Below are 55,812 nucleotides of genomic sequence, written 5' to 3'. Positions count from 1 at the left end.
CTGTCCGACTACATCGCCGCCGCCCGAAAGACCAGCGGCACCCGTGGCCGTGCCGCCGGTAGCCGCACCGCGAAGCGCAGCAACCCCGACGAACTGACCAAGATCCGCGAATGGGCCGCCCAGAACGGCCACGACGTCGCTCCCCGCGGCCGCATCAGCCAGGCCGTCCGCGACGCCTACGACGCCGCGAACTGACGCACCGCTGATGCGCCGATAAGGGGTTCTTATGTCAGTTGTTCAAACGGCGAAAGCTTGCCCGCAGAGTAGGCAATGAACTGGCATGACAGCATCATTGGGCACCTTGACCGGCTCCCAAGGGTGACACGGCGGAGCTAGCATGGCCATGTCGTCAGGCTCTACCAACGGGTCTGGCTCGGCTGGACCATCCGCCTTGCCACGTTTGAACGTCATACCGCTGTTCCTGCTGGACTTGAATTCCTGCTCGATCGCGTCCGCGATGATTCCCGGGGCTGCTGCTGCGACGACGGCCTCTTGGTAGGAGATTTGCTCCTGCGTGAACCACTGGTCAGGATCCGCAGCCCTGCCGCATCGTGGACAGAAGTACGTGTCTCCGTAGACAAAGTCCGCCGGCGCTTCGTCCGTGGGGCCGTGATACCATTTGAACTCTTGTTCACAATGAGGACACTCGCGACGCAGGAAACCGTCCGCGTCGAGCGGAAACTCAATTAGTATTTCCATAATCAACCCACCGTATCGAAGTAGACGCTTTGACTGAACGAGGTTCCGTCATCAAGATGTGCAGTTAGAGTAAGTTCGAACTGTGCGGGGCCCGACGGACCCATGGTCTTCTGCGTTGTCCAGCCCCTAGCGGTAAACGTCTTCCCGGCGGGAAGCTTCGCCACTGGTCCGCTGTCGTGCAGCGTGACGTGTTGGGACAGCTCAGCTGGAACGTTGATTTCGACATCGAACAGATTAACCGCACCGTTATTGGTGATCTGCACGAGGTCAAGCTTGTTGCTACCCGATGATCGCCAACGCCCATCAACGTGCGGGCCGCGGCGGTCCTGGCTTGGAACTCTCTTCCCAACAGGGAGCCCGTTTCCCAGGGTGCGTGGCGGTGTGAATTCACCCTCACGGAGCCAATCACCCCCCGTGAGGTCAACCTCACACCCTGCCGTAGCCAGCCGATCACCCAGAGACTTCCGCAAACCTGCCTCGTTGGAAATTCGGATTGCATGGCGGCCACCAACATCGCTGAATGGCCGCAAATCACCGAGTTCCACCAAAATCGTATGTTTTGGATCCCGCCCCATAGCCATACCCGCCTCAAAGAGGACGTTAGGGCGCGCCTGACCGGTCGGGACTAGTTCGGGATCGCTGTCGCCACTGGCGTAATCAGTGCGAATGTATGCGACGTCGTCTGGCGTGGCAGGACCACAACCGCTTGCCCTTCTTTGGAGGCAACATCAAGGACTTACCCAATATAAGGGGAGCCGTGACCAGTTAGAGCTACCGCCTGATCCCACTCGATTGGCTTCAGGCCGAGCGATCGCAGGAAAGAGAACATGGCATCTCGGGCCGCAGCGTTGCGATCGTGAACCACGAAGACCTTGGTTGTCATGGGCAGAAAGTATCCCTCACGTCTGACAGTCAACAGGGTTCAGGTGTGCCGGAGGATGCTCGCAAGCTGTGTTGCGCTGGATGTACCTCAGCACCGCAGTGCCACGCCGCCGGCCAGGCGTGGCGTTAGGGTCCGTTACGCCTGTTCTGCGACGGATGTGTGCGGGGTCTAGGGGTCGTGCGCCGCCTGGGTGTTGGTGTTTCGTTAGTGTTCTCGCTGCTAGAAGTGCCGGGAGGTGTCCTCTATGAGAGCCTGGAGGACTGGGCGGAGGCGGAACCACCGAATCATCGCCCACGTCGCCAGCGCGACCCAGAACGCTGCCAGTAGGACATCTCCTTGGCCTTCGCGCGTGTCGAGGTCACCGAGTGAGGTGACAGCGTTCGCGACCTGCAACGCGGCGATTAGAGTCCAGGGCCATGCCACCCAAAGGCTCTCACGAGACCGCTCTAAGGCGGGCCGCCATTGCCGTTCCGGTACGTCGTCGGGAACGGAGCGGTCGCGGATCCACTGGTCGACTTGCCGCTCGCGCGCCCGGCGGCCAGTACTGCTGATCGCGAGATACGCCAGCGGCACCCCCAGCACGATTATGGAGACACCGATGGTCGGAACGAGCAAACCCGTCTCGTGCCGGCAGCAAACAGGAACTCCTCAAACGCACCGACCTGACGATGACCTAGATTGCCGAGACGACCGGCCTCGGATCCAACGCAAACCTACGACGGCACCCTGGCAGTACCACCGGCACCTCCCCCAAGGCCTACAAAACCGCGTTTCAAAACTGGCCCACTTCGTGAACTCGATCTTGCTTGCGTTCGCGGGCCCCGCAGGAAGAGCCGGCGGCTTGCGTGGGATGACGGTGGTCAGCGGCCGGCGGCGTAGTGGTTGGTGACTTGGGTTTGGGTCAGCACCGTGCCATATATTGCCGCGTATCGCATCGACCCTGTGAAGTAGTAGTTGCTGGCAGTGCCGGGCCATCCGCTGATGGTGTCGTAGCCGATCCGCCAGTACCCGGAGGCGTTTTCAGGTGCGGTGTAGCTGCTGTTGGATGCGACGAGGGTGCCGTCAGCATAGAGTCGCATGCCGGTGTCGGAGGACATGGTTGCGACGACGTGATGCCAGGTGTTGTCGTTATAGGTCTTTGGTGTGGTTACGACGTGGACGGCTGAACTGTAGGTACCGAAGACGAGTTGGCCGGTGGTGTTGAGGTAGATCTGTCGGTCGTGTTGGCCGGAGCTGCTGACCTGGTTGCTCCCGAAGCCGATGAGGAGGCCGCCGGCGACGGCGGTTTTGAACCACACTTCTTCGCTGAACGTGGTCGGGTTTTTGTAGGAGGTGGGCGTTGAGACGAAGCTTGATGAACCGTCCAGGACGTAGGACGTTCCCGTGTCTCGGGGGCATGCGTTGGGGCTGGGTGTGGTTGCGGTCATCGCACCCTGGTAGGTGCCGTTGACTCCCGCGCCAGACCAGTCGGCCGCGGACGTCGACCCGGAGGGTTCGCCGAGCTTGTAAGCGAATGTTGCGTTGGTTTTGTCGACGCCGACCGCGCCGGTGCAGGTGAAGTTGGTTGCGGTGCCGGCACTGTCGGTGCTGTTGGTGATCTGTGCGGTGAAGGCGGAACGGGTGGGGGCGAGCTGCGTCAGCACGAGCAGTGTCGCCAGCGCGACGACGAGGACCAGGGCGACGAGCTTCCCGTCCCGCAGATGGCCGATGTTCATGCTGGTCGTACCACAGTCCGTCGGCCGATCGCTAGGCACCATATGAGCGGGATAAGGCAGATTGTGATCAGCGCAACCCATCCGGCCACGTCAAGGTCGATCGTTGACGTGATCTGGTATTGGCCGTTTCGGGTGAGTTCGTGGATGGCGAGATGTCCGACCTGTCCGTCAACGAGGTGGATGCTGTTCCCGCCGCGGGCGCTGACGTGGACGGGAAAAATGCCGCTGGAGATGACGGTCGCGTCGACGTTTCGGACGGTCGCTGTGTTCGCGATCGTGGTGACGTGCACGAACGGTTTCAGAAGGAACGCGGCGTACGCGGCTGTAGTTGCGGCACCTGCGACCCGGAGCGAGCTGCGGGTGACCCGGTCGGAGAACGGACTCGTGAGCACCCAGATCAGCATGTTCCCGATCAACAGGATCGGGATGGCGCGAAAAAGCCATCCGAGGTGGGGGATCAGAGCCGCTGGTGCGCCGACAAGGTTGTCCTGGGTGAGGGTCCACGGGTCGGTAGCGCCATTGACGTCACCCCGTGTGTGGATGCCACCAGCGGCGTCGATCGCGATGATGCGGTGGGTGTACACCACGCTCGGGTTGGCGGGCACTTGGAACGACACGATGTCGCCCACGCGGAGAGAGGTATGGTTCACCGGCATGTCGATGATGAGCGTTCCGACCGGCGCCGCCTCACCCATCGAGGGTGTTTCGACCACGAATATTCTGCCACCGGCGTGCAGCAGCAGCAGCGTTGCTGCGAGGCAGACGGCCGCGGCAACCGCGACCGACCATGACAGTGCCGCTTGGAACGGTCGGGGTGTTGTGCCGACGAGCGCCGGGCGGTCGAGGGTGCCCGTCAGCGGAATGGCCGTGATCTGGCTCATGAGCTGATCTCCTACTGCGGAACGTGAGCGATGCCTGTCGACGGTCGTATGTCGCGGAACACGTGATCCCCGGACGCTATGCGGCCGGGGATCACGCGTGTTGCGATCAGCTCGTGAAGGTCCAGGTCATCGGGACTGCCGCGGCGAGGCCCTGGTAGGTGTTACCGGCACTGGAATTCAGGGTGACGGCGAAGTTGAAGGGCACGGATCCGCCGGCGGCGGGGGCGGCGGGCATCGTGAACGCCGATGCCGCGGCGCCGGCGAAGCTCGCCAGCGTTCCGGAGAACACAGTGGTGGAGCCGGAAGTGATGACGAGGTTCATTTTCGCGCAGACATCCGTTGCCGTGCCGTTCGCGGATCCGTTGTTCGATTGGGTGCAGGAAGATCCGGGCGTCAGCGTGAAGGTGCTCGCGGCTGCCGTTCCGGTGTTCTTGATCGTGATTGCCGTGTTGACGGTATTGCCTGGCGTCATCGTAGTCGAGCCGCCGAACTTGTTGATCGTTGAGCAGGTCGCGGAGTTTGTGGACACCGAACCGCCGTCTGTGCTGAGGCAGGTCACGGACGCGCCGGCGTTCTGCTCCTGCATGATGACGGTGCCGCTACCAGCCGAGTTGCTGCTGTTAGTGATGCTCGCAGCGAACCCGGAGAGGGTGCCAGTCAGCGACAGTGAAAGAAGCACTGCCGCGAAGATGCCCGCGGTGAGCGCGACAGGGGCAACGCGAATCCGCTTGAGCGGTGAGACACGGAGCGGATTCATGGCAGTTCCCTCGATGAGTGATTAGCAGGATGAGTGACAATCACGGGAACGTGACTGCTCGATGATCAAGCTATCCTGTCGTTGAGGTACTTCCCACCCCTCATGCGGCCCCAGACCGGGGGCCACGCGCTGCCTGGCCCTCCCCACACTGGGGTAGTTCGACGATCGAGAAACTCAGCTACCGTCGAAACACCCCATGAGCGCCACGGACGGCGCGACCCGAGACAGGAGCGTCCCCATGGAGACCCTGACCACCCGCAATGTCGCCGCACCCGCGGCCGAGCAGGATCCGATGACGCAAGCGCTCGGAGCGTTTGTGCTGATGCATCGGGCGAACGCTTTAGTGACGGCGTCCTTGGCGCAGCAGTACGGCTGTGGTGTTTCTGACATGCGAGCACTGGTGTTCATCGCTGGCGGCGGTGACACCACCCCCAGCGCTATCGGGCGCGAGCTCGGCCTCAGCAGCGGTGCTATCACCACTCTCGTCGACCGCCTCGAGAACGCGGACTGGGCGCAACGAGTCCCGAACCCGCACGATCGCCGCAGCTCGTATCTGGAGTTGCGCTCCGGGGGCCGGACGGTACTGGAACAGATCACCGCTGTCTACGCCGCAGCGTTCACCGCAGCGACAAATGACGCGGCAGCACCGGCGAGCTTCGACTGTTTGATGCGAGCGTTCACGAACGTCGGCACTGCACTCCGTGCCACGATCGACCGCGAATAGCGCTGACGGGCTTCCGGTCAAGTACTGGAACGGCTCATCTGATTCATCCGTGCGGCGGTGTGGGTGAAGGCGGTGCGTTTAACCGCGGTGCGTGGCCCCCAAGCCGACTGACAGCTCGACCGCGTCGTCCCTACTCACCATCTCAGCGACGTCGTAGGACACCGCCGCGCACGCTCGGAGGCCGACGGCGCACCCGCGGTTCGCGGATAGCAGTCATGTGTCGCATGACGACCGACCGACACCGTGACAGTATCGCTCCGTGCAGGTGACCTTTCCCCGCGCAGGTGTTGGGCTGCACACCCGTCGGTCTGACACCGCTGGCGGTGATCCTCCCAGAGGGCTCCTGGTTGAGGGTCACCGCCAGGTTTTCATCCTGAAGCCCGGGCCTGTGACCAGCACGACATCCATCAGGGTGCTTCTCACGCTCGTTGACGCGGCAACACGCAGTCGGCCGCCTTGTCCAGGAGCACACTGCCGTCGGCAGCAACATTGAACGTGCCGACCACTGGCTGAGCTCGATCACGGCGTGTATGGGGTCAGTCGGTGAGGTCGATCTCCCACACGGGTCGGATGTAGGCCTGCTTCCATCCTTCCCGGAGCCGCGTGATCGCACGGTCGTAGGCGTCGAGCAGGTCCATGTCCGGGCGGACCATGGACTGCAGCTGCAACCCCTCGTAGAGGGCGATGAGTTGCTCGGCCCCTCGCGGGGGGTCCATCGTGGCGGGTTCGCGGCCTGTCTGGATGTCGCGCTCGAGGCTGTGCTGCACCATGAGGTGGAAGCGACGCCACCGCTCGTACAGGTGCGGTGCCATTGGATGGTCCGGGGTCGCGGCGATGTTGACGGTCGCGGTCAGCATCCGCATGAGCGCCGGGTCGGCAATGTTCGCGGTGACGATACCGCGAAGGAACCGAACCGTGCCGTGGGTGGCTGCGACCGGCAGGATCGGCGCCATGCGCTCTTCGTTCCAACGGTCGATGGTCGCCAGCACCAGACCATCCCACGTCGGGAACTGCCGCTGGACGTCGGTTAGTGGGAGGCGGGCCTCCGCGGCGAGCATTTCGTAGGACGCCTCGTGGAACGCGTGCTTCCGGAACATGTCGATGGCAGCTCTGATGATCGCAGTACGCCGGGAGATGGTGTCCTCGTGCGAGGACGCAGGGTTGATCGTCGTCACGCCACCAATCCCACTGCATCGCGGCCTCAACGTCGAGGTCCAGAACTGGGGCCAACGCACCGCAGAAATCCCGGATGTGGGACCTGTCGGACGTAACGGCGGTTCGGCTTCGGGCACCGTCCCCCGTTCTGGGGAGCGTTCGGGACCCACCTCGCACCCCCGTCGCACCGAATGCGCTCTGCTGATCATCGTGGAGGAGAACGCGGAGTCATGGCATGTGTCATCGAAGTGATCGTTATGTTCGTCGTGGGTATCACGGCCTTTGCGTCGTTCGTGCGCGAGATGTCGCCGTCGCGTCAGCACGCGCGGACCTGTCCGCCGTGTCCGCGCGGCACGCGCTGACACGGCAACGTCGGCGCACTTCCCGGAAGGATTATTGACGAACATCCGGGACAGAATTGTAGGGCAATGCAGCGTCAGTGCCGCCCCGGACTGGGGTGACCGAGCAGCAGTCATGTCCCCCAAAAAACGGACAAAACACAACGACGAAGTCTTGAGTAGCAGTTCGAGCTACTCGGCGGACGCATTCACATCGACGCAATCTCGATCCAGTAGCGGGAATGGGGTGTCTTGTTCATGAACACGGAACAGCGAACCGCAGGGCCGACGTCGCGGACCGTCGGCGCCCTGCACGTCTGGGAGGAGCGCTTCGACGACGAGGCTGCTGTGCGCCTGAGGGCGCTTGCTCGCCTCGAACGAGCTCAGCTCGGGACGGAACGGGTTCCGATCGATCCGCACAACGTCCCGGACGATCTGGTGGTACATCTGATGGTCGGCGACCAGTTCGGCACCGCCATCGGGTGTGGCGCACTCGTCGTCGCCGACGAGGGGGTGTTCGAGATCTATCGCTTCTACGTCCGGTTCGATGCTCGTGGAAGCGGCGCCGGTGGGGTCCTCCTTGGCGCGCTCGAGCGGGCCGCCGTCGAGCGCAGCGGGAGCGCCACCGTCGTTGAGACCTCCTCGTCGCTGTCAGACACGGTCCGGTTCTTCCAGAGGCACGGTTACCAACAGATCGCGCCGTGGGGGCGATACGCGACACGTCCGACCTCGGTCTGCTTCTCGAAAGTGTTCTGACCCGAGCGCAGCCGTCTATCAGCGGCTTAGCTCGCGAGTAGCGCAAGGGGATGGCCTTGCATCCACGGCACGGCACGGCATGGCACGGCTTATGTACGCCGGTGTTGGAAGCCTAGCGCCTGCAGTGGTCTACGGCCGGTTGCCTTGATCGGTTCGATCTGAAATATTAAAATAGATATATAAACGGGCGGGAGGAAACCGGTCAAAGAACCCCCCGCCCTTACGGGTGCCCTTCCCAAGGCAGAATTCCCGCTCCGGCTAGCAAACCACATCCGCGTCGAGGCGGTGCGGAGCTAGCTCATCATCCAAACGTTGCGTGTCCCGAGCGGGTATGCACGGACCATCCCCGAGGCGTGAGCGCCCTGGTTCAACCGAGGGTACCTTGCCGAGTGACCGCAGCCCGGAGGCGGCGGACGTTCAGATGGTGAGAGGAGGTCGTAGACGCGGCCTGGCCGCTGCCGTCGCGCACCGGATCCTGAAGCAGGAACGAAATATTCACTCGGTGACGGTCGTGCTCTCCGGTTGGTCACGCAGCCACCGCAGGTAGACCACTCTTGTTGTGGGGCAGGGTGGTTCCCGCCCAAGTGGTGGCATCAGATCCTGATCCGGATCGTCATCGCGAAGCGTCCACCCTTCGGGGTGGGCGCTGTCCCCGAGGCCGCCGAAGAGCCGACTTCCCGCACCCAGCATCGAATGCGACCTTGGCGCGGACGGCTGCCTGGTGGCCTAAACCCCGGTCAGCTCACCACGACTGCTGGTCGTTCTACCTCGCGAACCTGCTCTCAGTCGCGTTTCGATAGCTGATCTTCAGCGGGACGGCTCGAGCGCCGTATTGGGCTGCTTGATGATCGAGCAATGCGAAGGCGCCCTCGACCGGTGGCGATGCGAAGTCGATCACGTCGGCGACCATGAGCAGATCACGGACTATAAGCGCACCAGATGCAACGGGAATGCGTCGGGGAAGCAGTTGCGCGATCTGCGGTCGTAGCGGTGCGCCCGGTAGACCATCGCCTATCGGGCAGTCAGGACTCGTTCGTAGAGAACGAGGGAGCCGCTTCGTCCCACTTCTTGGAGGCCGCTCTTGAAGAGGACGCGACGGGACGCGGCGTTGTCCGCTTCCGTGTCCGCTGCTGCGATCGTCGCCCCGCGCAGACCAGCATGTCCGAGCGCCAGCAGGACAGCCGACGTCGCCAGGCCCGCGCCGCGAGCCGATGGAACCAGCCCGTACCCGAACTCGACTCGACCGTCGGCGTCCGGAGGACCGAAGAACCCGAAGCCTCCGACCGCCATCCCGTCCGACGCCCGTCGGACGACGTACATCGTGAAGTCCGGGTCAGGGGCCGCCAATGCAGCCAACGACTTGAGGGGATCGATCTCGTCGAGGAACGGGTACTCGGCATGCCACCGGTCACCGGGTCGCTCCTCACGAGCAGCGATGCGCCGGGCAAGGGCCGGCGTGATGGGCTCCAGAACGACTGTGCTGCTCGTCAAGATCATGCGCCGATCCTCGCACGACGAGGGGCGAGCTTCTGACCCGACCGCTGACCGATCGTCTATCGGGACAGCCATCGGTCGAGCACGATTGACTTGGTCAGCTTACGGAGCCGGCGCCTGACCGTCGGGCATCTCGTCCGAGAACGAACCAGGCAATCACTCCGACAAGGGGCAAGGCAATCGCCACGGCGATCCACAAAGCCTTAGCGAGTCCCGTCAGAGGCGAGCGAATGACCGTCACGATCATCCAGATCACACCGGCAACAACAGCGACGACGACTGCGGCCCATGCATAGTTGTAGGAAGCGGGGAAGAACACAGCCTGACCCTCCGGCGCGGCAACTAGCGGACGAGTCAGAAGAAAGCTCATGTCCACCACGGTAGGCAGCCAACGAACACCTCACAACTGCGCTGCAAGCGAGAAGCCCAGTGAGCGATCGACTATTGGGACACGCTGGGAATACTTGACCGGTATCACTTAGGGAGCTCTTGGATGGTCTCGGGTTCTCGGGGTGCCCGTGCGTTGAGGTGACCGCGATCCCCGACCGAGTCGGCGTACACAGGGCGACGGACCCGTTGGATCGATCCGAGGGGCTGATGCTCGACCAGGCAGTGCCAGGGATTGAACGAGAGCTCGTCGTCGGCGAAGACCCGTCGCTTGGGTGAGTACGTGTCCTGGGCCTCGACGGTGATCGTGGCCACCGTCCGATACGGCGTCGCGTTCTCGGGCCACTCGACGGACGCGTCCTCGACCGGCGTCTGGTCAAGGTTCGTGCCGAGTTGAGTCCGGAGCTCCCAGACCGCGCCCTGTTCGCCGAAGAACTCGCTGGTGAGGTCGCGATACGCGGATGGCTCCCTAATCGATACGTGCTGGCCGGTGACAGCGCGCAGGCGCGAGGACACCGGGACGGCAGCCACCTTCGCGATGTGGTCGCCGTAGCGGAGGACGCCCTGGGAGTAGTACGTCTCACCGAGGAGATGGACATGGGGCTTCGCCTGTCCGGCGGGGCCGCCTGTCTTGTCGATGCCGACCTTGCGGAGGGCGTCCGCGGCACCGCGCAGGACGGTGGTCGCTGCCAGCTGCACCCCTTCGGGTGCTTTCGACGTCGCGAGCAGGACCGCCTGGTCGCGGCGGTACGTGTGGACGTCGCCTGACGAGATCGTGGGGTGGTTGACCAGCAGGAAGTCCTGGGTGCGCGGTTGAGGGTCGCCGGGGAGGACCTTCTCCCCGTCGACGTCGAGGACCTTGATCGCCATGCCGAACGCGGCACCGATGCCGTCGGAGACGATGTCACCGGGCGCGGTGGAGAACCGGATGACGACCGGGTGCTCGCCACCCGTCGAGAAGAGCCCCTGGGCCAGCTCCTCGGGCAGGTCGTCGGCTACGACGAGCGTGCCGCGGAGCACTCCGTGGCTCTTCGCGTGCGCGTCCCGGAGGCCGTGGCGGTGCTTCTCGAACGCCAGGGAGCGGACCTCCCCGAAGATCTCACGGACAGCGGCGATGTCCTCATCCTCTCCGGGCTGGATCTGTTCGACGTCGGGGGTGTACTTCAGGTACTGCAAGGGGATCTCCTTCGATCTCGTTGGGCAGTCGTTCTCTGCGGGGACCAGGCGGGTGCGGTCGTCAGTTGGGGACGTCGGCGAGGGTCAGCGGTTCTACCTCGGTCCGAGCGTTCTTCTCGTGGCGCCAGGCGCCGAGGCGCTCGTAGCCCGCGCGGCGGACCCGGTTGATCGAGCCCAGAGGACGGAACGCGGTCAGTCCGAACCAGGGGCGCCACGACATGACGTCTTCGGCGAACACCCGGCGCTCGGGGCTGAAGGACGCCTGCGGCGGCAGGGTGACCGTCGCGACCGTGCGGTAGGGGCTGAGCTGCTCGTCCCACTCGACGGACGCGTCCTCGACGGGCATCGAACCGAGGTCGACGTTGAGCTGCACCCGCAACTCGTACCGCGCCTCCTGACGGCTGAAGTACTCCTGCACCCACTCCGACAACACGCTCGGTGGGTCGTTCCTGCTCACCTCGTGGTCCCCCAGGGCCAGCTGTGCGGCTGCGACCGGGATCATGGCGAACTTGGCGACGTGGTCACCGAACCGGAAGGCACCTTGCGAGTAGTAGCTGTGCGCCATGACGTCGATCGCGGGAGTCCGGTCGAAGGTGAGCCCCTTCGGCGCCGGGTGTTTCAGGCTCGTCGCGGCCACGGTCGCGGCGTGGTTGCCGTGATGCTCGTAGCGCGCCGTGATCGCGTCCAGGTACACCTTCGCGTCGCCCTGCGGGATGATCGGCCACGTGTTGAACAGGAAGTCCTGACTGGTCCATCCCGGACGCAGCTTGTCACCTTGGACGTCCAGCACCTTCAGTGCCAGGCCCCGAGCCCGCTTCGCCTGGTCCGGATCGATGCCCCCGGGTTCGCTGGCGTAACGGACGACGACCTCGTAGTTGCTGGGCCCGGCGAACATCCCCTGCGCAAGCTCGGGGGGCAGATCGGAGGCGACCTCGAGCCGACCGGTCACGACGCCGTGGCTCTTCGAGTGCGTGCCGCTGTGGCCGTGCCGGGTGACCTCGAACGTCTTCTCCATGGTGCGCTGCATGGTGACGATGGTCTGCTCGATGATCGCCTCCTCGTCGGGCAGCAACGTCTCGACGCCGTCGTCGTAGCTGATCGGCCGGTGGGCTCGTGGATCGCTCATGGCGGCGATGGTAGGCAGCGCCTCCGCAAAGGTTCCTCAGAGCTGTCCCCCGCCGAGGCACCGGTCATCCGCTTCGCGCACTGAAGCGGGTCAGGCCTGTGCGCGGGGTCTACCGTCCGGGGCACAGCTCGCCCCGACACCTTGGAGGCCCCCTGCCCACGAACATCGGCTACGCCACACCCAACGCCACCACCCCCCTCGCGCCCCTCGAGTTCGACCGGCCGCCGGTCGGTGCCGAGGACGTCCTGATCGACATCACGCACTGCGGCGTGTGCCACTCCGACGTCCACCAGGCCCGCGACGAGTTCGACGGCCCGCTCGCGACGAACTTCCCCTGCATGCCCGGTCACGAGATCGTCGGCATCGTCGCCGAGATCGGCGACTCCGTGACGGGGTTCGCCGTCGGTGACCGCGTCGGAGTCGGCTGCCTCGTGTACTGGGGCAGCGACGATCAGCGCGGCGTCGACGAGGAGCAGTACCAGCAGCCCCCGGCGGTCTTCACCTACAACGCGAAGGACCCCGACACCGGCGAGGTCACCTTCGGCGGGTACTCCGACCAGATCATCGTGAACGAGCACTTCGTGCTGCGCATCCCCGAGTCGATCAGCAGCGAGCAGGCCGCCCCGATCCTCTGCTCGGGAGTGACGACCTGGGCACCGCTGAAGCACTTCGACGTCGGCGCCGGCCAGAAGGTCGGCGTCGCCGGCATCGGCGGGCTCGGCCACATCGGACTGCAGATCGCCGTCGCCCGCGGCGCCGAGGTGGTCGCGCTCACCACCACGCCCGAAAAGGCCGAACTGGCGAAGCAGCTCGGCGCCACCGACGCGATCGTCATGACCGACGACGACGCCGTCGCAGCGGCCGAGGGAACTCTCGACTTCGTCCTGTCGACCATCCCGACGGCGTTCGACATGAACCCCTACCTGTCCTTGCTCCGGCACGACGGCCGACTGCACTCCGTCGGCATGCTCGAGCCGATCCACGAGGGCGGCATCGACTTCGGTGCGGTGTCGCTCAAGCGTCTGTCGCTGAGCGGTTCACTCATCGGCACCCTGGCCGAGACACAGGAGGTGCTGGACTTCTGTGCCGAGCACGGCATAGCCCCCGATGTGCAGGTCATCCCCGCCTCCGGCGTCAACGACGCGTTCGACGCGATGGTCGAGGGCGACGTGCGATTCCGCTACGTCATCGACACCTCCACCCTGCGCGACGACGCGTAGCCACGACCACCGACACGAAGCCTCCTGCATCGGCGCAGGAAACAACGAAAAAAGGAGAACCACGATGAGAGCACTGATCTACCACGGCCCGAAGAACGTCAGCGTCGACGAGGTCGAGGACGCGAAGATCGAAGCCCCCACGGACATCTTGATCAAGGTCACGGCCACGAACATCTGCGGCTCGGACCTGCACATGTACGAGGGCCGGACCGACTTCGAGACGGGACGTGCATTCGGACACGAGAACCTCGGAGAAGTCATCGAGGTGGGTGCCGGCGTCGACAAGGTCAAGGTCGGCGAGCGAGTGGTTCTGCCTTTCAACATCGCGTGTGGGCACTGCAAGAACTGCGAGAAGGGCATGACCAGCTACTGCCTGACAATGCAGCCGGAGCCCTCCTATGCCGGCGCCGCCTTCGGCTTCGCCGACATGGGCCCTTACCAGGGCGGCCAAGCTGAACTCCTGCGTGTGCCCTTCGGCGACTTCAACGCCCTTCGTCTTGGTGAGGACTCCGTCGAGAAGGAGAACGACTACGTCATGCTCTCCGACATCCTGCCCACGGGCTGGCACGCCGCGGAGCTCGCCCAGGTCAAGCCCGGCGACAGCGTCGTCATCTACGGCGCCGGCCCCGTGGGCCTGATGGCCGCCCTCAGCTGCCAGGTCAAGGGCGCAGCCAAGGTCATGATCGTGGACCACCAGGCCGACCGGCTCAAGCTCGCCGAGTCCGTCGGGGCCATCGCAGTCGACGACTCCAAGGTCGACCCGGTGCAGTTCGTCCTGGACCAGACCCTCGGCCTCGGAGTCGACGCCGGTCTCGAGTGCGTCGGGTACCAGGGCCACGGAGAAGGCGGCAAGGAGGTGCCCAACCTCATCATGAACCGCCTCATCGCCTCCGTTCGCTTCACCGGGCACATCGGTGTCGTCGGCGTCTACGTTCCCGAGGACCCAAACTCCTCCGACGAACTCGCCCAGAAGGGCCAGTTCGCCCTGGACTGGGGCCTGCTGTGGTTCAAGGGCATCTCGGTCGGAACGGGACAGGCCCCGGTGAAGAAGTACAACCGGCAACTCCGCGACCTGATCGCTGCGGACAAGATCAGCCCGTCGTTCATCGTCAGCCATGACCTGCCCCTCGAGCAGGCACCTGACGCGTACAAGCACTTCGACGCCCGCGACGACGGCTGGACCAAGGTAGTGCTCCACCCCGCCGTCGCCAACTGAGGCAAAGGCCAGAAGGCGAGGTGCCCAGCACCTCGCCTTCTGCGTGTGGCCAGTAACTCGCTTTCACGTCGCGACGGAAGGCGTGACCGTTGATCAGCGGTGCGAGTTAGCTCCCGTGCGCGAGAAGCGCGTTGATCGCCCAGTAGTCCTCAGTGGTGTCGTATCCATGGCCGCAACGCAGGCATGACCAGTGGATCGCTGGCTTTCCCGCACCAGGGGGCAAGGCTGGCGTGCATGGAAGAGTGCGAATGACACTTGGGGCAGTCATGGGAGGGGATGGTCACGGGGCTCCAATCGGTTGGCCAACCCCCTTTTTAGGCGCGTCTGCTTATCCCTTATTGAGATTTGACGCGGCCCTTCTGACGGTGCGCAATTTGGCTAAGCCTCGCGACACGAAAAAAGGACACTTCCAATGCGATGTCCCCGTGAGTGCCGTCTGTGCAAGGTCGGTCTCTAGTTGCCGTAGAAAGTACGCATGGTTCCTCACGATGAGATCAATGCCCTGATCGCTGCGCACCCTGACTGGCGCGGGGCTGTTCTTGCTGACGCGCGCCGGATCATCCTGGGCGTCGACGCGGGGATCATTGAAGAGTGGAAATGGATGGGGGCACCCGTCTGGGAGCTCGACGGCATCCTCGTCGTCGGGAACATCTTCAAGAAGAAAGTCAAGCTCGGGTTCATGTACGGCGCCTCCCTCGACGACCCGGCCGGCATCTTCAACGGCGAGCTCGGAGGCAACCAACGCCGCTCAGTGGAGTTCTCTGAAGGCGACGTGATCCCTGAAGACGCTCTTGCAGCCCTGGTGCGTGCCGCGATCGTGTTCAATGCAAGCAAGAGAGCCGTGCGCGGCAAGAAGTGACCGGGGCGTCCTGACAGCGACACGACTCGACCGGCCGCGACAGGCGGCCAGCGTCAGGGGAAGAGAGGCGACACAATGCCCACCACGATCTTTGTCAACCTCGCCGTCAGCGACCCGGCTCGGTCACGATCGTTCTTTGAGTCGCTCGGCTACTCGATCAACGAGGGCTTCAGCGACGAGAACGCCGTGAGCGTTGTCATCAGCGACACGATCACCGCGATGTTGCTCACGCACGAGTTCTTCGCCGAGTTCACGAGCAAGTCGATCATCGATGCCACTACCTCGACCGAGGTGCAGCTCGCCCTCAGCGCCGAGAGCAAGGAAGAGGTTGACTCGATCCACGAGAAGGCCCTCGCTGCCGGCGCGACGAGCGCCGGCGAGCAGGACCACGGCTTCATGTACTCCAAGAGCTTCGACGACCTCGACGGCCACCACTGGGACTTCGTCTGGATGGACCCGGAGGCGGCAGCCGGCGGCGCCCCGGGGCTGACCGTCGACGAGATGCGCGCGAACACGACCCACAGCTAGGCAGCGCCCGCTGGGGCGCGCGCCACGAGACTGTCCCGCGGCCAGGACCTTCAATGATGACCGAGTAGCTCCGGTGTCAGTTCAGTCGTTCAGTGAGGTGGACGGCGACGTCGTAGCCGTCGGTCTTGCCGATGCTCCTGCGGACAGCGGCGGCGACCGGCAGTTTATGGGTGCCGTCGCCCAGGGCCATGAACGCGCTCCGGAACGGTTCACCGTCGATCGTGCCCGCGACCTTGACAAGGACCCTCGTGCCAAAGATCACGGCCGAGTCGAGGAGTTGGACGGATGTCCAGGCGTCCCCCTCACGCATTTTCCCCAGCGTCGCCGTGAAGCAGATGTCGATCGGGCCGCGGCCGTTCATCGTCACATTTCATTAGACACATCTCTGCCCGGCAAGCGGCAGAACGACGAGCATCGATCTCAAAGCGCATAACCTAAGCCCGCCCGTCCCGCCTGAGGATCGGCTGGTGAGACGCATGAGGGTTCATGGTGTGACCGTGGCCAAACACCCTTTCTGGCGCCCGTTCGTCGCCGACCGAACGCCGCCCGTCAGTCGCAGCGCGTCGCATTTCGACAGACCGACCCCGGCTCCCCACGGGCCTACGACCCGCGGTGGGCCGAGTCGTTCGCGTGCGTGCGCGACCTCGTCGTGGGTGCGCTCGGCGCTGGTCACGCCGTCTGGCACGTCGGCTCCACAGCCGTGCCCGGCATGATCGCCAAGCCGGTCATTGACGCCGACCTGCTCGTGCCTGACGTCCTCGATGAACGAGCCTGGCTGCCGAAGCTCGAGGCCGTCGGGTTCCGTCTGGTCTTCCGCGACGTGATCGCAGGTGCTGCACACCGGCAGCTCACCCTCGGCAATCCCGACACCAACCTGCACGTGTGGCAGCCAGAGGCAGTGGAGCCGCAACGGCACCGCCTGTTCGCGGAGTGGTTGCGATCCCGCCCCGAGGACCGACAGGCCTTCGCAGACGCGAAGGCGGAGGCCGTGAGCGCCGACAAGGGCGTGCGCTACAACGACGCCAAGGCCGCGGTCGTCTGCGACATCTATGAACAAGCCTTCGCATCCGAACCGAACCACTCCCACGACGCCCATCCGCGACCGTGAGCGCGCTGGACCAACCGGCGCCGGCGTCCGGATGGCGATCTTCTACTAAACTGCTTGAACGGGGTAGGAGCATCCGGAAGCCGTCCGGCCGGTCGAACATACAGGCTACGGCAACCCACTTCTAGGGTTTTCTGTCAAGAGTGGTGGCGGAGCCATTCAGCGCTTGTCATCATGCGTGGCGTTCTGAGCCACTCGCTTCGGTCTTGCTCAACGATGAAGCCAGCCGGTCCGTAGAACAACGGATCACTCCGCTGGATGCCGAGGTGCTCGCAGTACGCGTTGATGTCCTCGAGGGTCAGACGATCCGGGATCCGCTTCGCCGTCGCCACGTTGACGCGTTCGAACGGCAGCGGCTGTCCAAGGGCGTCCCACTCCCACCTGGATTGAAACGACGCCTCCAACGTGCGGGACTGACCGTGTCCGTCGGCGAGTGCGAAGACGCGGTGGCCATACCTGACGGGGTGACCATCTCGTGCGATGTGCGGAGAGAAGAAGGTCCGCAAGCTCCGGCGCTGCATCCGATTTCCGAGCGTCTCTGCGAACATGATGTCGCCGGAGCGGCTGAAGGCCGCGGTCCAATCCGAGTTGGTGGCCAGGAAGAGCGCGCCTGCGACACCGTACGTCACTGGTTCGAATTGACTCAACGCCACCTCGAGCAACCCACTCACCGGTCGGAACGTTCTCCTCCCCGCGCCGTGGTCTTCGATGTACCGAGCCCATGAGCGGTCGGCGGCTTCCACCGCGGCAAGTGGGGCGTCGATGAACGCGATGGCCTGCGTGAAGGCGTCAAACCGGCCGTTAAAAAGCAAGCCAGGGTTGATGGGCAGCGCCTCGGACGTGGTCTCCCCGGCGAGTCGCATCAGCATCTCGTCGAGGACATCGCGCGCCTCACCCTCATGGAGCTCATCAGCGACGCGTGAAAGCATCGGCAACCACGTTTCGGGGGCGCCGATCCGATCCAGGACTCCCAATGCGTCCGCCCGTACATCCTCGTTGGTGGAGGTCAGGCCCGCGGCCACCCACCCCAAGGAGGCGGACCCCCGCTCCACGAGGCCCCACAACGCGGTCGCCCTGGCTTCGAAATCGTCCGACGTCACCGCGGCGGCGTGCATCGCGGCGTAGGTTGCTGCGTCAGCGGTTAGCGTCTCGGGCCTCGCCCGTCCCCGCTGGTCGTCGAACCGGACATCCTGTGGAAGTCGTACGGGATTCTGGTCCTCGACACCCCGGCTCCGCCATGGAAAAAAACGCACAAGCGAAGTCTGCCGCATGCAAGATCCATCATGGCCCGTGCGTCCCGATAGCCGATCGGCTACCGGGACGCCATCAGTTGCTGCGCCGAACAAACAAGATGACCGCCGCGACGATCACGACGACGACGATCGGAATTCAAATCCAGACGGGGAGGGAACCGCCGCCTCCTTGGGGGCAGTGCAACCGAGAAGGGGACCATGGTCACTCGCTAGCCACGACACGCGCTCTCCGACCGATTCCCTGATGGGTGTCGGGTCGGCCCTTCGCTAAACAGCCGTGGTTACATGCGGTGTGCCTCGTTAGCCGCAATCGGCCTCGCCTTGGTCCTCCTGTCCGTGCTTTGCGTGTTCTTCGTTGCTCGACCCACGCAGCCCGGTGAGCGACCACAGAGGACGCTCCGCGAGCTCGTCACTGTTGTAGCGGTGGCGGGAATCGTCCTCCTGCTTCTGGGCTTCCTCATCGATACCCAATCATCCGGTGGGTCTACGGCCGTCAGCTCATCGGCTACTGAGCCGGCCCGCCGGCCGTGCGACTACTCAAAACGGCTTCGACGATCCAGCACACCAGGCCAACCGCGATCAGTGCGCCACCGATCCAGATTGGCATGGGGCGGCCGGACTCCACGTTCCCCGCTATCACCGCGCCGCCGAAGATGACGAGGAACAAGCCGAACCCACCGACGATCGCCGTGAGCAGCTTGGGGCGAGGTGATCCCTTGGCCCGGGTGATGCCGAGGAAGTCGAGAACGCGTCGCATGCGGCGAGCGTACGGCGTAAAGCAGCCCGGTGCTCGATCCCCCACTGGGTCAGGCCTGTCGTCACCTAGGCACGGCATAGGCCTTCAGGAGACGGACTTGAAGGCTGCGAAGCGTGCGGAGAGTTTCGTCATCGCCTAAGCCGGTGACCGTCTCCCATTCGTAGCCGGCACCCACGACGTCGGACATGAATACGATCTCTGTGGCGAGGAGAACCCGTTTCCAGTCGATCCGACGCAACGGAGCCTCCTGCTCCAAACGAGCCTGTAGCTCCTTGGCTACAGCGAAGAAGTCAGCCTTGCTCGCGAAACCCATCGCGATGGCCAGCGGGTCTTTCAGGCTCGCAGGACCACCCCACTGGAAGAGCCCTTGCAGCAGCACCCGCCGCTCGGAGTTCGTCAGCTCGACATGAACCAAATCGGAATCAGCCCAACCTTCATACTCATTCATGATTGTTCCCCTCGTTGGATCGCACGATAGACCGTCGACCGGGCGACTCCGGAGAGCTCGGCGATCTTGCTCGTGGTGTGCTCGCCCGTGCGGTGGAGCTGCACGAGGTGCTCCTCCTGCGGGGGGGGGTGAGCTTGGGCTTGCGGCCGCGAAGCTTGCCGGCGGCCTTCGCGATCGCCATGCCCTCCCGCGTCCGGGCACGGATCGGCTACCGGACGTCGACTAGCCCCGGGGTCACTGCCGAGCCTCGATGGCACAGCTCACGGCAGCATTGAACCCCAGCGGACGTCACCGTGGCAGAAGACGGCGGTCGTACCGTCACCTGCCCATACATCAATCCACGTGGGAGAGGTCGGGCGGGGACTTATCTGCGGAAGCGAGGACCTCGAAAGCGCCTTGATTTTGGGCCTTTCGGGCCAGTAGGGCTTGCACTGTCCGCCACCCCCGCAGCCGCAAGCCTCGAATGCTACCTCGGCTCCGTCGCGCACTAACATCCCCGCGGCCTCCTCGCTGATATCCGTCTCGAGGCGAGACAGCCGGTTTCCCGCTGGCGTGAACAACTCGCCGGCAAGGTTGAAGGTGCCGGGACGAACGGCGAACCGGCCGGACAAGTTACGGGATCCAGCAACTTTTTGTCCACCGAAGTCCTCAAGCCCTCGTGCACGCTTCGTCATGACGTCAGTTTCTCATCACCACCCAACCTTGGCCCGTCGTCCCGACTGGCAATCGATAGGAAAGACTCGGATGGCGCCTCGGGCGAGCGGAGGGGAACGCGCGGATGACGATCGGCTACCGGGACACGACCACGGCCCACGTCGCCAGCACCTACCACGCCTGTGGACACACTCTCCCCCGCACGGCGTCGACCGTTCGTCATGTTCTCCGTACCCTGGCAATGTGAGCGATGACCCGATGCGCGACCTCCTCGAGGAGGCGACCACGACCGTCGCGGCCGGCGGCGACGTGAGGCGAGCAGTCGGCCTCATCAGCCTCCTGTCCTTCGTCACCACGAGCGCCGCCGTGGTGACGGCTGCCACCATCGCCCTCATCGTGTTCCTCTTCGTCCTGTCGCCGTTCGCCTTCCTGCTCGGCTTCGGACTACTGCTCGGGTAAACGGAGTTCGGAACTGGTCTGAGTCCGCCAGCGGATCGGCTACCGGCCACCGTCCGAATTGCGGAGCCCGAAGCGCCACAACCACGCCCCGGCGCCGAGCCACAGGATGCCCAGAGCCGTGTTGAGCAGCACAAGCAGCAGATCTACGTCGGCTCGTGTGAGACGTACGACCGACGTCGAGACGAACACGACGCCGAAGACGAGCGCGATGGAACCCAGCACCTTCGCGCTGACAGCGTCCATGTCGCGAACCTACCGCTTGAGTTCGCCTCAGTGGTTCACCGGCAGCCCAGACGGATTGGGGGTCTGTCAGGGAGTGACTGTCCGCCGACGGTGACGTCGCGCTCGAAGGACCACGATGAGCAGGAGGAATCCGAGGACACTGCCGGCGAAGAAGGCCGTGCCGACCCAGACCGTGACGAACGTTCGGTTGCCGAACAGTGCGTCGAGTAGCAGGCCGGCGCCGATCGCGAACACGGACAGCAGTACCGCACAGACCGGTTCGAGCCATCGCGGCGAAAGCAGTGATGCCCGGTCGACTGGGAGCCCCTGGTCGAGCCGGGTGCGTGCGGTCTTCTCGCGATCGCGTACGGCGATACCGATGGTCGGGCCACAGAAGGCAAGCATTGCTTGGCTACCGTCGGGGTTCAGCAGGATCAGAACACCAACGGTCACGACTGCGCCAGCGACGTATCACCATGGGAAGACGTGACGGATTGGTACCGCCCAGCGTCCGTCCGGACCAGTGCCGTCGTTCTTCCGCTCACTCTTGGGCTCTGTGACGCCGATGAAGTCGAAGACGCGCCGGACGGTCATGCGCTGAGCATACGTTGACGTCCCGCAACCGGTGACTAGTCGCCGCGGCGCCTGCTTGCTACTTCGGATCGGCGCGGTGGACGGCCCGGTAGACGGTCGCTCGCGCGACTCCAAACAGCTCGGCGAGGTCGCTGGTGGTGTGGGTGCCGGCGCGGTGCAGCTCGACCAGGTGCTTCTCTTGCGTCGTGTTGAGCTTGGGCTTACCGCCGCGGAGCTTCCCGGCGGCCTTCGCGATCGCCATGCCCTCACGGGTGCGGGCCCGGATGAGGTCGGCTTCGAACTCCGCGACCATTCCGAGGACGTTGAACAGGAGCCGGCCCACGGGGTCCGTCGGATCGTAGACCGCTCCCCCGAGGTTGAGTGCGACGCCCTTCTTGGTGAGTTCGTCCGCGATGTCGGTGGCGTCTCGGAGAGAACGAGCGAGGCGATCGAGCTTCGTGACGACGAGAGTGTCGCCCGCGCGGACCGCTGCGAGGGCGGTGCGGAGGCCAGGACGTTCACGCGACGTTCCCGACATGCCGTGGTCGACGTGCACGTTCTGATCTTCGACGCCGAGAGCGTGCAATCCGTCCCGCTATGCCGCGAGGTCCTGTCCGGAGGTCGAGACGCGGGCATATCCGATCAGCATGATGCTGACTGTACTGTCAGCCGCACCCTCCCCGGGCAGTTTCGCGGGACAGTCTGTTGCGACTCGACGAACCTAAGCGTCGCCTGAGTTCTTGATCTACTCCCCCAACGCCGCAGGTGTGTCCGGGGAGCGACCGTCAGATGAGACGGCGGTAACGGTGGGTGTGTGCTTCGCGGAAGCGACCAGCCGGTGATTAGTTGTGGCGTCCGGCGGACTGCCGGATCTCGATGCCCTGCAGGACGTCCTTGGCGTGCTGCTCGTCCTGCTTCTCGATCTGCTTCGTGTCGCGCTCCGGGAGCTGGATGTCCTCCTCCGCGTGGATGCCCGCCTGCAGCTCGCGACCGCGCTCCAGCTCCGCGTCGAATTCGGCGCCGAACAGCAGTGCGTTGTTCGTGATCCAGATCCACAGCAGGAACACGATCACACCACCAAGGGAGCCGTACGTCGCGTTGTAGTGCGAGAAGTTCCCGACGTAGAACCCGAAGCCGACGCTCGCGACGAGCCAGATCACGAGGGCGACGATCGACCCGCCACTCACCCACGCGAACTTCGGCTGCCGGACGTTCGGCGACCAGTAGTACAGCACCGCGATGACGATGATCGCGATGGCGGCGAGGATCGGCCACTGCACGATGCTCACGACGGTCACCGCGACGTCGCCGAGGCCGATGACGTCGCCGAAGCTCCGCACGAGCGGTCCGCTGACGAGGACTAGGAGGCCGACCACGAGCAGCACCACCGTGAACAGGGTGACGCCGAGCATCGTCGGGCGGAGCTTCCAAACCGGGCGTCCCTCGCGGACGTTGTAGACGCGGTTCATCGCGCGGCCGAAGGCCCCGACGTAGCCGGACGCCGACCAGATCGCGCCAACGAGACCGACGATGAACGTCACCGGGGCGGCCGGGGACCGGACGAGACCGTTGATCGGCCCCTTGAGGAGCGACACCACCTGGTCGGAGCCGATGCTGCGCACGAGGTCGAGCAGGGTGTTGACGGTGGTCTGCCCTTCACCGACGAGCCCGAGGATCGAGACGATGGCCAGCAGCCCGGGGAACAGTGCAAGCACCGTGTAGTACGTCAGGCTGGCGGCGAGGTCGGTGCATCGGTCGCTGGAGAACTCCCGGAGGGTCTTCTTGAGCGTGTAGACGAACGTCGGCTTTCGAAGGTCGGTAGGACTGTCCGGCTTCCGTGGATCGTCGGGTGCAGGCTTTTGTTGAACACGTGCCATGGGTTCATCCTTCCTTGTGTGGGCGGCCTGACGTTGACGAGCGGGTGCATGTCAGAAAATTCGATCTCCGGGGACGCAGCAGTTCCGAGGATCGGACCGTGACGATTCCCGGTGACCCGGGCACGGTCGCGGTGTGGCTGGCAGTGTAGAAGCGTTCGTGGATGACTTCCGCGGCTGAAAAGCCTCCCGGCCTTGGGAGCCCTATCAGAAAGAATCCGATGAGCACCTACCCGCCCGACGACAGCACGCCGATCTACGATCGTTCGACACCTCCCGCACCGATATACGTCGAGACTGACGGGGGCGCAGGTGATCAGTCGGCCTCGCACGACTCCACCCCATCCGACAAGGCCGACGTCGCCAAGAGCGCCGCGCAGGACGTCGCCGGTGACGCGAAGAGCGCCGCCTCCGACGTCGCCGGCACCACGAAGGACCAGGCGAAGCGCGTCGCCTCTGAGGCCACCGACCACGCCAAGCAGCTCTACGGACAGGCGTCGGAAGGCATCAAGGAGCAGGCCGGCCAGCAGCAGGAGCGTGCCGCGGGTGGGCTCCGGACCCTCAGCGACCAGCTGTCGTCGATGGCCGACAAGTCCGACGACGACGGCATCGCGCAGAAGGTCGTCCGCGACCTCTCGCATCGTGCCGGTTCGTTCGCCGGGTTCCTCGAGGGCCGCGATCCCGGATCGCTCCTCGACGAGGTGAAGTCGTTCGCGGCGCGGAAGCCCGGCACGTTCATCGCGATCGCTGCCGGAGCGGGCATCCTCGCCGGGCGCCTCACGAAGGCCCTCGCCGCGGAGGCCAAGCACGAGCACGAGCAGGACGGCGGTCCGACCGCATGAGCGGCGAGACCCCCAGCCCGCAGGACCGTGCCGCGACCACGCCCCTCGGCGAGCTGCTGACCGACGTCACCAAGGACATCTCGACGCTCTTCCGCCAGGAGGTGGCGCTCGCCAAGGCCGAGGTGTCCGAGTCGGCGAAGAAGGCCGGCAAGGGCGCGGGGATGCTCGGCGGTGCGGGCCTCACGGGGTTCTTCGCGCTGTTGTTCATCTCGATCGCCGCGTGGTGGGCCCTCGGCTACCTCGTCGGGAACGCGTGGTCGGCGCTCATCGTCGCCGGCGTGTACCTCATCGTCACCGCGATCCTGGCACTCCAGGGCCGCAAGCAGCTCAAGCAGATCAAGGGACTCCCGCAGACGGCGGACACCGTCAAGGAGATCCCGGACGCACTGAAGCCGAACAGCTCGGCACCGAAGCGCTCGACGCCCAACGGCTCGACACCGAACGGCTCGACACCGACCACGAGGAGCAACGCATGAGCACCCCAGATGAGATCCGCGCCGAGATCGAGGCGACCCGGGGCAACCTCGGGTCCGACGTCGACGCGCTGGCCGACAAGGTCAACCCGTCGTCCATCGCCCACCGCCAGACCGAGAAGGTCAAGGGCCGGTTCGAGTGACGTCGACGCGCTGGCCGACAAGGTCAACCCGTCGTCCATCGCCCACCGCCAGACCGAGAAGGTCAAGGGCCGGTTCGAGTCCGTCCGCGAGAGCGTCATGGGCGCCGCCGACTCCGCGAAGTCCAAGGTCCAGTCCGGCACCAGCAGTGCCTCCGGATCTGCCGGTTCCGCTGCCGACTCGGCCAAGGGCGCCGCGAACCGCGCCGTGGGCAAGGCCAAGGGCAACCCGCTCGCCGTCGGCCTCATCGCCTTCGGCGCCGGGTGGCTCGCCTCCGCACTCATCCCGTCGTCCGATCGCGAGGAGCAGCTCGCCGGGGACCTCAAGGAGAAGGCGGCACCGCTCGTCGACCAGGTCAAGGAGTCGGCGCAGACCGTCGGCAGCGACCTCAAGGACTCGGCGCAGCAGCACGCGAGCGACCTCAAGGACACGGCGCAGGACGCAGCGCAGACCGTCAAGGGCGACGCACAGTCGTCCGCCGCCGACGTCAAGGACAGCGCCCAGCACGCGAAGGACGACGTGCAGGGAGCCTGACCTGATTAGTGCCGTCACGTTGTCTTCTCGTGGAGCAACGTGACGGCACTGTTCTATGTTCTTCGCTCAGCAGTGATAGCGAGAGAGAGTCTGCCCGGTATGGTGCGTCCGAAGCGTCGAAAGTGGCAGGTGTTCCCCGGTTGGCTTCGTCGGACTGACCGGGCGGTGAGCGGTCGGGCGTATTCTTGGCCAAGTCCCCGACCCGCCGACGTTGCGCTCCGTGGGCTATCTGATGTGCCGGGATCGTTCGCGTTCTGGCTTGGACTCGGGGCGGCTGTGTTCATCACGGGTCGTACTGGTCGTCGAGCCGCAGCACAGGGACTGTTGTCGCTTGGCGTGTCGAGTGGTGTGGTGAATTTGCTGGTGAAGCGCGTCATTCGGGAACACCGTCCCCATGGTCGCGGATTCCGGCACAGGCGGAAGCCCGGTACTGTGCCAGCGTCAGCTGCGTTGCCGTCTGGTCACAGCGCCACGGCCGCTGCCTTCGCGGCAGGTGTTTGGTTGGCCGACCGGCGCCGGGGTGCGGTCATCGTTCCGGTGGCAGCGACGGTGGCGTACTCGCGACTGCACCTGGGGCAGCATTGGTTCTCCGACATCATGGCCGGTTCCGCCGTCGGTGTGGCAGTTGCGGTTATTCTTCACCGGATTCGTCTGGTCATACGACGAGATGCCAGCGAGCACCGCTGATGTTCGCTCTCGGTCGCGCCGTTGCGCCGTCCCTGCAGCTAAAAAGGTCAGCCACTCCCGGCTGCTAATCGGTGGGATCATTCCGGCTGGCTGATTCTTTCTCGGAAGCGAAGGCCGTGGTCGACGGGGTGGGTCCGTCGGCCACGGCCTGCTCGCGCGTTCTCAGGAACGTGCAGAGCAGGGCTGCGGCGACCGCCAGACCGGAGGCGCCGCCGCCGACGATGGCGACATCCGTCACACGATCCGGCCCACCGCTTCTCCGGGCCGTCGACGGACTCGATGCCGCAGCAGTGGAGCAGGTGCGATCACCGTGTCAGGGACGAGCGGCGTGCGCGCTGCCACCATCGGCGACGCTGGACACCGCGTTGCTGCCGTCGGTGCTGCTGCTGGCGTGGGTACTGCTCGTGTCGGGCTTGACCGGCGGCGTCTCGAGCCGAGCTGTGACCCCGTCGGCGAGCTTCTCGGACGAGATCCAGATCGACTCCGGGAGGGTGTCGATGCCGCGTGTAACGTCGATCGCGGAACGGGTCTTCGCGATCTTGTGGATCAGTGACCCAAAACCGACCTTTGCGACGATGTCAGCGACCGAGAGCACGACCTGCATCCAGGTGATCACCGCTCCACCGTGGCCCCAGCCCTGCAGACCAAAGATGATCGGGTACGCAAGCCACGTCACGATCAGCAGCAGGCCCGCGTTCCGCAGCGACGTCGCGGCAGGGGTCACTGCGAGATCGCGGCCGCCCTTGACGACGACGTAGATGATCAGGAGGTACAGCACCACCATGAAGATCCCGGAGATGACACCCCAGATCCACAGGGCCGTGATGCTCTGCCCGGAGTCGATGACGATGCCGCCGATGTACCCGGTCGAGATCATCAGGAACGCAGCGGCGACCGCCACGAACCGCAGACGGCGAGCGGCAGCACCTGCGATCGTCGCGACCGCGATGAGTTCGATCATCAGCAGCGGCACCGTGACGGTCCAGTCAAAGTACCGCGGCGCCCACGACAGGATCGCGTTCGCGTTCGGCACCCACATGCTGCCCCGGCGTTCGTACCCGATGGCGAACTCGACGACAAGGAGCACGTAGGACAAGAACGCGATGCCGGTGATGCACAGGCCCGCGTACGTGGAACTTCGGTACCGGGACGTCACCTCGGTGCGGGACACCCACGACTTCGCGAAGAAGGCGAACATCGCCAATCCCGCAACGGACAGGGCGTAGATGATGATCGAGTGTTCAGCCAGCGTCAGCGACGCTTTCCAGGGTGAGAGCGTGTCGAGCATGGGGTGCCTTCCAGGTCCGGGCGGACGTCAACAGGGCATGTGACGGTTTGGCAGCCTGGGTCCGGGGCAACTGCGGTGAACGGTATACCCCGGTCGCGGAGCGAGTGCGGTCTTGGGCATCACGTCGTGCGGCGGCGCGGAATCTGGCCGAGGCGGTGCCGGCCATCGGTACGGTCTGAATCATGGCCAACGAAGCAGAGACCGACCACAAGCGCCGCGGTGGTTGGCTGCCCGCCCAGGACGACCTCGAGGCATGGATCGAGAGTCACCGAGAGCGCGCCCGCTCACATCGTGACCGTCCGCTCCACCCTGCTGTCGCAGCGTTCCGTCACCTGTTCGACACAGACCCGCTGATACGGATGGGCATGACGCGGATGATCGAGCAGGTGCCCCGTGGCAAGCAGTACAGCACGCGTCACATTGACGACGTCGACGAGTTTTTCCTGCTCATCAACGAGGTCATAACCGTCGCTCCGGCGTTCAGCGACGGAGGCATGGTCACCACACCCTTCGCCGCGATCCTCGACTGGACCATGGCCACACCCGCCGGCTTCGCGATCTACCGGGACCCGAAGGTGAACGCCGCGCTGAAGGACGTACTCGACGCCTGGGCGGAGTTCCTCGACAGCCCTGCCTCCCTCTCGGTGATCACCGACGCACCCGACGGCTGGAAGTCCGAGCAAGCGCAGCAGGTCGTCGGCATGGACCAGTTCGAACACGACGTCGACGACGAGCACTGGGGCTTCTCATCCTGGAACGACTTCTTCATCCGTCGGTTCCGTCCGGGGCAGCGCCCGGTCGCCGCTCCCGACGACGACTCGGTCGTTGTCAGCTCCTCCGAGTCCACGCCCTACGCCATCGCCACGGACGTGCGGCGCCGCGACGAATTCTGGATCAAGCGGCAGCCGTACTCTCTGGAGGACCTGCTGGCCAACGACGAGTCCGTGGACCGGTTCGTGGGTGGATCGGTGTACCAGGCCTTCCTCAGCGCCACGAATTACCACCGTTGGCACAGCCCCGTGGCCGGGACCATCATGCGGGCGTTCGTGCAGCCCGGCACCTACTTCTCCGAAGCGGACACCGAGGGTGAGAACGCCACCGACTCCAAGGACTCGCAGGGGTACCTCGCACACGTCGCGGCCCGCGCCATCATCATCATCGAGGCCGACAACTCCGCCCTCGGGCACGTCGCCGTCGTCCCGGTCGGCATGATCGAGGTCTCGTCGTGCGTCATCGGTGACGACATCACACCAGGCGTCCACGTCGACAAAGGCGACGAACTGGGCTACTTCCAGTTCGGCGGCTCCACCGAATGCCTCGTCTTCGAGCCCGGCGCGATCGAATCGTTCGCCGTGCAGGCATTTCCAATCCCGGAGCACCCGACACTGGTGCACCTGCACACGCAGATCGCAACCGCGGCCAGTCGCTGACCGACAGCTCTCTCCAACCGGCCACCCGAGGAACGTCTCGACCAGCCAGGCACGTACGCACTGCTATCCCTTGAGCGCTTCGGCGTGATCACGGTCCGCGGCGCCGCTGGAGTTGCATGGCCGCATGGACTCCCTCCCACTCTGGCTGCTCGTCTTAATCTTCGTCGCGGGCGGGGCAGTGATCTGGTTCGCCGGGATCCAACTGTCGAAAACCACGGACGTCCTTGATAACCGGCTCCACCTCGGAAGCGCCCTCGGCGGCCTCATTGTGCTAGCGGTCGCGACAAACCTGCCCGAGATCGCCATCACCGTCAGCGCCGCGGCGTCGGGGTCGCTCGAGGTCGCTGCCGGGAACATCCTCGGCGGCATCGCCTTACAGACCGTCGTCATCGTCATCCTCGACTCGTTCGGCAAGCGCGGCAAAGGCGTCACGCCCATCACCTACCGGGCAGCGTCCCTAACGCTCGTCCTTGAAGCCGTCGTCGTAGTCGCTGTCCTCGCCGTCGTCATCGCCGGCAGCCAGCTCCCATCCGATCTCGTCATCGCTCGGCTGACTCCCGACGTTGTCCTCATCGCCGTGATCTGGCTCGTGGGCCTGCTTCTGGTGCAACGAGCAAGCAAGGGCCTGCCGTGGCACGAAGACGGGAAGGCACCCGATACCACAACCCCACACCCCAGCAAGCACCGCACACGGACGCACGGTGACGGGAGCACGATGAGTACCGGGAAAGCGTCAGTCATCTTCGGCGTCTCCGCGTTAGCGACCCTCGTCGCCGGTGTGGTGCTCGAACGCGCCGGCGACGCTGCGTCGACGCAGATCGGCTTCTCCGGGGTGCTGTTCGGTGCAACGGTCCTCGCGTTGGCGACAAGCCTGCCCGAGATCTCGACGGGCCTGCAGGCGATCAAACAAGGCGACGACAACCTCGCCATGAGCGACATCTTCGGCGGGAACGCGTTCTTGCCCGTGCTGTTCCTCGTCGCGACCGTCATCTCCGGCAAAGCAGTGCTACCACAAGCGAACGCCAGCGACATCTTCCTCACTGCCCTTGCCGCGCTCCTCACCGTCGTCTACGCCGTCGGACTCGTGTTCCGGCCGAAGAACCACATCTTCGGGATGGGCGTGGACTCCCTCATCGTGGTGCTGCTGTACCTCGTCGGAATCGGAGGTCTCATCGCGATCACTCTCGACTGAGCAGGACACCACGGATAGCGTCCCGCCGACCCTCCGCCAGTAATCATCCTCTTCCGGGCAGACTCTCACGCGCCATCGGCGCCCGGCGCACCACCGGCTATCGAGACGCAGTCGGTTAGCGTTGCTTGTCGGTGGCGCGTGAAACGTTGAAGCATGCTGTCTGCCCGCTGCGATGTCTGTCGTGAGGATCACCTCTTGACGTCTGCTCGGACCATGAGTGTGCATTACAACGCGACGGGCGAGCGGTGCGAGGGGTCCGTGGGTCTGCCGTGGGCGGGCGGAGCGAAGCCTGCAGCGGACCGCGGCGCGGTCGAGCTCCCTCGGGCGCAGTCGCGGGTCCGGGCCGCCGCGACACCGTCGTTGCAGCTGAGCCGCGATCATCCGCCGCTGTCCGATCGAGAGTCTCGCTGCGTCGTGTGTCGGTTCATGGTGCCGGTGACCATTGAAGGGCGACTGGCGCCGCATCGGGTGGTCACGAGCAGGGAGGGCGAAGCCGGCGGCCAGCTCGCGTGCCGTGGCTCCGAGCAGGCGGCGGTCCCCAGCCGTGCTGAAGCGCGTCAAGCGCGAGCGCGTGCTCGAGAGCAGCCGCAGCGGCGTCGGGCGTTCGCGGGTGAGCGTGTCCTTCCGGAGGCTGACCGGGACGCGCGCCGTCGGGTGTTCGAAGTGGCGGGCGATTACGGCGTCCCGTCCACAGAAGCGTTGAGAGTGCTGAAACTCATCGGCGAGTTCGTCAGGGGCCCACAGAGTTCCTTGCCGCCGGGTGTCGCGCGTCGACTGGTGAGCGCGCTTGAGGCTCGTGGGCATGTGCCAACAGTGCATCCGGTACTCGGGCTCGCTGGATCCCGAGCTGACCGCGCGGGTGACCTCATGCAGCAGTTGCCGCGATCGATGCCTGCGCTCATCGACCTCTTCACCGCTGGTCCCAGTTCCGCGGCAACCGAGGCTGAGGAGCTCCTACGTGAGTCCGCTGTTGACGGATCTCTGTTCCTCGTGCCGGCGACGCACGCGCGTGCCTTGGCCGCGGCGACACGGACGGTCTCTGGGCTCGCCAGCGATGACCTGCCGTCCCCGGCGGGAGTGAGCTTGCAGCCAATCGTGTCGCCCCTTGGCGCCGGGGCGTTCTGGCGGGTGTTGTCGTGGCGTGAGGAAGCCGAGCGCCTGCGACTGACGTCCGTGGAGTTCACGGTTCACTCCACCGGGGATGGACCGGTACTCGAAGTGCACGGGACTGCTGTTGAAGAACTGCGCTGTGATGACGATGACAGCTTCTCGTCCGCTTCCGCACCACTGATCGGCCTTGGCGCATGCCTGGCGGGGATGCTCGAGCTCGTACCGGTCCGCGAACCATTCGGAACTGCTGGAGAAGGAACATCCTTGCAGCGAGAGAACACTGGTCACGCTCCCGAATCACGGGTCGACCATGGCGTGCGGCTCATCTACCCGACCCGCTCTGCGTCGGGACAGGGGGCATCGGAGGGTGAAGCAGGAAGAGCTCGGATCGGCCGTTGGAGCGTCCGCGGGCACTGGCGGCGACAGTGGTATCGGTCGCGTCAGACACATGAGCGCATCTGGATTGCCGAGCACGAAGCGGGAGCCGCGGATGCGTCCGTCGCTCAGCTGCGCAAGGTCTTCATCATCGCGCCCCGTAGTTTTACCGGCGCTCGGTTGGCTCCTTCTTACGGCTGACATAGCGCCCGCGTTCGTGAATGTTCGCGCGCGCCGGCGACGGAGGAGCGGTACGTCATCGGCTCAGTAGCCAATCCCTGAGCGGTCGCCTCTGTCCTCACCAGCGCCTTGGCACCGGTGACCGAACCGACGAGCGATAGGAGTCGGTGAGTGTTGACGGTTGGGAGGAGCAGTACCTCGCCGACTAATCGTGGGTTCCTGGCAGTGGAGCGTCGCCCCACCACCCCAGACCTGTTCCGTCCATGACAAGCCGACTCCCGCGGGAACCAAGCGGTTCCGCGATGCCCAAGTCCGCGATTTCCTGTCCGAACTCCTCAGCGGTGGGGTCGCCACCGGAGAGCGGTTGGGCGTAGAGCCCTGACGGGTAGAACGGTGCACCGGACGGTGTGTCTCTGGTCACCCGCACGCCCACCTGTGGTCCCCAAGGGGAGGTGTAGACGACGCAGAAGCCGTCGACTTCCTGAAGCGGCCACGCATCGTGCACGGTGACCAGCTGCCATTCAGTGGGTCCGCCGTCGCGGAGTTTCTCCAAGCATCCCAGCAGGGCACGGTCGCTCCACGTCGGCACGGTGGCCGCGCGGGTGGCATCAATCAAGGCCGCATGCTGCGTACTGAACATCTGTCCCTCCGAGGATTCATCTGAGCAACTCACCATGGTCCGTCGCCTGCGTTCGTCCCGCGAAGGGCAATGCGCAGACCGTCACCTCTGCGATGTTCGCTTGCACGTCCACCACTCTGCACCGCGGCAGGCAGATCAGCTCGTCCGCTAGCCGATCGGCTATCGGAACATCGAGACGATCCGGCGACGTCGGACATCCCTGGATGAGGATGATGTCGGCAGGGGAGCTGATGGATGCACTGAGGCGCGATCACACGGTCGCAGACGACACAGCGGTGCTGGCGTCGTTGCAAAGGAACGAGACGGGTGCACTCGATGCTGCGGTGAACCGGTACGAGCGGCTGGCGTACTGGACCGCGTACGCCATCATTGGCGTCCACGGTGACGCGGAGGAGGTCACGGCGGATACGTTCGTGCTCCTCTGGCGGAAGAGGCGCCAGGTGGAGCTTCGAGGCACAGCACTTGCCCCGTGGATTGTGGCTTCTGCGCGGTACCTCGCGCAGAACCGCCTCCGCACCATCCGACGCCACCCTGTCGCACCGATCGACGCCGAGCAGGAGGGGTGCGAAACCACATCCGTCGAGCTTCTGGCTGAGCGTGCGGAACTCAGTGCAGCCATCCGGACCGCAGTCGCGGAGTTGTCCGACGTAGACCGGGCGATCTTCACGCTCTGCATCGAAGAAGGACTCAGCTACGACGCCGCCGCGACCTCGCTTGGGTTGGCGCACGGAGCAGTCCGCAACCGGCTCTCACGGCTCAGGAAACAACTCCGCACCTCGCTCGCTTCGTTCCAGGAGGACCACCAATGAACGCGTTGCCACCGCTTCCTGCCGGCGCATCCGGCCGCATCCACAGTCGGGTGCGCAGGGGAACTACCCGTAGGAAGATCCAGCTGTGCTCCGCGGCCGCCGTTCTCATCGGCGGTGTCGCACTGATCAGTGGGGGCACGGCTGCAGCATCAGCGGTCACGGAAGCGCACAACAGCGGTACCGCCCACTGCTACGCAACCGACTCACCCACCTCGACCACGGTCGACGTCAGCACGCAACGAGGCGGAACCACGGCATCCGAGAGCCCCGATACGTCGAAGGCGGGCATCGCGCTTGGGAACTGCGCCGGGGCATGGCTCAACGGCAACCTGACCGCCGGCGAGCGGCTGAACGGCATGCAGATACCGGGCCTGGTCGCCTGCCGCCTCGACGACGGCAGCTACGCCGCCTTCCCCTACGACCGCACGACCGACGGCCCCAGCAACATCGACGCCTACTGCGCCGCACGGGGCACGAGCAACCCAATCGAGGGATGACCGCGTTCGATAGCCGATCGCCTACTGGACAGCCGACAAGATGCACCACTCCCCCGGGTTCGTGCGGTCGTCCCGTGTCCGGATGCGTAGCCCGAAATTGATTCCGGTGATGGTGCCGTAGGTGAGACTGTCGGCATGGACAGCGGATGGCCCCTGTGCCACGCCCGCGTGTCGACGGACGGTCGAGACCTCACGGCGCAGACCGACGCTCTCATCGTGCTCGGCGTAGCCACCGATCGGGTGTTCACCCACAAGGGAATGGCAAATACTCGGTGATATCAACCGGGGTTCAAATCGGTGCTGTCGGCGCGCCGGCCTGGGGACACGCCGGTTGTGACGAAGCTCGATCGTCGCGCGCGGTCACTGTCGAGCTACATTCGACTCTCGACTGCTGGCGCTGGTGGCGCTGGTGACACGGGTCACACTGGTCACACTCATGACTGGTGACAATGGTTACAATGGTGACACTGGTAACACAGGCGACACAGGTGACACACATCACTGGTGACACTGGTCACACTGGTGCCGCTGGTCAAACCCGTCCAAGCCAACCTGGCTGACCAGCTTCACCAGTCTCGCTGGGGAGGCGACGGTGGCCGCGAATGCAGCCGGGATCGCGAAGCAGTCTCCGATAAACGGTGGCGGTGCGCTCAGCGCCCCTGTAGACGAGTTAAACCCCCCTGGTGGGCCCGTCCCCCCAAGTTGCTGTTCAATCGGTACGAGCGAAATGCCGCTGCCTGGTGACACTGGTGAGACCGGTCAGCGTTCACTGGTCATACCGGCGACGCCATTCAGTCGCGAGTGACCTGTCATTCACCAGCAAAACCTTTGTCACCAGTGAGTGCTCACCGGAGTCACCTCCGTCACCAGTGACGCCGGTGAGCGCAAAACAGTTTCGCCGACGTGACAGGTGACACTGGCGAGACCGGTTAGGATGGGAAGTGTGAGTGCAGACAGGAGCGGCTCACCAGCCAGACCAGCCTCACCAGTCTCACCAGTCTCACCAGTCTCACCAGCCAGCAGGGAGACTCCGATACCCGCGGAGCAGCAGATGTCACTCACCTTGGACCGATCATCACTTCAACGAGTCGTAGCCGTCATCAACAACAAAGGCGGCGTCGGCAAGACGACGCTCTGCGCCAACATCGGCGGCATCCTCGCAGAAGCAAACTGGCGGGTGCTCATCCTCGAGCTTGACCCACAGGGCAACCTCGGTCTCGACCTCGGGTACCGCCACACCGACGGTGACGACAAAGGCAGCGCGCTGTCGAAGTCAGTCCTGTTCGGTGACACTCTCATCCCGCTGAAGAACGTTCGCCCGAACCTGGACGTCCTGCCCGGGGGAGAGCACATCGAGATCCTCGACAAGGGAATCAGCCCGCGAATGAGCCAGTCCGGCTCCGAGGGCACGGCCGCTCGGCTCAGTCTCGCGAGGTCGCTCGCAGCCATCGGCGACAACTACGACCTCATCCTCCTTGACTGCCCGCCAAACATCGACAGCATCCAGATGCTCGCCGTCGCCGCTGCTCGGTACATCCTCATCCCGGCGAAGGCTGACGACGCGAGCATCGACGGCTTACGTCTCACAGCTCGACGCCTCGACAAGGTCGTGGACATCAACCCTGAAGTGGACCTCCTCGGCGTCGTCAACTTCGACTCGAGCACCTCGGAAACCAAGGTGCGTCAAGAGTTCTCCGACGATGTCGTCGAGGCCCTTGAGAGCGAGAAGGCGCGGAAGTTCATCTTCACCAGCTACGTCCGCCACTCCGGTGCAACCGCGAAGGCCGCTCGGAAGAAGCGGGTCCTCGTTCACGAGCTGGAGAAGAGCGTCCAGAAGCAGGAGAAGTGGTACGAGGCACTCCGTCGTGGCGCCAAGCACATCTCCGCTGGCCCGCAGGCTGCCGGGAACGTCGCTGACAGCCTCTACGCAGTGACGCAGGAACTTACCGCGCGGTTGACTACCGCTGAGGCAGAGGCTGCAGAGACGGAGGGGTCGCATGTCTGAGGACGCTCGAACGATTGCTGGTCCACCGCAGCGGCCGAGCAGCGGGGGAGGGGCGGCTTCACTGTTGCGCGCAAACCGCGCGGCTCAGCAGCAGGAGCAGCAGGTGACGCAAGAACCAACGCGCACCGTAGGCCCACCTCCGCCCGCCCCTCACCGCACGGTGCAGCAGACCATCGCGTCGCCTCCCGAAGCGACGGATACCTTCGACTCCAAGGCTGTGGCAGTGGGGGAGCTCTCGCCGTTCTCGCCCGTCGAGCAGGTTCCGCGACCGTCGGATGTTCCCGAGCAACCTGTCGCACCACAGCCGACCGGTACGATAGCCCTCCCGCCGGTGCAGCCGGCTCCGGTTACGGCCGCTCAGGCGGTGCCGGTGCCGTCGACGCCGTACACGCGGCGTCGTGACGGTGACACGGGGGCGGAGCACCCGGACGACATCGTGAAGGTGACGTTTGAGGTTCGACGCGGTGACCGAGACAAGTTCAACAACGCGTTCGCTGCTGCGATGCTCAACGAGGGTTACGTCACCCCGAAGGACATCCTGGTTCGCATCTATATGGACGAGACCAAGCGTCTCGAGGACACGTACAACAACGGTCAGCCGTTCCCGCAGCGCCAGAAGCAGGCACCTCGGGGTCGTCCCATCCGCCGAACGGAATGACGACCGCGGTCAGCTCCGACGGCAATGTCGAAGGGACCACCTGGATCAGAAGGCATGCATCCGTACCGCTGCCAGCAAGGAACCCTGCGACACGCCGAGCAAGTTCCGACGTGGGTATCTGATCCGCAGCCACGCTGTGCGGGTACCAACTCGGATGGGGGAGCGCCAGGCACAGTGCGCTCTGCCGGGTGGGACGCACTGACCAAGTCCGCTTCCGCGCGACCACTGCTTCCATCATGCCCCGGAAGGTCCTGATGACCGACACCCTCGCAACCGAGCTGACACTTATCGATGTGCCCGCTGACGCTCCAATTCGCATCGACGAGACGACCGCGCGTCTGGTGAACTACGCAGCGAACCTCGAAGGCGGTGACGAGGACGCCATGGACATCGGCTACTCGGCACGCATCTGGGCGCAGGTGTCCCTCCCGTACCGCAACCCCGGCAACATCCCGTACTGGGAGCGGCGAAACGGCTCGGTGTCACTGATGATGCAGCCGGCACTGCTGTTAGACGCCGATACGGGGGAGCGGACGCCTGCGTATCCCTACGGGGTGCTGCCGCGGCAGGCGATGAACTGGATGGCCACCGAGGCGGTCTTGACGCAGAGCAAGCAGCTCGAGCTTGGCCGGTCCATGAAAGCGTTCATGGAGAAGATTGGCCTCGCACATGGTGGCCGGGACGCGAAGCGGGTCGCGGACGGTCTGCGTCGCCTGTTCGGCGCGAACCTCAGCGTTGAAGGCCTGGAGATTCGACCAGACGGTCACGGTGAGGCGATCGAGTACTTCCGCATCGCTGACAGCGTCCGCCTCTGGTTCGGCAAGGACGACGTCGAGGACAACGAAGGGCTTTGGCAGTCGACGGTGACCCTCTCAGAGCGGTTCTACGACTCGATCGTCTCCTCGCCCGTTCCTATTGATCTCAACGCCATGAAGGCGCTGGGCAAGTCGGCGATGCGCATGGACATCTACCTCTGGCTGACGTATCGCATGTTCTACCTCCGCAAGCCCACACGCATCAAGTGGAACGATCTGAACCTGCAGTTCGGGGCCCAGTACTCGCAACCACACAAGTTCAAAGCGGCGTTTGAGGGACACCTCCGAGCTATCAGGATCATCTACCCGGAGGCCCGCGTGGAGCCGACGCCCGAGTACCTCATCCTCCGGCCCTCGAAGCCGCACGTGGAGCCGACCAAGCCTCGGCGCGAAGTCGAGGGCTAGTCCGAGTGGCGCCGGCACCTAAGGCGGGGCGCCAGTCGGCGTCCCGCCTCTTGTGTGCCAGTGGGGACCAGATACCCACGCTGCTCTTCTCTACCGTCAGCTCGATCAGCACAGCGTGGGTATCTGGTCCTCCGTTATGGCTTGGGCCCGCTGGAACGGTCCGCATGACGGCCGCGGCTTGACGAATCTCTGATCTACGCCGACGCTGGCGGTGGACGCCGGCGCGGGTACCGAGTCATCCGTGGGTATCTCGTCCACAGTTCTGCCGGGCGATCATGCCCGGTGCATGTGGGTATCCAGTCCGCCTCCGACGGTCCGACGCCGCTTTATTCGTGGGTATCTGGTCCCACTGCGTGGGTATCTGGTCCTCGACGTCACCACCAGGGACGGTTACTCTCCCTGCCCGACTGCGATGTCCAGGCTCGGCGTGGGTATCTGGTCCGCACAGACAACTCGTCAGTGATTCACCACAGTGGTGGCAAGCGCCTGTGCGTGGGTATCTGGTCCTCACAGGGCTTGTAGCTCCCTGAAACGATTGAGGACGTTGCAGTGCGTGGGTATCTGGTCCTCTCGCTTCGGGTCGTCGGTTCGGCCGCGTAAGTATCTGGTTCTTGTGGGAACTCTCGCGACTGCGAACCTGTGGGTATCCGGTCCTAACAGTGGCGCAGATCTTCGCGTGGGCGTCTAGTCCGTTCGCTTCGGGCCTGGCCTTGGGTCGGCCTCGTGGTTCGCTGCTGGTTGGGCCAACGACAGCCAGCAGCATCGGGAGCCCGGTCCCCATGCTGCTAGCGGAACTCGGACGCCGGACCGTGACGTCTTCGGACGTGGGTATCTAGTCCCTCGGCGACCCGCTCAGTGAAGTGAAATTTAGTCAATGAAAGGCGTTGAGCCCGAGCGCCTGTGCAAAACTCGCCGCCGCTCTATGGTTGCGTTTGCTCGGTTCGTAGATCAGCTACCGGAAAGAACTACAGGAAGTACTACAGGGGGAGGCAGATGCCGAGTGCTGGATCCGCACCCCGATGCCGATCGGCGAGGGAAGGGTCTTCGCCAATGTGGACCGGATACCCACGCGCTTGGGACCAGACACCCACGCGCTTGGGACCAGACACCCACGAATCCGGACCGGATACCCACGCGGCCGGTGTGGGTATCCGGTCCTCGTCGTTGCTCCCTGTGGAGAAGCCCTCCGGAGGTTCGCCGGGGCAGGTCCGCCCGCCGCTTTGGCTTCCCTCGGACCTAATTCGGTCGCTTCGGACAGGCGAAGGGCGGTAGAACGCTAACGACCGGGGCCGGATATGCCTGCGTAACGGCAAGACTTCAGCCGAGACCAAGCTGGTCGACTGTGACAAGACCAACAGACCTGCATCCACGCTGTCACGCGGCTAGCTCAAGGTCGCGAAGCTGCTGCAAGAGCCCGTGTCGAACCATCCACATAGCTTCCCGGTGCTCGGTACGGCCGTCGCTCGAGCACGGGTACGCCGGGTACGCCTCGGGACCGCCGTGGTCGTCGACGGATCGGAACATGACGAGTTGCGTGGTGGGGGTCCGGTCGCGGCCGCGTCGGCCGGCCTTTCGAATGAGGTGGTTCTGCCACCAGGCCCAGAGGTCGCGCTCGTCGCGGTACTGCTGTTCTCTACGTTGGAGGATCCCGTCGACGCCGAGCTGCTTAGCCACGTGCGTTCGGAAGTCCTGGAGGCGTCGGCGCCAGCCGGTGGGTGTCGCGATCGCGAGGGTCCAGCGGCGCATGCGTGCAACTGCTGCTCGTGCGCGGCCGCGGGGGAGCCCTGCACGGTCAGCGACGACCTCGGGAGCGAGCTCGTCTGTGGTCAGGCTCTCGTAGACGCGGCGGGCCGTGGGTCCAAGTCCTGCGCGGGTGAAGACGTCGTGCCGTCCGGCGTCGAGCCGGTCTTCTAGAGCGCCCAGGAGAACGACTCGAACGTCGAAGAGCTCGGCCGGGGGGCGGGCGGTCACATTGTGAAGTGGCCCGACATGTACAGGGCCTGTGGAAAACCGGTCGGTGAGCCGCCAGACGGCTGCGTTGGGGCCGTCTGCCTGGCGCCGGCGGGTGATCCATCCGGCTGCGTGGAGGCGGCGGAGTGAGCGGTCGACGGTGCTGGAGGGGATGCCGGTGGCGATTGCCACGGACCGGAGTGCGGCGCCGACGTCGCGTGAGCCGGAGCGCAGGGACAGCCAGGCGAGGTAGGTCAGGACGGTGCTGTCGTGCAGGTCCGCCTCGGTGCGGGTCCAGCGGCCGGCGGACGCGGTGAACGCCTGCAGCATGGCCTCGACGACGTCGACGATGCCGGTCAGCTGGGCGAGGTCGCGTTGTTGCCGTTCCTCGGGCGCGTACCGGTACAGCACGGCCCGCTCCTGCGCCTTCGTCCACTGCCGCTCAAGGCGCGCGGCCGCTTCCGCCGCGGTGCGGGGTTCACGGCCGCCGGTGGGGTGGTTGCGGGTGCGGTAGTGCTCCATGCCGGGTGCGGTCTTCGCGGCGTGCTCGACGTCGGCGAGGGTCCATCCGGACACCGCGGCCGCGAGGAGGCACAGGTAGCCGGTGCGGGATGGGTCGCGGCCGCCGGCGACGGTTCCCATGTGTGCCGCACCCCACGCCGGCAGCGACCGGTGCACCCGGTGGCGGGCATCGACGGGCCCGGTGGGGGAGGAGTCCGCAGGATCCACGGTCGGGCGGAGCTCACGGAATGTCGCGGTGACACGGAGCAAATCGCCGGCAGTGACGGTCGGGGTGCGGAGCACGTCGACGTCATCGGCGCCGGCCATCACCTCGGACGCGCCACCTCGTGCGTGTGGAGTCAGCGGCGGGCGGACGGCGCCCGTGCGGTCGTTGCAGAGCAGACCGTGATCAAGGGACGGCAGCACGGCGCGCGCGGCGCCGGCGAGCTGCACCATCGTGGCCTTGTCCACGCCGGCGAGCGGCACCCAGACGTGGAAGCCGCCGGTCGGGCTCGAGCGGCACACCACGTGCGGTACGTGCGCGTCGCGGAGGATCCGGACCAGGACGCCGAGGTCCTCGGCCGCCTGGTCGAAGTCCTCCGGTGTCTTCGCGTCGAGGTCGAACGCGGCGAACCAGAACCGCCCGTCGAGGTCTGTGAGATCGATCGTCCACGGCGTCGACGGGGGAGTGGGCCCTGCAGTCGGGAACTTCGACGGGTAGCTGTTCGACCGGATCGTCCCGTCAGCCTCCGCAATCATGCGGTTCACGTATCGCCGAGGCGTGATCGCACGCGTCAGCGCCCACGCGGTATCGGCAGACGACACGCGGGCAGATTCATATGCACTGGGCGCAGCAGTGTGCGTTACGATGGTGACACCTCCCCTCCTTGGAGTGGTGGTACGACGAAGGCTCCCGGCTCCAACCGGGCTTCTTCATCGGGTATCTCTGGAACCTGATCTGCTTGGCGGCTTGGGCAGGTTCGAGAGCGAGACTTTGGGCTTTGCCCGGAACCCCCGCTTCGGCGGGGGTTTTGTCGTTAGAGGTCTGTGATGGGCAGTTCCTCTTGCTGCGGGCGTGGGCGGGGAACCGTCGGGAGTGTTCCGCGCTCGTCGACGATCTGTGCGATGAGCGCGTCGAGGTAGTACGCGACCGAAACGCCGCTTTGTGCTGCTGCTGCCTGTACCTCGGACCGGGCCTCGGGTGAAACGCGCCCCTGCAGGAGCACCGTTGGTGCTCCATCTGGGCGGCGCACGCGTGCCTTCATTGCGCTCATGTGCTTACTGTGCCGGACAGTATGCATACATACCGTGAGGCACAGTGGTGTGTCGGCACTGCGGGAGCACATGTAGCGAAGTCTACCCCGCTGAGTAGAATCACCTACCTATTTAGATGAACAGCCGGAGGAACTGACGGACCCGGGCGAGGTATCCGTCCGGGTCGGAGTTGAGCTCGAACCCGTGCGGGACATTCTGGAAACGGACAAGCGTGACGGCGTCGCTCTGAGCGGCGAGGGCCTCGGTCGTGGCCGGAGGCGCTTGTTCGTCGCCGCGGCTGTAGATGACCAGCATCGGGAGGTCAGCGGGGAGTTCGGGGCGGAGACGCTGCCGGTCGAGTGCTCGCGGGAGCCCCCCTAGCCAGTGAAGGAGTGGGGCGGTGAGGACCAAGACGCCGGCGCTGCTAAGGATGGCAGGGAGATGTGCGGCGCGGACGCCTGCGGTGATGGTCTGCTGCCAGTCGAACACCGGGCAGACAGTGACGATCCCGGCGATCGCTGACGTGTGGGTGCCGTGGGATGCGGCAAAAACCGCTGCCGTTGCTCCCATAGACCATCCGAAGAGCACGACGCGTTGTGCTCCGTGCGCGAGGGCGTAGGAGATGGCGTCGTCGACGTCGTGCGCTTCGTCTTGTCCGAGGGTGACTCGTTCTGGTCCGCTGCTTTCGTGGTCCCCGGAGTAGGTGAGGACGAGTGCGGGCAAGCCCTCGTCGAGGACAGGGGGGAGGCCTCGGAGGACTGCGCGTCGTTCGCTGTGCATGCCATGCACGTGGATGGTCCACAGGTCTGTGTGATCGCCCGGGAAGTACCATGCGGCGTGGCCCGTGCGGCTCGAGTAGGTGATGTCCTCGAACGGAGATCCAAGATCTGTGGGTCGGTCGGGCACGTACCCGGTCAGGATGAGTCCATCACCTGCCATTGGCGTCCGACCGCCGAGGATGGGGCGGCGCACGGTGTCGGTGTCGGGTACTGGGGCGGCTTGCCCGAGCAGGACGTTCGCTTCACCGTTCGGCCCGAAGTACGCGCGGTGGATTCCTGGAGCAGTGGTCGCGGCGTCGGCGGGGAGGGTGATCGCGTCCGGGTCTGCGGAGGTGACGGTGACGCGTCGTTTGGGCCGCGGGAGGACGACGCGGCGAGCGATGACCACGCCGATGCCGACGTACGCGCCGGCGACGGCGATCGCAGCACCCGTCAGCACCCGCACGAGCGGCGTCATTGTGCGACCCGAGTGGTGGTCTCGCTGAAGCCGGCATCGATCGCGGACCCGATTCGCTCGACGTGCCGTTGTTGACGTTCGGTGAGGACGAGGTCGCCGATGTTGAGGTGGTTGCTGACCACGACGAACATCTCGTACGCGGCGAGGAGCTGGTCGTCGCCATCTCGCTGACGTGTCCGGGCGGGTATGTTCCGGCGGGTGAGGAGGTGTTGCAGGTAGCGCTGTCGGAACTGCCATGGTGCGGTGCGGGCAATCTTGCGGCCCCAGATCAGCAGGTACGCACTGGCAATGAGCATGCCCCCTGGATAGAAGAGCATCTGGAAGACGCTGAAGGTCACACGCGATGCGGGGTTGGAGTGGCCGACGAAGTGCCAGATGGTCACGCCGATCAGTTCGCTGGTCGCTGCGAGGGCGGTGAGGGCGTGACCAGCTCGGAAGCAGAGCGCGTCGAGGCGTCGGTCGTTGCGGAGGATGCGAAGCGAATCGAGGCTCAGGGCCAGGATCGTGGATTGGTAGAAGATGATGAAGAGCCAGCCTGCAATGGTGGGGAGGCTCTGGTGGATGTAGGCGACCGGGTCGTTGACGTCGCCGTGGTCTGGCATCGCGATGAACGCTGCAGTTTGCGCGCCGATGACGAGGATGAGCTGCCATGGCCGGGCCTGCACTCCGTTGCGGGCGTGGATCAGCATCCCGTTCCGGAGGTACCAGAACGCGGCCGAGGCGGCTGCGGTCTGCACCAGAGCGATGACATTTCGGCCGCCGAGGAAGCTGTCGAGCAGAGGTTCGGGGATGACAAATCCGAAGGTGAGAAAGCCCAGCAGCCCGAAGCCGGTCGTGAGCCAACCAGGCCGGGCTTGAGGTCGTTTCCATGCTGCTGGTGCGCGAAGGACGAACAGGGTGGCCGCGAGGGCGGTGAGGATCGCGAGCATCACGCGAAGGCGTCCTCGGCCGGGTTCGTAGGACGGGTGACGAGCCACCGCAAGAACTCGTATGCCGTTTCCTCCGCCACGAGCTCCTCGAACGTTTCCATGGAGATGCTGTCCGTCGGGACGTCGGTGTTCGGGATGCGTTTCCGAACGGTCCGCGCACCGGCCACCGGTCCCACAGCTTCGTCCGGGAGTAGATCGCACCCGGAGTGGCCAGCGACGATATGACCGAGTTCGTGCAGGACCGAAAACCGCTGGTAGGCGACCGGGTCCGTCGAGCGGTAGAGCACCACTCCTCGATCGGGGAAGTCGACCCAGAGTCCGGTGGCCTTTAGCTGGTGTTCCGCGGGTATCGCCTTGATGTCGATCGGCTTGCCATAGACCGTCGCCACACAGGAAACGAGCCCCGCCAAGTCGCGTCGCGCGGCGGAGAGCTCCAGCCGCGTGATCGCAGCTTGGGCGCTGGCCTGAATGTCGTCGGCAACGGTCACGGCTGTGCTTCCCTTCCGATCGCAGCTGTGCGGATGGCGGCGGCGATAGCGCGGAGTTCAGCTGGATCTGCAGTCCCGAGCTGACGGGCGGCGAGACGGAGTGCGCCCGTGTCGGCGAGAGCGAGCTGAATCTCGATCTGCGCGTCGAGGTCGTCTTCGACTGGTCCGAGTTCGGCCCTGCGGAAGTAGTCCGGGGTGACGTCGAAGTAGGTGGCGATTGCTGCGACCTGATCGTCGGTCAGGGTGGCGGCGTCCCCGTCGATGAACCGGAGCCACTGGCGGGGAGTGATCCGGTTCGCGAGCCCGTCGACCGCTGCAGCGACCGCCGCCTGGACGTCCCGTCCTGGATGGTTCGCTACCCACACTGCAATGACCTTCTGAGCTCGCTCGCGCAGAACCTCTGCCGGGGCGCGCACCCCTTCGGACTCCCGACTCTGCTCATACGCGGTGAGTGCCGGTTCGAGGAAGACGCGAGGGCTGGCACCGAGGGCATCGGCGATGATCTGCAGGTCGTTGAGGTTGAACGGCGCTTCTAGGCGGACCCGCTTGTAGAAGTAGTTCGCGCTGAGCCCGGTCCTTCGAATCAGAACCGGTGTCGACACACCCCTGTGCTCACGCTCGCGCTCGATGGAGGCAACGATCGCTCGCGCCAGGTCGTTCGGAGCGCCCGCTGGTGTTCTACCCACAATTCGATTGTACGGATCACATACGAGTAGACAGCATTACCTAATCGAGTAGACTCGAGGTATGAACCGGACGGATGACTCTCGGACCCGGGCTGAGCGGGCTCACGCCGGTGTCCGTCCGTTCCAGGGGACTGCAACACGTCCACTGTCCTGCCCTATGTGCGGCAGCTGCAGGGTTGGGTCCCGATTTTGCACGGAGTGCTCTGCGGAGCTGACACCCCCGGTCCTCGTCACGCACGCTGTCGGCCCTGTGTGGGCAGTCAACGGCCACGTTTTCACCGTCGCGGCGGGGGAGGACCACCGTCGTACGGTGCTTGGCGCCGTCGCCCGCCTGGTCGACGAAACCGAACCTGTGCGGGTGGTCGTAACCGATGGATTCCGGGTAACCAAGGTCGTGCTTCGACCTGACGGCAGTTCGGTCGCTGAAGGCGACGACGCCACGGGGTGGGCGGGTCCGGGCGTACAGCCAGTGACCCCGGCACAGCCGCGGGCGTCGGTGGTCGGCGTTCACGCCGGCGCCGGGGCGAGCACGTGGGCGCTCCTGCTCGACCTCCCGGAAGCGCAGCTCACCGATGAGCCCACCGGTCCGGTCGTACTCGTCTGCCGCTCGACACCCGCCGTCCTCAACGCGGCCAAGGCCGTGATCCACGCGCTCGGCACCGCCGCCGTCAGCGCGGTGCTGGTCGTAGCAGATGCACCCGGCAAGCCCGTCCCAGCTGCAGCGCGCGAACAACGCGTGCTCGCTGGCGCCGTACCGGTCGTACCGGTGCCGTGGCTTCCCCGCCTTCGGGCGGTGGCAGAAATCTCCCCTCAACTGGCCGGGCAGCTCGCCCGACCCGTGCAGCGGGTCACCAAGGCGCTCCTGGGGGCGCAGTCGAACAAGGAGAAGGCCGAATGATCAGCAACGCCATCTACGCCGTCGTCGCGAAGTCACCGCGTGCGCTCGACGCCACCAACCGTGCCGGCATGGTCGTCGCACAGGCGTACTGCCTGCCGGGCAAGGCGCAGGACGCCCTCGACACCGCAACGCTCTGGACCCGCATCGCCGCGATCGCGCTCGGGGTGATCGCGCTGATCATTCTCGGGATCGGCATGTTCTTCTCCGGTAAGCGCCACGACGGCGGGGAGACCTTGAAGGGTCTCGGCTGGTGGATCGGCGGCGCAGCTCTCATCGGTGCGGCCACGGGGGTCGCTTCGATCTTCCTCGGGTCGGTGTCGGCGGACTGCAAGTCGATCCCCGGCGCGTAACCGACACCAACCCCGGGAGGCCGTCATGGCAGAACGAAACCGCAACACCAAGAGCATCGGCGACACCGTCAAGCGCGGCTGGAACTCCAAGCCCGCAGCCATCGGCGCGATCGTCGTCTTCGCACTCGTCGTCGTCGTGGTGCTGCTCTCCACCCTGCTCGGCGTGTTCGCCCCAGCGAAGAACGCCGACCGGGGCTCTGCGAGCAAGCCTGCTCCGACCTCGAGCGCGTCGGCTGCCGCGGGCGGTCTGTGCAACGTCCCGACGACCGGGCAGGCAGCACAGAACGTGCCGACCGATCTCTCCTGGCATGCAGGTCGCGGCGGCATCACCTGGCCGGTATCGACGGCGGTTGGACCGACCAAGAAGGTTGATGGCTTCCCCGCGTGCTTCGCACGGACGAGGACCGGCGCGGCGCTTGCGGCGACGACCGGGTACCTCGGCCAGTACGACACGGGACACAGCGTCAGCGAGCTGCTGAACTTTTACATTGCGGACAGCGCAGGCAAGCCCATCACCGTGGACGGGACCGTGAAGGCGCAGACGTCGCCGGAAGACATGCGGGCCCAGGGCCTCAGTGTCGCCGGCTACTCGATCGAGTCGTTCACCAAGAACCGCGCGATCGTCGACGTCGTTTTCACCCAGCCCTCCGGATCAACGGGCTACTACGCCGTTCCTCTGACGATGGTCTGGGTCAACGGCGATTGGAAGGTCTCCGTGCTCGACAGCGGAGAGCTGTACTCGGGCAATCCGCTCACGCCCTCTGCGGGCGACTTCACTCCATGGGGAGGTACCGATGGCTAACGGCGTCGGGGACACTGTTTGCCAGATGGCCATTGGCTGCGAGGGAGCGAAAGCGCTCGTCGGCGCCGGAGCAAAGTCGGCTGCGTCGAGCGGTTTCAAGCAGGCCGCGGAGACGATGTTCTCCGCGTACGACGACATCATGAAGCAGTTCCTGACGAGCTGGATGAGCTCCGGGTTCCTGGTTTCGTTGGACAACAAGGCGACCTCTTGGTTCCAGGACACGTCGCTGCCGATCACGATCGCGCTCCTCACCCTCGGCCTCGTCGTCGCCGGCACGCGGGTGATGTACTCCCACCGCGGGGAGCCGTTCCAGGAGGTCATGCACGCACTCAGCCGGGCGGTAGCGGTCATCACCCTCGGGACCGCCGCGATTCAGGTCTTCGTCTGGGGCGGGGACGCGTACGCGCAGTGGATCCTGAAGCAGTCGGGGATCAGCGCCACGGGCGGGTACACGATCGCCGGATTCGCGGCATCGTCCCCGGGGTTGGCGCTGATCTTCGGCCTCCTCGGCGTGATCGCAGTCGGCCTCCAGTGGGTCATCATGTTCGTCCGCCAATCGCTGCTGCTGCTCCTCAACGCGTTCTGGCAGATCTCCGCGTCGTATGCGCTGCTCAAGCGGGGTGAGCAGGCGTTCGAGAAGATCACCGCCTGGATCATCGCGTTCATCATCTACACCCCCCTCGCCGCGTCGATCTACGCGTTCGCGTGGCGACTCAAAGACGGGCAGGACGGTGTCGGGGGAGTCCTCTACGGGCTGATGCTGATCGTCCTCGCAGTCGTAGCGCTGCCGGCGATCATGCGGCTGCTTGTCCCAGCGTCGGGAGCGCTCGGGAGCGCGATCGGCGGCGCGATGGCGCTCGGCGTGGGCGCTGCAGCACTGCAGGCCGGCGTCGCGGTGGGCGCCGCGGTCGCAACCGGCGGGGCGGCGACTGGCGCGGGGGCTGCTGCGTCGACGTCCTCAACGACGTCGACCGCGAGCGTTGCCGGGGGCGGCGACGTCGCGGGAAGCGCGGCGCAGTCGTCGGGGTTCGGGTCGGACTCGTCGCCGGTCGCCGGTGGTGGCGACAGCGATGCCAGCGCCAGTGGATCCGGCGGGAGCAGTGACGGTGCAGCCGGCATGGTCGGCGGCGACTCCGCGGCCGGGGCGAGCGGAAGCGATGGTGCGAGCGGCAGCGCCTCTGGGGGCGGCAGTGGCGTACCGGCGGCAAGTGGTGCGTCCGATTCCGGATCAGGGCAATCCGCAGGTTCTCGCGCGGCATTGTCGGCGGCGGGATCCGCCGCCGACGGGGTCAGGAATGCAGGCAACACGGCGGAAGGAATGATCGGTGAGTGACGCGGCGACTCAGAAGCGGGTCAAGTTCGGCAACTGGTTGCCGACCACGAAGGGGACCCTCGGCGGGCTGACCCTGCTCGGCTGGGGGATGCTCCTCGGCGGCGTGATGGTCATGGTGGTCTGCCTCGTCGTCGGCTGGTGGATCGCGGGGCTCGTCGCCCTGGTCGCCGGCGTCGTCCTCAACGCGGTGTTCATCGTCCGGTGGGGCGACCCGGTTGCAGGCCGCACGGCCGCCGCCGTGTTGTGGGACCGCCACATCGCGGCCAAGCGTGCCCGCGCGGGCACGAACCACTACGTCACCGGCTTGTTCTCGAACCTGCCGAACGAGTCACTGACCGCGCTTCCCGGGATGCTCGCCGACCTCGAGGAGATCACCGGCACCGACGGTGAGGGTGAGGAGTACGTCCTCCTGCACCACCGGAAGGACTCCCGGAACCCACTGCTCGCAGCGACGTTCTCCTGCCACCCCGACGGCACCGAACTGCTCCCGCAGGACCGCATCGATGGGCAGGTGTCTGACTTCGGCGGCTGGATCGCGTCGCTGTCCCGCGACACCGCGATCGAAGGGGCGGTGATCGTGGTCGACTCCGCACAGGAGTCGATCGCACCGCTGATCACGAAGATCGATAACGAAGTGTCCCCGCACGCTCCCGCGGCCGCGCAGCGGCAGCTCCGCGAGGGCGCCCGTGCCCTGTCGGGCACCTACGCGGACGTGGAGGTGTTCGCGTCGGTGGTGTGGAACGTGAACGAGCTGGCGGACAGCATCGAGGACGCCGCGGCGGACATCGCCGCGAAGCTGCCGAACCACCGCGAGAAGCTCGCCGCGGCTGGCGCCGGCGGTCCGGTCGTCGCCACCAGCAGTGAGCTGGCCCGCGCGGTGCGGGTCGCGTACCAGCCGGCGCGCGCTCGGGAGTTCGGCTCCGACGAGCTCGCAGGGCACCCGTCCCGGATGAAGGTCACCCAGGCCGGTCCGGACGAGTTCCACGACGACCAACGCCGGATCTGCTACCACGACGGGGTCGCGTCGATGACGGCGATGATGGTCGCCCCGCCGCAGATGCACATCACGGAAGAGCTGATGAACGTGCTGTTCCGGCCGAGCGGGAAGTTCCTCCGCAAGCGCGCAGCAGTGTTCTACCGGCCCCTGTCGCAGGGGAAGGCGTTCAGGGCGGCGAAGAAGGTCGGTGAGAACGCACGCCGGAACACCACCACCGCGACCGGTGGCAGCGACGAGTTCGCGAAGCTCCGACAGGAACTGGCGCACAAGACGCAGTTGGATCTCATGGGCGGAGCGGCAATGTCCGCGTTCGCGATCGAGGTCACCGTCACGTTCGACGCCACCCCGCAGGGGATCCGGAAGGCGACGACGGAGCTGAAAAGCATCCTCGAGGGTGCCGGGGACCTGACGTACCGGTTCGTCGAGACCGACACCGCCGCCGCGTTCCACTCCACGCTCCCTCTAGGGGTGCTGCCGTGGGCGTACGCGACCGCGGTGCAGCAGGTCACGGATCGGATCGAGTGATGGCGAAGAGCATGACGAAGCAGCTGGAGCGGACGCCGTCGGGGTTCTTCGCCCCGTACGGCGGTGGGTGGGAGCAGATGCCGCAGCCGCCGCGGTGGTACGCCACGAGCGTGCAGCTGTGCGGGATCTACCCGTTCGGTGCCGGCACCGGCCGTCCGATCGACGGTGCCCCGCTCGGGCAGGACATCAACACCCACTCCGCGGTGTGCACCGACCACGACGCCCTCTACCGGGCGAACGTGATCTCGTCCCCGTCGGCGTTCCTGTTCGGCCTGAACGGGCTCGGGAAGTCGAGCACCGCGCAGACCCTCATCGGCGGTCAGGTCGGCCGTGGACTCACGCCGGCGATCTTCGACCCGATCAAGGGTGAGCACGTGCCGTGGATCGAGGAGCTCGGCGGGACCGTGTTCTCCATCGGGCCACGCGCACGGCACCAACTGAACCTGCTCTCGCCTGGCCCCCTGGGCTACGCCGCCCGCCGGATCGGCGGCACGGTCGGTGATGAACTGCTCGAGCTGGCGCGGGCGAAGTCGATCGACCTGGCGAAGCTGGTGGTGAAGATCAGCCGCGGCGCACAGGAACCGGTGCTCGACATCGAGGAGACCGCGATCGAGGGGATCGTCGACACCGTGCTCGGACGCTCCGGACCTAACGACGTCCCGGTGACGGCAGACCTGCTGCGCGCGTACGCAGAGGTGTCCCCGCTGATGCTCGAGCGCACCGGGCTGCTGGACGCGACGGAGTTCCACGAACGGTTCCGTCGACTCGGTGAGACGCTCCGGTCGTTGATGACCGGGCAGATGGGGCAGATGCTGTCCGGCACCAACCCGGTCGAGTTTGGACCCGGCAACCCTGGTGGGTTCTGCTTCGACACGTCCTCGATTGGGACGGGCAACACCAAGCTGCTCTCCGCGGCGATGCTGTCGACCTGGTCGCTTGGCATGGACGCGATCGACGCGCACTGGGAGCTCGCGCAGCACGAGCTCGCGCAGCAGGTCGAGGCGCACGCCAACGGGCAGGAGTACGAACCCCAGATCCGGTGGGGCGGCTACACGTCCCTGATGGATGAGTTCTGGTACCCGATCCGCGCCTGCGAAGGCATGGTCGACCTCGTCGACGGGCTCTCCCGCACGAATCGCTCTGTGGGCGCCGCGGAGCTGAAGGTCTCGCACTCCCCGAAGGACCTCCTGTCGCTGCCGAACGCCGCCGACCGGGAGAAGGCGAAGGGGTTCATCGAACGCTCCGGGCTGCTGATGCTCATGGGGCTCAGCCGCGACGACCTGCTTGAGCTGAGCAAGGTGCGGCCGTTGACACCGAAAGAGATCAACACGGTCGCCAAGTTCAACCAGGCCGAGACCTGGCATGGGAGCCGACGGAAGAAGGGCGCGAAGGGTGCCCCTCCCGGCGCGGGGAAGGTGCTGCTGAAGATCTCCGAACGGGTCGGGATCCCCGTGAAGATGCTCCGCACGAAGACGCAGATGGACCACCACGACACCGACGCCCGCTACCAGTAACGCCCTTCACCGACAGACAGGACCAACGATCATGACAGGCAGCACCGTGCAGGTCGACTACGACCTCGTCGCCAACGGCGACACCGTCACCATCGGTGACGCCACCTTCGCCGGCGAGAGCGCCTACCCGGACGCGATGGGTTGGCTGCAGAAGCGCGCCGCCTACGCCGGCGCCGTCCGCGTCGTGCGCAGCCACGACGCCGGCACCGGCGCGGACACGCTGTTCAGCATCGACCGTGCCGGCGTGATCGCCCCTGTCACCGGCCCTGTGGGTGACGGAGCGGACTCGGACTCGCCGTGGGAGGCGCGTCCCGCGCCGGCGGCGCCGCCGACGCCCCGCGAGATCCCCGTCACCGCGGTACCCGCACCGGTATCGCCGGTCGTCGAAGCGCCGACGACGCGTCGTGAGGCGCGGCAGTCATTCCTCTCGCAGGACACCGTGGAGGAGCCTGCGACGACGGGGTTCCGCGGGTTCCTCACCCGGGCGGGGCTGCGGATGGCGCCGTCGGCTGCGGAGCGGCTGCACCGGGAACAGATGCACCTGGTCAGCCAGCACCATGTCGGCCCGCGAACGATCATGCTCGCCAATGGCAAGGGCGGGGCAGGAAAGACCCTCGCCACCGTGTGCCTGGCGACGATCCTTGCCCGGTACTCCGGGGCAGCGACGGTCGCGTGGGACAACAATCAGACCCGCGGCACGCTCGGATGGTCGACCGAGAGCGCCCGGCACGAAGCGTCCGTGCTGGACCTACTGCCAGACATCGACCGTCTGCTCGGTACCAGCGCACAGTCCGCCGACATGGCCTCCTACGTGCACCACCAGACCCGCGACCGGTACGACGTCCTGAAGTCCAAGCCCGACCTCCTCGCCTCCGGACAGCGATTCGGCGCCGAGACGGTCGACCGGGTCCACAAGGTGCTGACCAAGTTCTACCGGCTCGTCCTCATCGACTCCGGCAACGACGAAACCGACCCCATGTGGCTCGCCGGCCTTGACCGGACGGACCAGCTCGTCGTCCCGACAACGACGGACGACAAGTGGTGCGAGTCCGCAGCGCTCCTCCTCGGGCAGCTCGTCGCGGCCGGCGGCCGGTACCGGGAGCTCGCCGAGAACGCCGTTGTCATCGTCGGCGTCGAGACCAGCGACGTGAAGCCGCAGAAGGTCGCCGAGCAGGTGCAGCGCTTCAAGGACGCCGGCCTCGGCCGTGACGTCCTCACCATCCCGTACGACGCCGGGCTCAAGGCCCGTGTCATCAACTACGACGCCCTGCAGGAGCCCACCAAGCTCGCGTGGCTCGCGGCCGGCGCCGCTGTCGCGAAGGGGCTCTAAGCCGATGACGTGGAAGCGGGTACTCGCAGTCCTGGCGGCCGTGGTGATCGTCGTGGCCGCGGTCATTGTGGTGAAGGTCGCGTACGGACTGCAGCACACGCACACCAACCCGGCGCAGTCATCGACGCCGATCCCGTCGACGCCGGCCGCGCCGAGCTCCGCAGCGGTCGCCCTCACGGTCTCGGACCGGTTCTGCCAGCCCGACAAGGCGAAGAACGCGTGGCAGCGTTCCCTCACCCCGTACCTGACTCCCGACGCGTGGCAGCTCTACTCGGCGGTCCAGCCAGCGAACGTCCCGTGCGCCGACGTCCACGACGACGGAAAGCCCGTCGGCGATCAGCAGACGTCGACGGACCGGGCGTACCAGTTCACCGCCTCCACGGGCGGCCCGGTGACCGTGACGCTGCACCGCGACACCAAGCAGGACCCGTGGCTGGCGTCCTACATCAACGCCGGACAGGAGTAGCTCATGGGCGGCAAGGGGAGCATGATCGCGATCGTTGCGCTCGCGCCGATCCTCGGCGTCGTCGTGATCGTCGTCGTGCTGTTCACGATCATCACCGGCGCCGGCGACGACGACGCCGCGGCCGCGACCTGCGGGGCGACGGGCACCGTGTCCGGTACCGCCGTGGCGGTGCAGGAGGGGAGCCTCCCCGCGAAGGTCGGCCCCTACTCCGGCGACCAGGTGAAGAACGCCGCGGCGATCATCTCGATCGGCAAGCAGCGCGGGCTCACCCAGCACGCCCAGCAGATCGCGCTCATGGCCGCGATGACCGAGTCCACGCTCAACAACCTCTCTGGCGGGGACCGCGACTCCGCCGGCTTGTTCCAGATGCGACCCTCCCAGGGGTGGGGCGCCCACGCGCAGATCACCGACATCAGTTACGCGACAACTGCGTTCTACGAACGCCTGGTGACGGTGCCCGGCTGGGACACCATGAGCCCGGGCGAGGCAGCTCAGTCCGTCGAGGGATCGGCGTTCCCGGACGCGTACGCGACGAAGTCGGCGTACGCGGTCGAGATGATGAACGCCCTGTCGGGGGTGACGGTGTCGACGGTGTCGCAGACCACCGAGGGCGCTGCCTGCACCGCAGGAGCGGCCTCAGGTGCCGCCGCTGGCGGCACGAACAACGCTCTGGTCGGTGGCGAGCAGCCCGCGACGGGGCCGCACGCGGCGCAGATCAACCAGGTCATCGGGTTCGCGAAGCAGCAGCTCGGGAAGACGTATGTCCTTGGCGGTGCCGGCCCGAACGTGTGGGACTGCTCCGGGCTGACGAAGGTCGCGTACGCGCAGATCGGGATCAACATCGACGCGGGCCACTCCGCGACCACGCAGTGGCGCAACGGCGTCGCCCGTGGGCAGATGCACCCGCTGTCGGAAGCACAGCCCGGGGATCTCATCTTCTGGGGCGGCAACGACGCCTGGCATGTCGGCATCAGCCTCGGCGGCGACATGATGATCGCCGCTCCCAAGCCCGGCGACGTCGTGAAGATCCAGAAGGTCTGGGGCACCCCCAACGGCCAGGTCTGGCGACCCGCCGACGGTATCTGAGCGACGGCCTCTGAGCGCCGTCGACGCCGGTACACGAACGAAGCAAGGAGCACACCATGACAGCACTCACGCACCGCGTCGACGCGGCCACGGTGACACTCGAGGACCTCGCCGGGCTCGAGGGGACGACGCTCGTATGGCGAGGGCGGACCGCGTCGGTCGGCGCGTTGTTCTCCCCGCTCGAGGGGGAGATGCCACCGGACCTGCTCGCGGTCACCGCTGCCGAGCACATGGTCGACCTGCTGGAGTACCAGCCCGACCACCGGTACCGACGTGTGGAGGCATTCACCGATGGTCTCGGCAGCGTTGCCGCGGTCCTGGATCGGCTGGCGCCCTCGCGCCGGCCGAGCCGGTCGTGCGGTTCGGCGGCGGGCTGGAGCTCGACGGGCCCGGGCTGCGGGATGTGCCGGCGGTGGCGCTCTGGACCGGACGGACGTGGTGAGCATGACCGGGATCGGCCGCACCATGACCGGCGTCGCGGACGCACTGCACGACGTCGTCGACGCGTACAAGAAGGCCCGCCGGGAGCGCGACGAGATGATCGTTGCCGCCGTCCCGGTGCTCGGCCAGCATGGCACCGCGGAAGCATCCGGGCTGTCCCGGCGCCGCGTCCGCCAGTTACTCACCAAAGCGGAAACCGCTGACCGGCAAGGGGACCCCCAATGAGACGCCGCATGAAGCAGCACCTCCTCACCGCGGCGGTCCTCGTCGCGGTCGCCGGCGTCGGCGTGATCGTCGCACCGTACCTGCACCCGAGCATCGCGACCGGTGAGAGCCAGACGCCGTCGACGACGTTGACGGCTGCGCCCTCCGCCTCGAGCACGACCGCCTCGGCCACGGCGTCGAACGCGCTGCGGGACCTCCACGCACTGGCGGTGTCGGACGCCTACGTGCCCGGGTACGACCGGGCCGCGTTCGGGCAGGCCTGGGCCGACGTCGACCACAACGGCTGCGACACCCGCAACGACGTGCTGCGCCGGGACCTCACGGACGTTCTCACCCGCGCCGGCACCCACGAGTGCGTGGTGCTCTCCGGCACACTCCACGACCCGTACACGGGCCGCACCATCGCCTTCCACCGCGGGGAGACATCGAGCATGGCCGTGCAGATCGACCACCGGTACCCGCTCGGGCTCGCCTGGCAGCACGGCGCGGCGGCGTGGACGCCGACGCAACGAGAGCAGTTCGCCAACGACCCGGTGAACCTCGCCGCGGTCGACGGGCCCGCGAACGAGCAGAAGTCCGACTCCGGGCCCGGGGAGTGGATGCCAGCGAACACCGGCGACGCGTGCACCTACGCCACGACGTTCGTGGCCGTGGCCACGAAGTGGCGGCTGTCGCTCGGGACTGCCGACGAACACGCACTGGATCGCACCCTCACCCGGTGCGCAACGCAGGGGAGCAACTGATGACGACGACGACACCGGACCCGTTCCAGACGGCGCTCGAGCAGTTCCAATGGCCGTGGTGGGGTGTGCCGCTGATCGTCGCCGTGGTGGTGCTCGTGCTCGGCAGCGGGGTGCTGTTCCTGGTCCGCACGCGAGGCGGCAACCCGGTGGACCGGATGCAACGGCACCTGCGCGCCGGGAACAACCTGGCACCGGTGCTGTACCCGCGGCGGCGGAAGGATGCCCAGCAGCTGCACCCGAACGCGATCGACCTGCCGCCCGGGCAGAAGATCGGCACGCTCGTCGGATCGGGGTCCGCGTGGGTGTGGCAGGGGTGGCGTGACGTCGCGATCTACATATTCGGGCCCGGACGAGGGAAAACCACCGGCTCCGTCGTCCGGCACGTGCTCGAGGCGCCCGGCCCGGCCGTGATGACCTCGAACAAGGTCGACGGTGTGAAGGAGGTCCTCGCCGGCCGGAAGCGCATGGGAGAGCAGTGGGTGTACGACCCGACGCAGGTATACCGACGTGAGGAGCGGCCGGACTTCGTCTACGACCCGCTGTGGGACGTCGAGGATCTCACCACGGCGCAGGAGCTCGCGGCGATCTTCGAGGCCAGCACCAAGGACGCCGACAGCAAAAGCGACGCGCAGTTCGACTCGCAGGGCCGGGACCTGTTCGCCTACGCCCTCCTCGCCGCGAAGCTCGACGGACTGGGGCTCGGGCAGGTCTACAGCTG

58 protein-coding genes and 3 pseudogenes (2 of these 61 running past the window's edge) are annotated in these 55,812 nt (G+C 65.9%); 33 read left to right on the top strand and 28 right to left on the bottom strand.

The window, feature by feature from the left end:
• A protein-coding gene (locus ASF23_RS04910; protein ID WP_055949972.1) for a histone-like nucleoid-structuring protein Lsr2 crosses the window boundary here: on the top strand, nt 1-195 show its 3' portion. It extends 147 nt beyond the left edge of the window; only the last 195 of its 342 coding nucleotides appear in the window; its start codon lies off the left edge, out of view; the stop codon is at nt 193-195.
• 42 nt (nt 196-237) lie between these two features.
• On the opposite strand, the gene ASF23_RS18540 is transcribed toward ASF23_RS04910, so the two are convergent.
• The 6 genes and pseudogenes from ASF23_RS18540 to ASF23_RS04890 form a co-directional block, all read right to left on the bottom strand.
• The gene (locus ASF23_RS18540; protein ID WP_162236706.1) at nt 238-699 is read right to left on the bottom strand and encodes a hypothetical protein; all 462 of its coding nucleotides are present in this window, start codon (nt 697-699) and stop codon (nt 238-240) included.
• Nucleotides 700-701: 2 nt separating this feature from the next.
• On the bottom strand, nt 702-962 hold the full coding sequence (locus tag ASF23_RS18780) for a hypothetical protein (protein ID WP_235510789.1): 261 nt from the start codon (nt 960-962) through the stop codon (nt 702-704).
• A 231-nt stretch (nt 963-1,193) separates the two neighbouring features.
• Nucleotides 1,194-1,376, bottom strand: a pseudogene (locus tag ASF23_RS19070) (TIR domain-containing protein); the annotation flags it as partial.
• Between the two features lie 1,066 nt (nt 1,377-2,442).
• Nucleotides 2,443-3,297 carry a LamG domain-containing protein gene (locus ASF23_RS04900; RefSeq protein ID WP_055949966.1) on the bottom strand — a complete coding sequence of 285 codons (855 nt, stop codon included), beginning with the start codon at nt 3,295-3,297 and terminating at the stop codon, nt 2,443-2,445.
• Nucleotides 3,294-4,178, bottom strand: coding sequence for a S26 family signal peptidase (locus ASF23_RS04895; protein WP_055949963.1), 885 nt, complete (start codon nt 4,176-4,178; stop codon nt 3,294-3,296). Before ASF23_RS04895 ends, ASF23_RS04900 begins: the two co-directional genes overlap by 4 nt.
• Nucleotides 4,179-4,284: 106 nt before the next feature.
• On the bottom strand, nt 4,285-4,935 hold the full coding sequence (locus tag ASF23_RS04890) for a hypothetical protein (RefSeq protein ID WP_055949960.1): 651 nt from the start codon (nt 4,933-4,935) through the stop codon (nt 4,285-4,287).
• 238 nt (nt 4,936-5,173) lie between these two features.
• On the opposite strand from ASF23_RS04890, the gene ASF23_RS04885 reads away from it, so the two are divergent.
• Entirely contained in the window at nt 5,174-5,659 is a 486-nt protein-coding gene (locus ASF23_RS04885; RefSeq protein WP_200919302.1) for a MarR family winged helix-turn-helix transcriptional regulator, read from the top strand.
• A gap of 536 nt (nt 5,660-6,195) precedes the next feature.
• On the opposite strand, the gene ASF23_RS18535 is transcribed toward ASF23_RS04885, so the two are convergent.
• Nucleotides 6,196-6,834: a TetR/AcrR family transcriptional regulator gene (locus tag ASF23_RS18535; protein ID WP_055949953.1), complete on the bottom strand. Its 639-nt coding sequence runs from the start codon at nt 6,832-6,834 to the stop codon at nt 6,196-6,198.
• Between the two features lie 576 nt (nt 6,835-7,410).
• Here ASF23_RS18535 and ASF23_RS04875 point away from each other — a divergent pair.
• On the top strand, nt 7,411-7,908 hold the full coding sequence (locus ASF23_RS04875; protein ID WP_055949949.1) for a GNAT family N-acetyltransferase: 498 nt from the start codon (nt 7,411-7,413) through the stop codon (nt 7,906-7,908).
• A 1,011-nt stretch (nt 7,909-8,919) separates the two neighbouring features.
• Here ASF23_RS04875 and ASF23_RS04870 read toward each other — a convergent pair.
• From ASF23_RS04870 to ASF23_RS04860, 4 genes are all read right to left on the bottom strand, one after another.
• The gene (locus ASF23_RS04870; protein ID WP_055949945.1) at nt 8,920-9,405 is read right to left on the bottom strand and encodes a GNAT family N-acetyltransferase; all 486 of its coding nucleotides are present in this window, start codon (nt 9,403-9,405) and stop codon (nt 8,920-8,922) included.
• Nucleotides 9,406-9,499: 94 nt separating this feature from the next.
• On the bottom strand, nt 9,500-9,772 hold the full coding sequence (locus tag ASF23_RS17735) for a PLD nuclease N-terminal domain-containing protein (RefSeq protein ID WP_156364231.1): 273 nt from the start codon (nt 9,770-9,772) through the stop codon (nt 9,500-9,502).
• Between the two features lie 104 nt (nt 9,773-9,876).
• Nucleotides 9,877-10,965 carry a catalase family protein gene (locus ASF23_RS04865; RefSeq protein ID WP_055949942.1) on the bottom strand — a complete coding sequence of 363 codons (1,089 nt, stop codon included), beginning with the start codon at nt 10,963-10,965 and terminating at the stop codon, nt 9,877-9,879.
• Between the two features lie 61 nt (nt 10,966-11,026).
• Nucleotides 11,027-12,091, bottom strand: coding sequence for a catalase family protein (locus ASF23_RS04860; protein ID WP_055949938.1), 1,065 nt, complete (start codon nt 12,089-12,091; stop codon nt 11,027-11,029).
• 98 nt (nt 12,092-12,189) lie between these two features.
• Between ASF23_RS04860 and ASF23_RS04855 the strand changes: the two genes are divergently transcribed.
• The 4 genes from ASF23_RS04855 to ASF23_RS04840 all read left to right on the top strand — a co-directional run bounded on the left by ASF23_RS04855 (nt 12,190) and on the right by ASF23_RS04840 (nt 15,914).
• Entirely contained in the window at nt 12,190-13,311 is a 1,122-nt protein-coding gene (locus tag ASF23_RS04855; RefSeq protein ID WP_200919301.1) for an NAD(P)-dependent alcohol dehydrogenase, read from the top strand.
• A 64-nt stretch (nt 13,312-13,375) separates the two neighbouring features.
• Entirely contained in the window at nt 13,376-14,527 is a 1,152-nt protein-coding gene (locus ASF23_RS04850) for a glutathione-independent formaldehyde dehydrogenase (RefSeq protein ID WP_055949935.1), read from the top strand.
• A gap of 475 nt (nt 14,528-15,002) precedes the next feature.
• Nucleotides 15,003-15,386 (top strand): DUF1801 domain-containing protein, encoded by a 384-nt coding sequence (locus ASF23_RS04845; RefSeq protein ID WP_055949932.1) that lies wholly within the window; start codon nt 15,003-15,005, stop codon nt 15,384-15,386.
• A gap of 75 nt (nt 15,387-15,461) precedes the next feature.
• Nucleotides 15,462-15,914: a VOC family protein gene (locus ASF23_RS04840; RefSeq protein WP_156364229.1), complete on the top strand. Its 453-nt coding sequence runs from the start codon at nt 15,462-15,464 to the stop codon at nt 15,912-15,914.
• Nucleotides 15,915-15,990: 76 nt separating this feature from the next.
• On the opposite strand, the gene ASF23_RS04835 is transcribed toward ASF23_RS04840, so the two are convergent.
• Entirely contained in the window at nt 15,991-16,275 is a 285-nt protein-coding gene (locus ASF23_RS04835; protein ID WP_055949929.1) for a DUF1905 domain-containing protein, read from the bottom strand.
• Between the two features lie 153 nt (nt 16,276-16,428).
• Here ASF23_RS04835 and ASF23_RS04830 point away from each other — a divergent pair, with 153 nt between their 5' ends.
• Nucleotides 16,429-17,022: a GrpB family protein gene (locus ASF23_RS04830; RefSeq protein ID WP_082473835.1), complete on the top strand. Its 594-nt coding sequence runs from the start codon at nt 16,429-16,431 to the stop codon at nt 17,020-17,022.
• Nucleotides 17,023-17,156: 134 nt separating this feature from the next.
• Here ASF23_RS04830 and ASF23_RS04825 read toward each other — a convergent pair whose 3' ends face one another.
• The 4 genes and pseudogenes from ASF23_RS04825 to ASF23_RS17730 form a co-directional block, all read right to left on the bottom strand.
• Entirely contained in the window at nt 17,157-18,290 is a 1,134-nt protein-coding gene (locus ASF23_RS04825) for a hypothetical protein (RefSeq protein ID WP_156364227.1), read from the bottom strand.
• Between the two features lie 487 nt (nt 18,291-18,777).
• Nucleotides 18,778-19,029, bottom strand: a complete 252-nt coding sequence (locus ASF23_RS04820) for a hypothetical protein (protein WP_055949920.1) — start codon at nt 19,027-19,029, stop codon at nt 18,778-18,780.
• Nucleotides 19,030-19,090: 61 nt separating this feature from the next.
• Nucleotides 19,091-19,477: a hypothetical protein gene (locus ASF23_RS04815; RefSeq protein ID WP_055949916.1), complete on the bottom strand. Its 387-nt coding sequence runs from the start codon at nt 19,475-19,477 to the stop codon at nt 19,091-19,093.
• Nucleotides 19,474-19,682, bottom strand: a pseudogene (locus ASF23_RS17730) (helix-turn-helix domain-containing protein); the annotation flags it as partial. The pseudogene ASF23_RS17730 and the gene ASF23_RS04815, both read right to left, overlap by 4 nt.
• Nucleotides 19,683-20,374: 692 nt before the next feature.
• On the opposite strand from ASF23_RS17730, the gene ASF23_RS04810 reads away from it, so the two are divergent.
• Complete coding sequence (locus tag ASF23_RS04810; RefSeq protein ID WP_055949913.1) at nt 20,375-20,590, top strand: hypothetical protein; 216 nt, start codon at nt 20,375-20,377, stop codon at nt 20,588-20,590.
• A 39-nt stretch (nt 20,591-20,629) separates the two neighbouring features.
• On the opposite strand, the gene ASF23_RS04805 is transcribed toward ASF23_RS04810, so the two are convergent.
• The 4 genes and pseudogenes from ASF23_RS04805 to ASF23_RS04790 all read right to left on the bottom strand — a co-directional run bounded on the left by ASF23_RS04805 (nt 20,630) and on the right by ASF23_RS04790 (nt 23,262).
• Nucleotides 20,630-20,833: a hypothetical protein gene (locus ASF23_RS04805; protein ID WP_055949909.1), complete on the bottom strand. Its 204-nt coding sequence runs from the start codon at nt 20,831-20,833 to the stop codon at nt 20,630-20,632.
• A gap of 66 nt (nt 20,834-20,899) precedes the next feature.
• Nucleotides 20,900-21,265: a hypothetical protein gene (locus tag ASF23_RS04800; RefSeq protein WP_156364225.1), complete on the bottom strand. Its 366-nt coding sequence runs from the start codon at nt 21,263-21,265 to the stop codon at nt 20,900-20,902.
• Between the two features lie 199 nt (nt 21,266-21,464).
• Nucleotides 21,465-22,034 (bottom strand): annotated as a pseudogene (locus ASF23_RS04795) (recombinase family protein).
• Nucleotides 22,035-22,227: 193 nt separating this feature from the next.
• The gene (locus ASF23_RS04790) at nt 22,228-23,262 is read right to left on the bottom strand and encodes a YihY/virulence factor BrkB family protein (protein WP_055949901.1); all 1,035 of its coding nucleotides are present in this window, start codon (nt 23,260-23,262) and stop codon (nt 22,228-22,230) included.
• Between the two features lie 218 nt (nt 23,263-23,480).
• Between ASF23_RS04790 and ASF23_RS04785 the strand changes: the two genes are divergently transcribed.
• The 5 genes from ASF23_RS04785 (at nt 23,481) to ASF23_RS19065 (ending at nt 25,936) form a co-directional block, all read left to right on the top strand.
• Nucleotides 23,481-24,101 (top strand): CsbD family protein, encoded by a 621-nt coding sequence (locus ASF23_RS04785; RefSeq protein ID WP_055949898.1) that lies wholly within the window; start codon nt 23,481-23,483, stop codon nt 24,099-24,101.
• Nucleotides 24,098-24,577 (top strand): phage holin family protein, encoded by a 480-nt coding sequence (locus ASF23_RS04780; protein WP_082473834.1) that lies wholly within the window; start codon nt 24,098-24,100, stop codon nt 24,575-24,577. Before ASF23_RS04785 ends, ASF23_RS04780 begins: the two co-directional genes overlap by 4 nt.
• A complete protein-coding gene (locus tag ASF23_RS19000; RefSeq protein WP_200919300.1) occupies nt 24,574-24,717 on the top strand; it encodes a DUF3618 domain-containing protein in 144 nt (47 codons plus the stop codon). The genes ASF23_RS04780 and ASF23_RS19000 overlap by 4 nt, the downstream gene beginning before the upstream one ends.
• Nucleotides 24,718-24,814: 97 nt before the next feature.
• Nucleotides 24,815-25,249, top strand: coding sequence for a hypothetical protein (locus tag ASF23_RS18995; RefSeq protein WP_055949895.1), 435 nt, complete (start codon nt 24,815-24,817; stop codon nt 25,247-25,249).
• A 99-nt stretch (nt 25,250-25,348) separates the two neighbouring features.
• The gene (locus tag ASF23_RS19065) at nt 25,349-25,936 is read left to right on the top strand and encodes a phosphatase PAP2 family protein (RefSeq protein WP_442855012.1); all 588 of its coding nucleotides are present in this window, start codon (nt 25,349-25,351) and stop codon (nt 25,934-25,936) included.
• 313 nt (nt 25,937-26,249) lie between these two features.
• On the opposite strand, the gene ASF23_RS04770 is transcribed toward ASF23_RS19065, so the two are convergent.
• Nucleotides 26,250-27,224: a bacteriorhodopsin gene (locus ASF23_RS04770; protein WP_055949892.1), complete on the bottom strand. Its 975-nt coding sequence runs from the start codon at nt 27,222-27,224 to the stop codon at nt 26,250-26,252.
• Nucleotides 27,225-27,406: 182 nt separating this feature from the next.
• On the opposite strand from ASF23_RS04770, the gene ASF23_RS04765 reads away from it, so the two are divergent.
• Both ASF23_RS04765 and ASF23_RS04760 read left to right on the top strand, forming a co-directional pair.
• Nucleotides 27,407-28,654, top strand: coding sequence for a phosphatidylserine decarboxylase family protein (locus ASF23_RS04765; RefSeq protein WP_055949888.1), 1,248 nt, complete (start codon nt 27,407-27,409; stop codon nt 28,652-28,654).
• 124 nt (nt 28,655-28,778) lie between these two features.
• Entirely contained in the window at nt 28,779-29,846 is a 1,068-nt protein-coding gene (locus ASF23_RS04760; protein ID WP_055949886.1) for a sodium:calcium antiporter, read from the top strand.
• A 1,870-nt stretch (nt 29,847-31,716) separates the two neighbouring features.
• Here ASF23_RS04760 and ASF23_RS17715 read toward each other — a convergent pair.
• Nucleotides 31,717-32,151: a hypothetical protein gene (locus ASF23_RS17715; protein ID WP_082473832.1), complete on the bottom strand. Its 435-nt coding sequence runs from the start codon at nt 32,149-32,151 to the stop codon at nt 31,717-31,719.
• Between the two features lie 203 nt (nt 32,152-32,354).
• Between ASF23_RS17715 and ASF23_RS04755 the strand changes: the two genes are divergently transcribed.
• The 5 genes from ASF23_RS04755 to ASF23_RS04735 all read left to right on the top strand — a co-directional run bounded on the left by ASF23_RS04755 (nt 32,355) and on the right by ASF23_RS04735 (nt 37,340).
• The gene (locus ASF23_RS04755; protein WP_055949883.1) at nt 32,355-32,960 is read left to right on the top strand and encodes an RNA polymerase sigma factor; all 606 of its coding nucleotides are present in this window, start codon (nt 32,355-32,357) and stop codon (nt 32,958-32,960) included.
• On the top strand, nt 32,957-33,457 hold the full coding sequence (locus ASF23_RS18175; RefSeq protein WP_156364221.1) for a hypothetical protein: 501 nt from the start codon (nt 32,957-32,959) through the stop codon (nt 33,455-33,457). The genes ASF23_RS04755 and ASF23_RS18175 overlap by 4 nt, the downstream gene beginning before the upstream one ends.
• Before the next feature lie 1,051 nt (nt 33,458-34,508).
• Entirely contained in the window at nt 34,509-35,462 is a 954-nt protein-coding gene (locus ASF23_RS04745; RefSeq protein ID WP_162236702.1) for a ParA family protein, read from the top strand.
• A gap of 160 nt (nt 35,463-35,622) precedes the next feature.
• The gene (locus ASF23_RS18170) at nt 35,623-36,120 is read left to right on the top strand and encodes a ParB family protein (protein WP_156364217.1); all 498 of its coding nucleotides are present in this window, start codon (nt 35,623-35,625) and stop codon (nt 36,118-36,120) included.
• A 254-nt stretch (nt 36,121-36,374) separates the two neighbouring features.
• Nucleotides 36,375-37,340, top strand: a complete 966-nt coding sequence (locus ASF23_RS04735; protein WP_162236700.1) for a replication protein RepA — start codon at nt 36,375-36,377, stop codon at nt 37,338-37,340.
• Between the two features lie 1,374 nt (nt 37,341-38,714).
• On the opposite strand, the gene ASF23_RS04730 is transcribed toward ASF23_RS04735, so the two are convergent.
• The 6 genes from ASF23_RS04730 to ASF23_RS04710 all read right to left on the bottom strand — a co-directional run bounded on the left by ASF23_RS04730 (nt 38,715) and on the right by ASF23_RS04710 (nt 44,384).
• Complete coding sequence (locus ASF23_RS04730; RefSeq protein ID WP_055949868.1) at nt 38,715-40,550, bottom strand: hypothetical protein; 1,836 nt, start codon at nt 40,548-40,550, stop codon at nt 38,715-38,717.
• A gap of 278 nt (nt 40,551-40,828) precedes the next feature.
• Entirely contained in the window at nt 40,829-41,065 is a 237-nt protein-coding gene (locus ASF23_RS18165) for a hypothetical protein (RefSeq protein ID WP_156364213.1), read from the bottom strand.
• A 112-nt stretch (nt 41,066-41,177) separates the two neighbouring features.
• Nucleotides 41,178-42,281 carry an alpha/beta hydrolase family protein gene (locus tag ASF23_RS04725; RefSeq protein ID WP_156364211.1) on the bottom strand — a complete coding sequence of 368 codons (1,104 nt, stop codon included), beginning with the start codon at nt 42,279-42,281 and terminating at the stop codon, nt 41,178-41,180.
• Nucleotides 42,278-43,213: a hypothetical protein gene (locus tag ASF23_RS04720; protein ID WP_156364209.1), complete on the bottom strand. Its 936-nt coding sequence runs from the start codon at nt 43,211-43,213 to the stop codon at nt 42,278-42,280. The genes ASF23_RS04725 and ASF23_RS04720 overlap by 4 nt, the downstream gene beginning before the upstream one ends.
• Nucleotides 43,210-43,698 carry an ImmA/IrrE family metallo-endopeptidase gene (locus ASF23_RS04715; protein ID WP_055949857.1) on the bottom strand — a complete coding sequence of 163 codons (489 nt, stop codon included), beginning with the start codon at nt 43,696-43,698 and terminating at the stop codon, nt 43,210-43,212. The genes ASF23_RS04720 and ASF23_RS04715 overlap by 4 nt, the downstream gene beginning before the upstream one ends.
• Nucleotides 43,695-44,384 carry a hypothetical protein gene (locus ASF23_RS04710; RefSeq protein WP_156364207.1) on the bottom strand — a complete coding sequence of 230 codons (690 nt, stop codon included), beginning with the start codon at nt 44,382-44,384 and terminating at the stop codon, nt 43,695-43,697. Before ASF23_RS04710 ends, ASF23_RS04715 begins: the two co-directional genes overlap by 4 nt.
• Nucleotides 44,385-44,694: 310 nt before the next feature.
• Between ASF23_RS04710 and ASF23_RS17710 the strand changes: the two genes are divergently transcribed.
• From ASF23_RS17710 to ASF23_RS04650, 12 genes are all read left to right on the top strand, one after another.
• Complete coding sequence (locus tag ASF23_RS17710) at nt 44,695-45,282, top strand: hypothetical protein (protein ID WP_235510787.1); 588 nt, start codon at nt 44,695-44,697, stop codon at nt 45,280-45,282.
• A complete protein-coding gene (locus ASF23_RS04700) occupies nt 45,279-45,632 on the top strand; it encodes a TrbC/VirB2 family protein (RefSeq protein WP_055949848.1) in 354 nt (117 codons plus the stop codon). The genes ASF23_RS17710 and ASF23_RS04700 overlap by 4 nt, the downstream gene beginning before the upstream one ends.
• Before the next feature lie 25 nt (nt 45,633-45,657).
• A complete protein-coding gene (locus tag ASF23_RS04695) occupies nt 45,658-46,434 on the top strand; it encodes a hypothetical protein (RefSeq protein WP_055949845.1) in 777 nt (258 codons plus the stop codon).
• A 25-nt stretch (nt 46,435-46,459) separates the two neighbouring features.
• The gene (locus ASF23_RS04690; RefSeq protein ID WP_055949844.1) at nt 46,460-47,767 is read left to right on the top strand and encodes a hypothetical protein; all 1,308 of its coding nucleotides are present in this window, start codon (nt 46,460-46,462) and stop codon (nt 47,765-47,767) included.
• The gene (locus tag ASF23_RS04685; RefSeq protein WP_055949841.1) at nt 47,760-49,289 is read left to right on the top strand and encodes an SCO6880 family protein; all 1,530 of its coding nucleotides are present in this window, start codon (nt 47,760-47,762) and stop codon (nt 49,287-49,289) included. The genes ASF23_RS04690 and ASF23_RS04685 overlap by 8 nt, the downstream gene beginning before the upstream one ends.
• An 11-nt stretch (nt 49,290-49,300) precedes the next feature.
• Complete coding sequence (locus ASF23_RS04680; RefSeq protein ID WP_235510786.1) at nt 49,301-50,803, top strand: ATP-binding protein; 1,503 nt, start codon at nt 49,301-49,303, stop codon at nt 50,801-50,803.
• Nucleotides 50,804-50,834: 31 nt separating this feature from the next.
• Nucleotides 50,835-52,133, top strand: a complete 1,299-nt coding sequence (locus ASF23_RS04675) for a ParA family protein (RefSeq protein ID WP_055949834.1) — start codon at nt 50,835-50,837, stop codon at nt 52,131-52,133.
• Nucleotides 52,134-52,137: 4 nt separating this feature from the next.
• Nucleotides 52,138-52,599 carry a hypothetical protein gene (locus tag ASF23_RS04670; protein WP_082473829.1) on the top strand — a complete coding sequence of 154 codons (462 nt, stop codon included), beginning with the start codon at nt 52,138-52,140 and terminating at the stop codon, nt 52,597-52,599.
• Between the two features lie 3 nt (nt 52,600-52,602).
• The gene (locus tag ASF23_RS04665; protein WP_055949828.1) at nt 52,603-53,685 is read left to right on the top strand and encodes a C40 family peptidase; all 1,083 of its coding nucleotides are present in this window, start codon (nt 52,603-52,605) and stop codon (nt 53,683-53,685) included.
• 444 nt (nt 53,686-54,129) lie between these two features.
• Entirely contained in the window at nt 54,130-54,351 is a 222-nt protein-coding gene (locus ASF23_RS04660; protein WP_055949825.1) for a hypothetical protein, read from the top strand.
• 8 nt (nt 54,352-54,359) lie between these two features.
• Nucleotides 54,360-55,094 carry an HNH endonuclease family protein gene (locus tag ASF23_RS04655; protein ID WP_055949822.1) on the top strand — a complete coding sequence of 245 codons (735 nt, stop codon included), beginning with the start codon at nt 54,360-54,362 and terminating at the stop codon, nt 55,092-55,094.
• Nucleotides 55,094-55,812: the 5' end (the start) of a type IV secretory system conjugative DNA transfer family protein gene (locus ASF23_RS04650; protein WP_082473845.1), read on the top strand. Its footprint extends 904 nt past the window's final position; the window shows 719 of its 1,623 coding nt (coding positions 1-719); it begins with the start codon at nt 55,094-55,096; the stop codon falls past the right edge of the window. Before ASF23_RS04655 ends, ASF23_RS04650 begins: the two co-directional genes overlap by 1 nt.

Source organism: Curtobacterium sp. Leaf261 (assembly GCF_001422205.1).
GTDB lineage: Bacteria > Actinomycetota > Actinomycetes > Actinomycetales > Microbacteriaceae > Curtobacterium.
This window is presented reverse-complemented; position numbering and strand designations above follow the sequence as displayed.

Bases quoted from the DNA above. Each gene is read 5' to 3' on its own strand.
- ASF23_RS18540 (WP_162236706.1), bottom strand. From the start codon at position 699: ATGGAAATACTAATTGAGTTTCCGCTCGACGCGGACGGTTTCCTGCGT.
- ASF23_RS04900 (WP_055949966.1), bottom strand. From the start codon at position 3,297: ATGAACATCGGCCATCTGCGGGACGGGAAGCTCGTCGCCCTGGTCCTC.
- ASF23_RS04895 (WP_055949963.1), bottom strand. From the start codon at position 4,178: ATGAGCCAGATCACGGCCATTCCGCTGACGGGCACCCTCGACCGCCCG.
- ASF23_RS04890 (WP_055949960.1), bottom strand. From the start codon at position 4,935: ATGAATCCGCTCCGTGTCTCACCGCTCAAGCGGATTCGCGTTGCCCCT.
- ASF23_RS04885 (WP_200919302.1), top strand. From the start codon at position 5,174: ATGGAGACCCTGACCACCCGCAATGTCGCCGCACCCGCGGCCGAGCAG.
- ASF23_RS04875 (WP_055949949.1), top strand. From the start codon at position 7,411: ATGAACACGGAACAGCGAACCGCAGGGCCGACGTCGCGGACCGTCGGC.
- ASF23_RS04870 (WP_055949945.1), bottom strand. From the start codon at position 9,405: ATGATCTTGACGAGCAGCACAGTCGTTCTGGAGCCCATCACGCCGGCC.
- ASF23_RS17735 (WP_156364231.1), bottom strand. From the start codon at position 9,772: ATGAGCTTTCTTCTGACTCGTCCGCTAGTTGCCGCGCCGGAGGGTCAG.
- ASF23_RS04860 (WP_055949938.1), bottom strand. From the start codon at position 12,091: ATGAGCGATCCACGAGCCCACCGGCCGATCAGCTACGACGACGGCGTC.
- ASF23_RS04850 (WP_055949935.1), top strand. From the start codon at position 13,376: ATGAGAGCACTGATCTACCACGGCCCGAAGAACGTCAGCGTCGACGAG.
- ASF23_RS04845 (WP_055949932.1), top strand. From the start codon at position 15,003: ATGGTTCCTCACGATGAGATCAATGCCCTGATCGCTGCGCACCCTGAC.
- ASF23_RS04840 (WP_156364229.1), top strand. From the start codon at position 15,462: ATGCCCACCACGATCTTTGTCAACCTCGCCGTCAGCGACCCGGCTCGG.
- ASF23_RS04835 (WP_055949929.1), bottom strand. From the start codon at position 16,275: ATGAACGGCCGCGGCCCGATCGACATCTGCTTCACGGCGACGCTGGGG.
- ASF23_RS04825 (WP_156364227.1), bottom strand. From the start codon at position 18,290: ATGCGGCAGACTTCGCTTGTGCGTTTTTTTCCATGGCGGAGCCGGGGT.
- ASF23_RS04820 (WP_055949920.1), bottom strand. From the start codon at position 19,029: ATGCGACGCGTTCTCGACTTCCTCGGCATCACCCGGGCCAAGGGATCA.
- ASF23_RS04815 (WP_055949916.1), bottom strand. From the start codon at position 19,477: ATGAATGAGTATGAAGGTTGGGCTGATTCCGATTTGGTTCATGTCGAG.
- ASF23_RS04805 (WP_055949909.1), bottom strand. From the start codon at position 20,833: ATGGACGCTGTCAGCGCGAAGGTGCTGGGTTCCATCGCGCTCGTCTTC.
- ASF23_RS04790 (WP_055949901.1), bottom strand. From the start codon at position 23,262: ATGGCACGTGTTCAACAAAAGCCTGCACCCGACGATCCACGGAAGCCG.
- ASF23_RS04785 (WP_055949898.1), top strand. From the start codon at position 23,481: ATGAGCACCTACCCGCCCGACGACAGCACGCCGATCTACGATCGTTCG.
- ASF23_RS04780 (WP_082473834.1), top strand. From the start codon at position 24,098: ATGAGCGGCGAGACCCCCAGCCCGCAGGACCGTGCCGCGACCACGCCC.
- ASF23_RS19000 (WP_200919300.1), top strand. From the start codon at position 24,574: ATGAGCACCCCAGATGAGATCCGCGCCGAGATCGAGGCGACCCGGGGC.
- ASF23_RS18995 (WP_055949895.1), top strand. From the start codon at position 24,815: ATGGGCGCCGCCGACTCCGCGAAGTCCAAGGTCCAGTCCGGCACCAGC.
- ASF23_RS19065 (WP_442855012.1), top strand. From the start codon at position 25,349: ATGGTGCGTCCGAAGCGTCGAAAGTGGCAGGTGTTCCCCGGTTGGCTT.
- ASF23_RS04770 (WP_055949892.1), bottom strand. From the start codon at position 27,224: ATGCTCGACACGCTCTCACCCTGGAAAGCGTCGCTGACGCTGGCTGAA.
- ASF23_RS04765 (WP_055949888.1), top strand. From the start codon at position 27,407: ATGGCCAACGAAGCAGAGACCGACCACAAGCGCCGCGGTGGTTGGCTG.
- ASF23_RS04760 (WP_055949886.1), top strand. From the start codon at position 28,779: ATGGACTCCCTCCCACTCTGGCTGCTCGTCTTAATCTTCGTCGCGGGC.
- ASF23_RS17715 (WP_082473832.1), bottom strand. From the start codon at position 32,151: ATGTTCAGTACGCAGCATGCGGCCTTGATTGATGCCACCCGCGCGGCC.
- ASF23_RS04755 (WP_055949883.1), top strand. From the start codon at position 32,355: ATGAGGATGATGTCGGCAGGGGAGCTGATGGATGCACTGAGGCGCGAT.
- ASF23_RS18175 (WP_156364221.1), top strand. From the start codon at position 32,957: ATGAACGCGTTGCCACCGCTTCCTGCCGGCGCATCCGGCCGCATCCAC.
- ASF23_RS04745 (WP_162236702.1), top strand. From the start codon at position 34,509: ATGTCACTCACCTTGGACCGATCATCACTTCAACGAGTCGTAGCCGTC.
- ASF23_RS04735 (WP_162236700.1), top strand. From the start codon at position 36,375: ATGACCGACACCCTCGCAACCGAGCTGACACTTATCGATGTGCCCGCT.
- ASF23_RS04730 (WP_055949868.1), bottom strand. From the start codon at position 40,550: ATGATTGCGGAGGCTGACGGGACGATCCGGTCGAACAGCTACCCGTCG.
- ASF23_RS18165 (WP_156364213.1), bottom strand. From the start codon at position 41,065: ATGAGCGCAATGAAGGCACGCGTGCGCCGCCCAGATGGAGCACCAACG.
- ASF23_RS04725 (WP_156364211.1), bottom strand. From the start codon at position 42,281: ATGACGCCGCTCGTGCGGGTGCTGACGGGTGCTGCGATCGCCGTCGCC.
- ASF23_RS04700 (WP_055949848.1), top strand. From the start codon at position 45,279: ATGATCAGCAACGCCATCTACGCCGTCGTCGCGAAGTCACCGCGTGCG.
- ASF23_RS04695 (WP_055949845.1), top strand. From the start codon at position 45,658: ATGGCAGAACGAAACCGCAACACCAAGAGCATCGGCGACACCGTCAAG.
- ASF23_RS04690 (WP_055949844.1), top strand. From the start codon at position 46,460: ATGGCCATTGGCTGCGAGGGAGCGAAAGCGCTCGTCGGCGCCGGAGCA.
- ASF23_RS04680 (WP_235510786.1), top strand. From the start codon at position 49,301: ATGACGAAGCAGCTGGAGCGGACGCCGTCGGGGTTCTTCGCCCCGTAC.
- ASF23_RS04675 (WP_055949834.1), top strand. From the start codon at position 50,835: ATGACAGGCAGCACCGTGCAGGTCGACTACGACCTCGTCGCCAACGGC.
- ASF23_RS04670 (WP_082473829.1), top strand. From the start codon at position 52,138: ATGACGTGGAAGCGGGTACTCGCAGTCCTGGCGGCCGTGGTGATCGTC.
- ASF23_RS04665 (WP_055949828.1), top strand. From the start codon at position 52,603: ATGGGCGGCAAGGGGAGCATGATCGCGATCGTTGCGCTCGCGCCGATC.
- ASF23_RS04660 (WP_055949825.1), top strand. From the start codon at position 54,130: ATGACCGGGATCGGCCGCACCATGACCGGCGTCGCGGACGCACTGCAC.
- ASF23_RS04655 (WP_055949822.1), top strand. From the start codon at position 54,360: ATGAAGCAGCACCTCCTCACCGCGGCGGTCCTCGTCGCGGTCGCCGGC.